This is a genomic window from Alteromonas sp. ABH4_452 (assembly GCF_056311825.1).
Window position 1 is genome coordinate 346,028 of record NZ_CM149973.1, and the last position, 57,671, is coordinate 403,698.

Annotated in this window: 53 protein-coding genes and 1 pseudogene (2 of these 54 running past the window's edge); 41 read left to right on the forward strand and 13 right to left on the reverse strand. The window is 43.4% G+C overall.

Annotation, left to right across the window (positions count from 1 at the left end):
- A protein-coding gene (gene polA / locus ACYX4N_RS01495; protein WP_476055376.1) for a DNA polymerase I crosses the window boundary here: on the forward strand, positions 1–2,566 show its 3' portion. Its footprint begins 224 nt before the window's first position; only the last 2,566 of its 2,790 coding nucleotides appear in the window; its start codon lies off the left edge, out of view; it ends in the stop codon at positions 2,564–2,566.
- A gap of 414 nt (positions 2,567–2,980) precedes the next feature.
- On the opposite strand, the gene yihA is transcribed toward polA, so the two are convergent.
- Positions 2,981–3,616 carry a ribosome biogenesis GTP-binding protein YihA/YsxC gene (gene yihA / locus ACYX4N_RS01500; RefSeq protein WP_474856766.1) on the reverse strand — a complete coding sequence of 212 codons (636 nt, stop codon included), beginning with the start codon at positions 3,614–3,616 and terminating at the stop codon, positions 2,981–2,983.
- A gap of 174 nt (positions 3,617–3,790) precedes the next feature.
- Between yihA and ACYX4N_RS01505 the strand changes: the two genes are divergently transcribed.
- The 4 genes from ACYX4N_RS01505 (at position 3,791) to ACYX4N_RS01520 (ending at position 6,525) form a co-directional block, all read left to right on the forward strand.
- Positions 3,791–4,414, forward strand: coding sequence for a c-type cytochrome (locus ACYX4N_RS01505; RefSeq protein WP_476055377.1), 624 nt, complete (start codon positions 3,791–3,793; stop codon positions 4,412–4,414).
- A gap of 353 nt (positions 4,415–4,767) precedes the next feature.
- Entirely contained in the window at positions 4,768–5,415 is a 648-nt protein-coding gene (locus tag ACYX4N_RS01510; RefSeq protein WP_476055378.1) for a class I SAM-dependent methyltransferase, read from the forward strand.
- Between the two features lie 126 nt (positions 5,416–5,541).
- A complete protein-coding gene (gene yihI, locus ACYX4N_RS01515; protein ID WP_476055379.1) occupies positions 5,542–6,045 on the forward strand; it encodes a Der GTPase-activating protein YihI in 504 nt (167 codons plus the stop codon).
- A gap of 18 nt (positions 6,046–6,063) precedes the next feature.
- A complete protein-coding gene (locus ACYX4N_RS01520; protein ID WP_179981868.1) occupies positions 6,064–6,525 on the forward strand; it encodes a DUF2489 domain-containing protein in 462 nt (153 codons plus the stop codon).
- A 125-nt stretch (positions 6,526–6,650) separates the two neighbouring features.
- On the opposite strand, the gene ACYX4N_RS01525 is transcribed toward ACYX4N_RS01520, so the two are convergent.
- On the reverse strand, positions 6,651–7,259 hold the full coding sequence (locus ACYX4N_RS01525; RefSeq protein ID WP_476055380.1) for a DNA-3-methyladenine glycosylase I: 609 nt from the start codon (positions 7,257–7,259) through the stop codon (positions 6,651–6,653).
- Positions 7,260–7,405: 146 nt separating this feature from the next.
- Here ACYX4N_RS01525 and glyQ point away from each other — a divergent pair, with 146 nt between their 5' ends.
- From glyQ to ACYX4N_RS01540, 3 genes are all read left to right on the forward strand, one after another.
- On the forward strand, positions 7,406–8,311 hold the full coding sequence (gene glyQ / locus ACYX4N_RS01530) for a glycine--tRNA ligase subunit alpha (RefSeq protein WP_014947716.1): 906 nt from the start codon (positions 7,406–7,408) through the stop codon (positions 8,309–8,311).
- 2 nt (positions 8,312–8,313) lie between these two features.
- Positions 8,314–10,392, forward strand: coding sequence for a glycine--tRNA ligase subunit beta (gene glyS / locus ACYX4N_RS01535; RefSeq protein WP_476055381.1), 2,079 nt, complete (start codon positions 8,314–8,316; stop codon positions 10,390–10,392).
- A gap of 84 nt (positions 10,393–10,476) precedes the next feature.
- Positions 10,477–10,920, forward strand: coding sequence for a hypothetical protein (locus ACYX4N_RS01540; protein WP_476055382.1), 444 nt, complete (start codon positions 10,477–10,479; stop codon positions 10,918–10,920).
- A gap of 164 nt (positions 10,921–11,084) precedes the next feature.
- Here the strand turns inward: ACYX4N_RS01540 and gyrB are convergent, their stop codons facing one another.
- The 4 genes from gyrB to dnaA all read right to left on the reverse strand — a co-directional run bounded on the left by gyrB (position 11,085) and on the right by dnaA (position 17,528).
- A complete protein-coding gene (gene gyrB / locus ACYX4N_RS01545; protein WP_474803310.1) occupies positions 11,085–13,505 on the reverse strand; it encodes a DNA topoisomerase (ATP-hydrolyzing) subunit B in 2,421 nt (806 codons plus the stop codon).
- An 8-nt stretch (positions 13,506–13,513) separates the two neighbouring features.
- The gene (recF, locus tag ACYX4N_RS01550) at positions 13,514–14,602 is read right to left on the reverse strand and encodes a DNA replication/repair protein RecF (RefSeq protein ID WP_476055383.1); all 1,089 of its coding nucleotides are present in this window, start codon (positions 14,600–14,602) and stop codon (positions 13,514–13,516) included.
- Positions 14,603–14,726: 124 nt separating this feature from the next.
- Positions 14,727–15,827, reverse strand: coding sequence for a DNA polymerase III subunit beta (gene dnaN, locus ACYX4N_RS01555; protein WP_474856758.1), 1,101 nt, complete (start codon positions 15,825–15,827; stop codon positions 14,727–14,729).
- A 33-nt stretch (positions 15,828–15,860) separates the two neighbouring features.
- Complete coding sequence (gene dnaA, locus ACYX4N_RS01560) at positions 15,861–17,528, reverse strand: chromosomal replication initiator protein DnaA (RefSeq protein ID WP_476055384.1); 1,668 nt, start codon at positions 17,526–17,528, stop codon at positions 15,861–15,863.
- A gap of 616 nt (positions 17,529–18,144) precedes the next feature.
- Here dnaA and rpmH point away from each other — a divergent pair.
- The 25 genes from rpmH (at position 18,145) to ACYX4N_RS01685 (ending at position 40,075) form a co-directional block, all read left to right on the forward strand.
- The gene (gene rpmH / locus ACYX4N_RS01565) at positions 18,145–18,279 is read left to right on the forward strand and encodes a 50S ribosomal protein L34 (RefSeq protein WP_014290886.1); all 135 of its coding nucleotides are present in this window, start codon (positions 18,145–18,147) and stop codon (positions 18,277–18,279) included.
- Positions 18,280–18,296: 17 nt separating this feature from the next.
- A complete protein-coding gene (gene rnpA, locus ACYX4N_RS01570; protein ID WP_334059820.1) occupies positions 18,297–18,656 on the forward strand; it encodes a ribonuclease P protein component in 360 nt (119 codons plus the stop codon).
- Positions 18,641–18,889 carry a membrane protein insertion efficiency factor YidD gene (gene yidD, locus ACYX4N_RS01575; RefSeq protein WP_205422076.1) on the forward strand — a complete coding sequence of 83 codons (249 nt, stop codon included), beginning with the start codon at positions 18,641–18,643 and terminating at the stop codon, positions 18,887–18,889. Before rnpA ends, yidD begins: the two co-directional genes overlap by 16 nt.
- Positions 18,890–18,899: 10 nt before the next feature.
- A complete protein-coding gene (gene yidC / locus ACYX4N_RS01580) occupies positions 18,900–20,558 on the forward strand; it encodes a membrane protein insertase YidC (RefSeq protein ID WP_476055385.1) in 1,659 nt (552 codons plus the stop codon).
- A gap of 70 nt (positions 20,559–20,628) precedes the next feature.
- A complete protein-coding gene (locus ACYX4N_RS01585) occupies positions 20,629–21,111 on the forward strand; it encodes a YajQ family cyclic di-GMP-binding protein (protein ID WP_334014123.1) in 483 nt (160 codons plus the stop codon).
- Positions 21,112–21,113: 2 nt separating this feature from the next.
- Positions 21,114–22,502, forward strand: a complete 1,389-nt coding sequence (gene mnmE, locus ACYX4N_RS01590) for a tRNA uridine-5-carboxymethylaminomethyl(34) synthesis GTPase MnmE (protein ID WP_476055386.1) — start codon at positions 21,114–21,116, stop codon at positions 22,500–22,502.
- Positions 22,503–22,599: 97 nt separating this feature from the next.
- Positions 22,600–23,037, forward strand: coding sequence for an FMN-binding protein MioC (gene mioC / locus ACYX4N_RS01595; protein WP_474803328.1), 438 nt, complete (start codon positions 22,600–22,602; stop codon positions 23,035–23,037).
- 27 nt (positions 23,038–23,064) lie between these two features.
- Entirely contained in the window at positions 23,065–23,733 is a 669-nt protein-coding gene (locus ACYX4N_RS01600; protein WP_476055387.1) for a DnaT-like ssDNA-binding domain-containing protein, read from the forward strand.
- 6 nt (positions 23,734–23,739) lie between these two features.
- Positions 23,740–24,567, forward strand: a complete 828-nt coding sequence (locus ACYX4N_RS01605; protein ID WP_071960318.1) for an ATP-binding protein — start codon at positions 23,740–23,742, stop codon at positions 24,565–24,567.
- 890 nt (positions 24,568–25,457) lie between these two features.
- Positions 25,458–27,359 (forward strand): tRNA uridine-5-carboxymethylaminomethyl(34) synthesis enzyme MnmG, encoded by a 1,902-nt coding sequence (mnmG, locus tag ACYX4N_RS01610; RefSeq protein WP_476055388.1) that lies wholly within the window; start codon positions 25,458–25,460, stop codon positions 27,357–27,359.
- A 316-nt stretch (positions 27,360–27,675) separates the two neighbouring features.
- The gene (rsmG, locus tag ACYX4N_RS01615; RefSeq protein ID WP_476056406.1) at positions 27,676–28,311 is read left to right on the forward strand and encodes a 16S rRNA (guanine(527)-N(7))-methyltransferase RsmG; all 636 of its coding nucleotides are present in this window, start codon (positions 27,676–27,678) and stop codon (positions 28,309–28,311) included.
- 35 nt (positions 28,312–28,346) lie between these two features.
- Positions 28,347–29,141 carry a ParA family protein gene (locus ACYX4N_RS01620; protein WP_474803341.1) on the forward strand — a complete coding sequence of 265 codons (795 nt, stop codon included), beginning with the start codon at positions 28,347–28,349 and terminating at the stop codon, positions 29,139–29,141.
- A 44-nt stretch (positions 29,142–29,185) separates the two neighbouring features.
- On the forward strand, positions 29,186–30,064 hold the full coding sequence (locus ACYX4N_RS01625) for a ParB/RepB/Spo0J family partition protein (protein WP_179985098.1): 879 nt from the start codon (positions 29,186–29,188) through the stop codon (positions 30,062–30,064).
- Positions 30,065–30,270: 206 nt separating this feature from the next.
- The gene (locus tag ACYX4N_RS01630; protein WP_476055389.1) at positions 30,271–30,657 is read left to right on the forward strand and encodes an ATP synthase subunit I; all 387 of its coding nucleotides are present in this window, start codon (positions 30,271–30,273) and stop codon (positions 30,655–30,657) included.
- Between the two features lie 101 nt (positions 30,658–30,758).
- The gene (atpB, locus tag ACYX4N_RS01635) at positions 30,759–31,592 is read left to right on the forward strand and encodes a F0F1 ATP synthase subunit A (RefSeq protein WP_118491053.1); all 834 of its coding nucleotides are present in this window, start codon (positions 30,759–30,761) and stop codon (positions 31,590–31,592) included.
- A gap of 99 nt (positions 31,593–31,691) precedes the next feature.
- A complete protein-coding gene (gene atpE, locus ACYX4N_RS01640) occupies positions 31,692–31,922 on the forward strand; it encodes a F0F1 ATP synthase subunit C (RefSeq protein ID WP_075177146.1) in 231 nt (76 codons plus the stop codon).
- 37 nt (positions 31,923–31,959) lie between these two features.
- Entirely contained in the window at positions 31,960–32,430 is a 471-nt protein-coding gene (gene atpF, locus ACYX4N_RS01645) for a F0F1 ATP synthase subunit B (protein WP_075177147.1), read from the forward strand.
- Positions 32,431–32,444: 14 nt separating this feature from the next.
- A complete protein-coding gene (atpH, locus tag ACYX4N_RS01650) occupies positions 32,445–32,978 on the forward strand; it encodes a F0F1 ATP synthase subunit delta (RefSeq protein WP_025257159.1) in 534 nt (177 codons plus the stop codon).
- A 13-nt stretch (positions 32,979–32,991) separates the two neighbouring features.
- The gene (gene atpA, locus ACYX4N_RS01655; RefSeq protein WP_269917847.1) at positions 32,992–34,533 is read left to right on the forward strand and encodes a F0F1 ATP synthase subunit alpha; all 1,542 of its coding nucleotides are present in this window, start codon (positions 32,992–32,994) and stop codon (positions 34,531–34,533) included.
- A gap of 58 nt (positions 34,534–34,591) precedes the next feature.
- On the forward strand, positions 34,592–35,452 hold the full coding sequence (atpG, locus tag ACYX4N_RS01660) for a F0F1 ATP synthase subunit gamma (protein WP_012520217.1): 861 nt from the start codon (positions 34,592–34,594) through the stop codon (positions 35,450–35,452).
- Between the two features lie 33 nt (positions 35,453–35,485).
- Complete coding sequence (gene atpD, locus ACYX4N_RS01665; RefSeq protein WP_012520216.1) at positions 35,486–36,871, forward strand: F0F1 ATP synthase subunit beta; 1,386 nt, start codon at positions 35,486–35,488, stop codon at positions 36,869–36,871.
- Between the two features lie 60 nt (positions 36,872–36,931).
- Positions 36,932–37,345, forward strand: a complete 414-nt coding sequence (locus ACYX4N_RS01670) for a F0F1 ATP synthase subunit epsilon (protein WP_012520215.1) — start codon at positions 36,932–36,934, stop codon at positions 37,343–37,345.
- A 214-nt stretch (positions 37,346–37,559) separates the two neighbouring features.
- The gene (locus ACYX4N_RS01675; RefSeq protein ID WP_476055390.1) at positions 37,560–38,510 is read left to right on the forward strand and encodes a hypothetical protein; all 951 of its coding nucleotides are present in this window, start codon (positions 37,560–37,562) and stop codon (positions 38,508–38,510) included.
- Positions 38,511–38,590: 80 nt separating this feature from the next.
- The gene (locus ACYX4N_RS01680; RefSeq protein ID WP_474803361.1) at positions 38,591–39,397 is read left to right on the forward strand and encodes a hypothetical protein; all 807 of its coding nucleotides are present in this window, start codon (positions 38,591–38,593) and stop codon (positions 39,395–39,397) included.
- A 78-nt stretch (positions 39,398–39,475) separates the two neighbouring features.
- On the forward strand, positions 39,476–40,075 hold the full coding sequence (locus ACYX4N_RS01685; protein ID WP_476055391.1) for a glutathione S-transferase family protein: 600 nt from the start codon (positions 39,476–39,478) through the stop codon (positions 40,073–40,075).
- Positions 40,076–40,098: 23 nt separating this feature from the next.
- Here the strand turns inward: ACYX4N_RS01685 and ACYX4N_RS01690 are convergent, their stop codons facing one another.
- Positions 40,099–40,680: a tRNA-uridine aminocarboxypropyltransferase gene (locus tag ACYX4N_RS01690; protein ID WP_476055392.1), complete on the reverse strand. Its 582-nt coding sequence runs from the start codon at positions 40,678–40,680 to the stop codon at positions 40,099–40,101.
- Between the two features lie 98 nt (positions 40,681–40,778).
- On the opposite strand from ACYX4N_RS01690, the gene ACYX4N_RS01695 reads away from it, so the two are divergent.
- The 3 genes from ACYX4N_RS01695 (at position 40,779) to ACYX4N_RS01705 (ending at position 43,407) form a co-directional block, all read left to right on the forward strand.
- Complete coding sequence (locus ACYX4N_RS01695) at positions 40,779–41,117, forward strand: MGMT family protein (RefSeq protein WP_476055393.1); 339 nt, start codon at positions 40,779–40,781, stop codon at positions 41,115–41,117.
- A 71-nt stretch (positions 41,118–41,188) separates the two neighbouring features.
- Entirely contained in the window at positions 41,189–42,385 is a 1,197-nt protein-coding gene (locus ACYX4N_RS01700; protein ID WP_476055394.1) for an HD-GYP domain-containing protein, read from the forward strand.
- 380 nt (positions 42,386–42,765) lie between these two features.
- Entirely contained in the window at positions 42,766–43,407 is a 642-nt protein-coding gene (locus ACYX4N_RS01705) for a YiaD family glycine zipper/OmpA-like lipoprotein (RefSeq protein ID WP_334059806.1), read from the forward strand.
- A 37-nt stretch (positions 43,408–43,444) separates the two neighbouring features.
- Here ACYX4N_RS01705 and ACYX4N_RS01710 read toward each other — a convergent pair whose 3' ends face one another.
- The 4 genes from ACYX4N_RS01710 to ACYX4N_RS01725 all read right to left on the reverse strand — a co-directional run bounded on the left by ACYX4N_RS01710 (position 43,445) and on the right by ACYX4N_RS01725 (position 48,258).
- On the reverse strand, positions 43,445–43,936 hold the full coding sequence (locus ACYX4N_RS01710; RefSeq protein ID WP_476055396.1) for a nuclear transport factor 2 family protein: 492 nt from the start codon (positions 43,934–43,936) through the stop codon (positions 43,445–43,447).
- A 369-nt stretch (positions 43,937–44,305) separates the two neighbouring features.
- A complete protein-coding gene (locus tag ACYX4N_RS01715) occupies positions 44,306–45,307 on the reverse strand; it encodes a LacI family DNA-binding transcriptional regulator (RefSeq protein ID WP_476055397.1) in 1,002 nt (333 codons plus the stop codon).
- Positions 45,308–45,352: 45 nt separating this feature from the next.
- Positions 45,353–46,903, reverse strand: coding sequence for an MFS transporter (locus ACYX4N_RS01720; RefSeq protein WP_476055398.1), 1,551 nt, complete (start codon positions 46,901–46,903; stop codon positions 45,353–45,355).
- Positions 46,904–46,920: 17 nt separating this feature from the next.
- Positions 46,921–48,258 (reverse strand): GH1 family beta-glucosidase, encoded by a 1,338-nt coding sequence (locus ACYX4N_RS01725; RefSeq protein WP_476055399.1) that lies wholly within the window; start codon positions 48,256–48,258, stop codon positions 46,921–46,923.
- A gap of 522 nt (positions 48,259–48,780) precedes the next feature.
- Between ACYX4N_RS01725 and ACYX4N_RS01730 the strand changes: the two genes are divergently transcribed.
- From ACYX4N_RS01730 to ACYX4N_RS01740, 3 genes are all read left to right on the forward strand, one after another.
- Positions 48,781–51,711 carry a TonB-dependent receptor gene (locus ACYX4N_RS01730; RefSeq protein WP_476056407.1) on the forward strand — a complete coding sequence of 977 codons (2,931 nt, stop codon included), beginning with the start codon at positions 48,781–48,783 and terminating at the stop codon, positions 51,709–51,711.
- 142 nt (positions 51,712–51,853) lie between these two features.
- A complete protein-coding gene (locus ACYX4N_RS01735; RefSeq protein ID WP_476055400.1) occupies positions 51,854–53,545 on the forward strand; it encodes a tryptophan halogenase family protein in 1,692 nt (563 codons plus the stop codon).
- Positions 53,523–55,028, forward strand: a complete 1,506-nt coding sequence (locus ACYX4N_RS01740) for a tryptophan halogenase family protein (protein WP_474803390.1) — start codon at positions 53,523–53,525, stop codon at positions 55,026–55,028. The genes ACYX4N_RS01735 and ACYX4N_RS01740 overlap by 23 nt, the downstream gene beginning before the upstream one ends.
- A gap of 64 nt (positions 55,029–55,092) precedes the next feature.
- Here ACYX4N_RS01740 and ACYX4N_RS01745 read toward each other — a convergent pair.
- Positions 55,093–55,209: pseudogene (locus tag ACYX4N_RS01745) on the reverse strand (DUF4143 domain-containing protein); the annotation flags it as partial.
- Between the two features lie 248 nt (positions 55,210–55,457).
- A complete protein-coding gene (locus ACYX4N_RS01750; RefSeq protein ID WP_476055401.1) occupies positions 55,458–56,321 on the reverse strand; it encodes a YicC/YloC family endoribonuclease in 864 nt (287 codons plus the stop codon).
- Between the two features lie 300 nt (positions 56,322–56,621).
- Between ACYX4N_RS01750 and rph the strand changes: the two genes are divergently transcribed.
- Together rph and pyrE are read left to right on the forward strand one after the other, a co-directional pair.
- On the forward strand, positions 56,622–57,335 hold the full coding sequence (gene rph, locus ACYX4N_RS01755) for a ribonuclease PH (RefSeq protein ID WP_025257195.1): 714 nt from the start codon (positions 56,622–56,624) through the stop codon (positions 57,333–57,335).
- Between the two features lie 57 nt (positions 57,336–57,392).
- Positions 57,393–57,671 carry the beginning of an orotate phosphoribosyltransferase gene (gene pyrE / locus ACYX4N_RS01760; protein ID WP_476055402.1) on the forward strand. 363 nt of this gene lie beyond the right edge of the window, so the window shows 279 of its 642 coding nt (coding positions 1–279); it begins with the start codon at positions 57,393–57,395; the stop codon falls past the right edge of the window.

Here is a 57,671-nt window from a genome sequence, read left to right on the forward strand (position 1 = left end):
AGAGTATAAGGCGAATCGTCCGCCTATGCCGGATGAGCTAAGAAGTCAGATCGAACCATTACATACCATCATTAAGGCGATGGGCTTACCGGTTATCGTAGAGTCCGGAGTAGAAGCAGATGACGTTATAGGTACATTAGCCAAACATGCGACAGAGAAAGGAATTGATACCCTTATCAGCACTGGCGACAAAGACATGGCGCAATTGGTTAATGAACATGTCACCTTGATCAATACTATGACCAATCAAGTAATGGACGTTGAAGGCGTAAATACTAAGTTTGGCATACCTCCTGAACTTGTAATCGACTTTCTCGCATTAAAAGGCGACAAAGTAGATAACATACCCGGCGTACCTGGTGTAGGCGATAAAAGTGCTCAAGCTTTACTTAATGGTATTGGCGGTATCGACGATATTTATAAGAACCTGGATAAAATCGCCGATCTATCGTTTAGAGGTAGCAAGTCAATGGCGGCTAAAATGCAGGAGTACGAGGAGCAAGCACGACTCTCTTATACCCTAGCCACTATTAGCATCGATCTTGACCTAGAGTATGATGTTGAAGCCTTGATGCCTAGCCAACCCGATAATGAACAACTTCGCGATCTATTCGCTGAGTATGAATTCAAACGCTGGCATACAGAAGTAAGTGCGCTTGTGGCGGGCGGTGATACCTCAAATAGCGACACGACTAGCAGTGAAGATAGCAGCAGTGCACAAGAAAGTGAGCAAAGTACATCGGTAGATATCGACAAATCGAAATACGAAACCGTACTTGATGAAGCGCGCTTTAACGCTTGGGTCGCTAAGCTTGAAAAAGCTGAGCTAATTGCCTTTGATACCGAAACTACTAGCCTTAACTACATGGATGCCGAATTAGTTGGCGTTTCATTTTGTATAGAAGAAGGTGAAGCAGCTTACGTACCTGTAGCCCATGATTACCCCGATGCGCCGGCACAGCTATCACGAGAGTTCGTATTAAACGCATTAAAACCTATTTTGGAATCAGACAAGGTTATCAAAGTAGGCCAGCATATTAAGTACGATAAAAATGTACTAGCGAACTATGACATAACCTTAAATGGCATTGGCTTTGACACTATGCTTGAAAGCTATGTACTAAACAGCACCGCCCAGCGCCACGATATGGACTCGCTAGCTCTAGCTTATCTTGGTCATAAAACCATTCACTTTGAAGAAATTGCTGGCAAAGGCGCAAAACAGCTTACCTTTAACCAAATTGACCTAGAAGAAGCAGGCCCTTATGCAGCGGAAGATGCTGATATAACGCTTCGCTTACATAACGCTATTTGGACTAAGTTAAAAGATATTCCAGAACTTAAAAACTTGTTGATAGACGTTGAAGTTCCCCTTGCGTGCGTCCTTTCTCGCATGGAACAAGAAGGCGTGCTGATTGACAGCCAGAGACTTAGTCAACAAAGCCAAGATCTTGCTAGTCGTATTGCCGAACTTGAAAGTGAGGTTCATGAGGAAGCGGGCGAGCCATTTAACTTAGGCTCAACAAAACAGCTTCAGCATATTCTATTTGAAAAGATGTCGCTGCCAATTATTAAGAAAACGCCAAAAGGCGCGCCCTCTACTTCTGAGGATGTACTTCAAGAACTGGCACTTGAGTATCCGCTACCTAAAAAGATCATGGAATACCGCGGTTTAACTAAACTCAAGAATACCTACACCGATAAACTTCCTAAGATGATCAATCATCGCACAGGTCGGGTGCATACGTCTTATCACCAAGCGGTAACGGCAACAGGGCGTCTTTCTTCAACCGATCCTAATTTACAAAACATTCCTATTCGCAATGAAGAAGGTCGTCGCGTACGCCAGGCTTTTGTTCCAAGGGAAGGAAATAAGTTTGTCGCAGCTGACTACTCTCAAATTGAGCTGCGTATCATGGCCCACCTTTCTGGTGATAAAGGCCTACTCGATGCCTTTGCTCATGGCAAAGATATTCATAAAGCAACGGCATCTGAAGTATTCGGCGTACCACTTGATGAGGTAACAACCGAGCAGCGACGCAGCGCGAAAGCGATTAACTTCGGCCTAATTTACGGTATGAGTGCGTTTGGACTGTCTAAGCAACTTAATATTCCACGTAACGAAGCCCAAAAATACATGGACCTTTACTTTGAGCGCTACCCTGGTGTGCTTGAATATATGGACTCTACTCGTGAGAGTGCAAAGGAAAAGGGTTATGTAGAAACTGTATTTGGTCGCAGGCTATACCTGCCTGATATTAAAGCAAGTAATGGCGCACGCCGAAAAGGTGCAGAACGCGCAGCAATCAATGCGCCAATGCAAGGTACGGCGGCAGACATTATTAAGATGGCCATGATTAAAGTTGACGACTGGATCAGAAAAAATGCATCCGATGATGTAACCATGATGATGCAAGTGCACGATGAACTGGTTTTCGAAATTAAAGAAGACAAAGTAGATACCTATGTTTCTACTATTACAGCACTTATGGAAAGCGCAGCCACACTTAATGTGCCGCTCGTTGTTGAAGCTGGTGTGGGCGAAAATTGGGATGAAGCACATTAGTTTGGTAATTAGATTACAGTTTCAATACCCAGTTGGGAGTTATTTACATTAAATTTGGTAATTTAATTACATAATGCCCTTGCCTTTTCTGTGCTTTGTTGTAATATTACGCATGTAGGGTACAGAGGTGAGAAAGCTGTTTTCAAACCTTTGCTTTAACCCCGACAGTTTTGTCGGGGTTTTTTTATATCTGCAGAAAATAAATAACTGTTAAATATCAAACACATAACACTTTAAGTGATTTTTCTTTCTATTTTTCCTGAACTTCTTTGATTACTACTACTCTATATCTACGGTTTTTATGTGTTTTCTCTCAGTTTACGCCTCGCTCTATGCGGGGCGTTCTTTTTTCTAGCGCATCGAGCTTTCCCACTAAATACACCAAGTCAGCACAAGTGAAATTCACCGTTAATGTTATTGGACTTCACTATCGGAAGTATCTTCATCAGCTGATTTGTCCAACCCGAACCATGAATCCAAAATACGCTCTAGCTCTGGTAAACCATGTTTATTTAATGACGAAAAGGTTTGTACCGTTACATCACCCATAAATGCCATAGCAGCTTCACGGGCCATTAAAAGTTGTGCTTTGCGCTTTCCGCTTTTCAGTTTATCGGCTTTTGTAAGAAGAGCGAGTACAGGGATATCCGACGCCACAGCCCAATGAATGAGGTCTTGGTCTAAATCTTTAAAAGGATGACGAATATCCATTAGGACCACCAAACCTTTTAGCGACTTACGCTTTTGAAGGTATTCACCTAATGACGCTTGCCACTTCTTTTTCATCGCCACCGGGACTTTAGCAAATCCGTAACCCGGCAAATCGACAAGGCGCAAGTCTTCCTCTAATTCAAATACATTGATTAATTGAGTACGACCTGGTGTTTTACTGGTTCTCGCCAAGTTTCTTTGACGGGTTAATGTGTTAAGCGCACTCGACTTTCCCGCGTTCGAGCGACCCGCAAACGCAACTTCAATACCGCTGTCATTCTTTAAATGACGAATGTCAGGTGCACTCGTAAAGAATTTTGCTTTGGTGTAATACGACATCTAGACTTACCTCCACATGCGTCTCAACCTTTGGTTTACAGTTTTTTAATGAATAAACCAGCTAAAAACCATAGTTTTATCATGGAATAGGTTTTTCTGACGCGTTAAATGTGTAAAATACGCATGATATCACGTATATCACGCGAGCCGTTGGATCCATTTAAGAGATTTATTATGAAAAAACTGTGTTTGTTGGTGTGTATGTCTTTGGGTTTGAGCGCAACTGCTATGGCAGAAGGCGACGCCGAGGCAGGTAAAGCGAAATCTGCAGTATGTGCAGCCTGTCATGGTCCTGATGGTAACAGCATGATTGACATGAACCCAAAACTTGCTGGCCAGCATGAGAAGTACATTGTTAAGCAATTAACCGAATTTAAACTTGCTTCTCGAACGGGTGGCGAGGAAGGTCGTAACAATGCTGTGATGAACGGCATGGCTGCTCCACTATCAGAGCAAGACATGAAAGACCTAGCTGCTTATTTCTCAAGCCAAGAGCCTAAAGCGGGCGAAACGCCTGAGCAATATGTAGAAGCTGGACGCGCACTTTATCAAGGTGGTGACGAGTCGCGTGGCGTAACAGCATGTATCGCATGCCACGGACCTAAAGGTAACGGTATGGCATTAGCAGGCTTCCCTGACATCAGTGGACAGCACGCTACCTACACTGCATCTCAGTTAAAGGCTTTCCGTTCTGGTCAACGTCACAACGATATGAATGGCATGATGCGTGATATTGCGATGAAATTAACCGACGAAGATATCGAAATTTTATCTAACTATATCGCAGGCTTACACTAAGCCGTACCGTTTTTACACACTGTTGTTAAAATTTTGTTACCATAAAAGTTGTATTTTAAAATTATTCGTGTAATCTAACGGCGTAGTTTGTAGGTGCCTTTGAAAATCTACAAACTAAACAACAAGAATAATAATAAAAATGCAGCATGGAAGACGGGATAAAGAGCCACGAGGGCCAAAAACAACAATACAGCTCTGCTAAAAATAAAAATAAGGGGAGCACAGCTAGGGAAGCCAGCTACACATAGATGTGTATAACGGGAGAGGTGTCATCTGACACTCATACAATGTAAGGTGATGGTGAAAACCATCACCTTTTTCTTTTTTAGCCCCTTTATTAATATCCGCCTTTTATGTCTTGTCCTTTATGCCAAAGCGCTAATACATCATCTCACTACCACACTGATAAAAAGCGGGAATACCTCCAGTGTAGTCAATGCGAACTTGTTTATGTTTCTCCTGCGTTTCTGCCGTCAAAAGAAGTAGAAAAACAGGAATATGATCTTCACGAAAACAGCTTCGAAGATGAAGGATATCGAAAGTTTTTAGGAAAGGTTTTAACCCCGCTCTCACCTTTTATAAAAGCAACTAACGCAGGAGAGCTTTCTGGACTAGACTTTGGCTGCGGTCCAGCACCTGTTCTAGCAAGCATGCTGTCAGAAGAAGGAGTGAATATGACTACATACGACCCCTTCTATGCCCCAAACTTAAAGGTACTAGAGAGAAGCTACGACATTGTAACCTGTACTGAAGCTATCGAGCACTTTCACTCCCCACACGTGGAATGGGCGCTGTTCAACAAACTTGTTGCCCCTGGCGGGGTTCTTGCCATCATGACAAAACGCGTGCTCGATAAAGCCCGCTTTGCAAATTGGCATTATAAAAACGACATCACACATGTAAGCTTCTTCAGCGAAAAAACCTTTGAGTATTTAGCACAAAGAGACGGCTATGACGTTAAATTCCCAGCAAATGACGTTGTGCTAATGAAGAAGCGCTGAAATAGATTATCTATCACTACCTTTATGGCATATTGATTTTTAACCGCACACCCAAAGATCAATACGTAGGCACTAATTCGCGCTATAATAGCGTTGTTTTTTCACTCTCTTTGTTATTTGGAAATTATGGCACGTTCAAAGAAATCTCGTAAAGTCGGTCAAATCGGCGTTCGTAAAGACCCAGACTTTAAACCTAGCGAAAACCGTAAATCAGACTCACCTCGCCCTAAAAAGCACAAGGGTAAGCCTGCAGGTAGCCGCCACAATGTTGAACAGAAAAAAGTAACTGGCAAAAAGAGTGCTGAGAATAAAGATCCTCGTCACGGCAGTAAGAAGCCTGTTCAGCTTGTAAAAACAGTAACGCCAACCCCTGCTCAAAAGAAGAAGTACGCAACTCCAGCCCAAGAGTTGGCAGCCCTAGAAGCAGACCAACGTTTAACAGATTTACTTGATAAGCTTGATGATGACAAGCCGCTTACTCGCGAGCAACAAGCGTACGTAGACGAAAAAATGGCACGCCACCGCATCCTTTGTGACCTACTAGGTATAGTGGAAGAAGATGATGAAGACGACGATATGGATCCGTTTAACGATTTAGACGCTATTAACATCGACGACTTTAAGCATTAATAGAAACAGGAAAACGTTATGCTTTGGGCAGTACTTTCAGGCATTGCGCTACTAATCATTGTTGGGCTTGGCTTTTACGCAGGTAAGCTGCTGTTTATGCTAAAGCAGCAGAAAGCGCGACAGGAAGCCGCAAGGCAATCTCGCATTGCTAATATCACTGACAGCATCATAGTGATTGCTAAAGCGATGGAGCAACAGCAGTGTGATTTATCAGAAGGTGTTATTCGTATCGTTAACTTGCTTAACGCCCTTCCTATTAATTCACCACCTGACTTTAAAGCGCAGTATCCGCAAGTTCATGCACTTTTCACCGAGGTCAGTGGCTTTGCGATTTTAGAGGCAAGACAACAACTTCCCAAAAATGAGCGAAGAAAACAGGATATCGCACGAGAGCAAATTGAGTCTGAATACGAGTCTAAGGTATTGGATGAATTGCCACCGCTTAAAGCCTACTGTGAAACCTTGATAAGCGCTCAATAGAACGTAGTGATAAGGCGTAAAAAAGAAGCGTTAGGCAGTATTTAAAAAAGACCGATCATCATTGGGTGCTCGGTCTTTTTTCTATCGATTGCTTTCTATATCCGCGTTTTATGTCGCTTTCCCTACTACTTTATCGCTAAGTCACAGGTACGCTGATAACAGTGGCACCCTACTTCGTGATCGTTAACCATTCCCACTGCCTGCATAAAAGCGTAGCAAATCGTTTCACCAACAAAATTAAACCCATGCTTTTTTAATGCTTTTGACATCGCTTTCGATGCGTCGGTAGAGGTGGGGGCCTGCTTAAAGTTATCCCAAGCATTTATCACAGTACGCCCGCCTGTGAATTGCCAAATAAACTCGCTGAATGGCTGTGTTTCTTCTATGGCCAGATACCCTTTAGCATTTTTAATAACAGACTCTATTTTAAGCTTGTTTCTGATTATACCGCTGTCGTGCATTAGTCTTTCGACATCAGCGGCGCCCATCGTCGCGATTTTCTCAGGGTCAAACTGGTGAAATGCCCGCTCAAAATTCTGCTGCTTTTTAAGGATAGTTAACCAAGACAAGCCTGCTTGCTGACCATCTAGGCATAATTTAGCAAACAGCGCTCGGCTATTTAGCTCAGGTACACCCCATTCGTTGTCATGATAAGCCAGATAAATAGGGTCATTGCTCACCCAACCGCATCGGTGTAATGGCGTATTTTGTGCTGTTTTTAATTGATTGCTCATGGCTTAAGATTAAATCCTTGTTGTGAAGTGGCATATTGCCTGTATTCGTGACGTTTTTTCACCCTTTACACCTACATACTATGCCTCACAAATTGTATACTATCCCACCTCAATTTTAAGTCAGTTAACTAATAAGCAGCGGATGTATGCAGAAATACGATATTAAAACCTTTCAAGGGTTGATCCTTGCGCTACAAGATTATTGGGCGCGTCAGGGCTGCGTTATTATTCAGCCTCTGGATATGGAAGTGGGTGCAGGTACTTTTCACCCTATGACATTCCTACGTTCTTTAGGTCCAGAGCCAATGAGTAGCGCCTATGTTCAACCATGCCGTAGACCCACCGATGGTCGTTACGGTGAGAACCCAAATCGCTTACAGCATTACTATCAGTTCCAAGTAATGCTTAAGCCTTCACCTGACAATATTCAGGAGTTGTACTTGGGCTCTTTGAAAGAGTTAGGCTTTGATCCGCTGGTTCATGACATTCGCTTTGTAGAAGACAACTGGGAATCACCAACGCTTGGTGCGTGGGGACTAGGTTGGGAAGTATGGCTTAACGGTATGGAAGTGACTCAGTTCACCTACTTCCAACAAGTAGGCGGCCTTGAATGTAAGCCTGTTACTGGTGAAATCACCTACGGCTTAGAGCGACTAGCTATGTACGTTCAAGGTGTAGATAGTATCTATGACCTAGTATGGACTGACGGCCCAATGGGTAAAGTCACCTATGGTGATGTATTCCATCAAAACGAAGTAGAACAATCTACGTATAACTTTGAACACGCCAACGTGGAAGCCCTGTTTAGAACTTTTGACGAGTGTGAAGCCGAAAGTAAAAAGCTAATTGAGAACAACCTTCCGCTACCCGCTTATGAGCAGGTTATGAAGGCATCTCACGCATTTAACTTGCTTGATGCACGTCATGCTATTTCAGTAACAGAACGCCAGCGCTATATTCTTCGCGTTCGTACGCTTGCCAAAGCGTGTGCAGAGAGCTATTACCAAGCACGTGAAGCACTAGGCTTCCCACTATGTAACAAGGAGGCATAAGCGTGCGTACAGAAAATTGTTTAGTTGAATTAGGTACTGAAGAGTTACCACCAAAAGCACTTAAGTCTTTGGGCGAAGCCTTCGCCACACAATTTGAAGCAGCACTTAGCCAAGCTGACTTAAGTTTTGACTCAGTTAGCTGGTTTGCAGCCCCTCGCCGCTTAGCGGTTTACGTTTCAGGTCTTGCTGAAGGCCAAGCTGATAAAGTAGTAGAGAAACGCGGTCCAGCAGTATCTGCGGCGTTTGACGCTGGTGGCAACCCCACTAAGGCAGCTCAAGGTTGGGCACGCGGTAACGGTATCGACGTTTCTGACGCGGAGCGCTTGGTTACAGATAAAGGTGAATGGCTTCTTCATAAAGCACATGTGCCTGGTCAAACAATTGCTGAGTTGTTAGAAGGTTTGATTAATCAAGCAGTAAGCAAGTTACCTATTCCAAAGCCTATGCGCTGGGGTAACTACAACACTCAGTTTATTCGCCCTGTGCACACCCTTTGTGTGCTTTATGGAAGCGAAGTGGTTAACGTTTCAGTATTGGGCCTAGCAAGCAGCCGCGTTGTTCAAGGTCATCGATTCCACGGCGAAGGTCGCTTTGAGCTTGATCATGCTGACAACTACGCCTCTGCACTAGAGCAACAATATGTGCTGGCAGACTTTGAGGCGCGCAAAGATAAAGTGCGTCAGCAATTAGAAGACGCAGCTAAAAACCTATCGCTTAAGCCAGATTACGATGAAGAACTGCTTGAGGAAATTGCTTCCCTGGTAGAGTGGCCTGTTGTGCTGCAAGCAGGATTCGATAAGGGTTTCTTAGAAGTCCCGAAAGAAGCGCTTATCTACACAATGAAGGACGACCAGAAGTATGTACCGCTGCTTGATAGTGATGGCGCACTTTCTAATACCTTCTTGTTTGTAACGAATATTGAAAGCCATGACGCATCTCAGGTTATCTCAGGTAATGAGAAGGTTATACGCCCTCGCCTTGCCGATGCAGAGTTCTTCTTTAATAGCGATAAAAAGACAACGTTAGAAAGTCGCCTTGAAAGCTTAGAAACCGTGTTATTCCAAAAGCAGCTTGGTACGCTTAAAGAAAAGTCTGAACGTATATCTGCCCTATCGGCATTTATCGCTTCGCAAATTGACGCAAATGAAACACAAGCAGCGCGCGCAGGTCTTCTAGCTAAAACCGACTTAATGTCGAACATGGTTATGGAGTTTCCAGACGTTCAGGGCGTTATGGGTAAATACTATGCGCTAAACGACGGTGAAGATGCACCTGTAGCGGAAGCTTTATATGAGCAGTACATGCCACGTTTTGCTGGTGACGCACTTCCTAGTTCTGGCGTAAGCGCATCAGTAGCCCTTGCTGACAAACTTGATACACTGGTTGGTATATTCGGTATTGGCCAGCTGCCAAAAGGTGATAAAGACCCATTCGCGCTTCGTCGTGCAGCTATTGGTGTTTTACGTATTGTTACCGAGCTATCTTTGCCTTTAGACCTCGAAACACTTGTGAGCAAAGCAATTGAGGTATATGGCGATAAATTAACAAATGCTGAAACACAAACGCAGGTTGTTGATTTTGTATTAGGTCGCTTCAATGCCCTCCTACAAGATCAAGCTATCGCCATTGACGTTATTCAGGCCGTAGCAGCCCGTCGCCCTACGAAGCCTTCTGATTATCTAGCTCGTGTCCATGCGGTAGATAAATTCAAGGCATTAGAAGAGGCAGAGGCGTTAGCCGCCGCTAATAAACGCGTAGCCAATATTCTTGCTAAGCAAAAAGTAGATGTGACTAACTCGGCGAATATAGATGAATCGTTACTAGTGGAAGACGCTGAAAAAGCGCTTTACGCTGACTTAAAAGCCGCACAAAAAGAAGTTGATAGCGCGCTACCTTCGCATGATTACACACGCATTCTGTCGGCACTTGCTACGCTGCGTAATGTAATCGATAACTTCTTCGATAACGTAATGGTTATGGCTGATGACGAAGCGGTTAAGAATAACCGACTTGCTTTACTGTCGCTTTTAAGGCAACTTTTCCTTACTACCGCAGATATTTCAATCCTTGCGAAGTCATAAGGCTAGTTAACGTTAATGCAGTCTAATGCTGCAATAAATGAAAGCCCAACCCTTACGTTGGGCTTTTTTATAAAGGGAGAAACTGTGAAAAAGTTACTAACTATTGCTTCTATGTGCATAGCCCTGTCAGCATGCTCAAGCAGTGGAAGCTTTAAGATCCCAGAAATAGCACCGGAAGTGCCACGTATTCAATTTGAAAACATGTTTTTAAGAGGCGTGTTTAATTGGTGGGAAGCCGATGCAAGCTATAAGTTCAAAAGGTCAGATTCAGGTTGGGCAGTAGATGTTGAACTGATTGCCGACGGACAACCTTACGATTTCAGATTATCTGATGCAAAATGGACGCCCTCACAGAGCTGTGGAGGCAAATATAAAGGCCAGCCTGTGATGCTAGGCTCTACCGCCTATTTAGTCTGTGAGCAAGGCTCAGAGAACTTACAATTCACCCCCTCTACTACTGGCACTTATCGCTTTACAGTAAACCCTGCTAGTGCAGGAGAAGTCGCATTAATAGTGACCAAAGTTTAAAAAGAATGCCGCATTGAAGCGGCATTTTTTTACATATATCATTAATCATTTTATCCACTACGGTAAACACACTATAACGTTACTGTCTTGTAGCGAATTTTCTCGTTCTTTATACATAAAAAAAGCGACCATGTGGTCGCTTTCTTTTCAGCAGATTTTATCTACTACACGTCTAGGTTTTCTACCTTTAGCGCATTCGCTTCGATGAATTCTCTACGCGGCTCTACTTGGTCGCCCATTAACGTTGTAAATAATTGGTCACAACCGATAGCATCTTCAATAGTAACTTGAAGCATACGACGGCTTTCAGGGTCCATGGTAGTTTCCCAAAGCTGCTCCGGGTTCATCTCGCCTAGCCCTTTATAGCGCTGAATGTATTGTCCACGTTTCGCTTCATTCATTAACCACTCTAAAGCGTCTTTGAAAGACTCTACTGGCTGCTTACGCTCACCACGCTTAATGTAAGCGTCTACACCCATCATATCATTGATAGCTAAGTTAAGTTCTTTCAGACGCTGGTACTCAGACGACTCAATGAATTCATGGTCGATAATGTACTCATAATCGATACCGTGCATACGCATGATAATCGTAATGTAGTATTCGCTTAACTCTGCGTCAGTACGAATTTCATAACGGTACGTTGCACCATCGTTTTCGCGCTCTGTAAGCTGCTCTACGAAGTGTTTCGCTACGTGCTCCAGAGCTGATTCATCTTTCAGATCTTCAAGGTTAAGCGTAGGCGTGTACAGCATGCGGTAAAGAATCGCTGAAGGCATTTTGCGCTTCATACGGGCAATCATTTTCTCTACTGACTGATATTGCTTAACTAGGTTTTCTAACCCTACACCGCTGATACCTGGATCGTCATCACTAGTGTGCAATGATGCCCCATCAATAGCGATACCTGTAAGATAATTAGTCAAAGCATCATCGTCTTTTAGATATTGTTCTTGCTTACCTTTCTTCACCTTATAAAGTGGAGGTTGAGCAATATAAACATAACCACGTTCGATGATTTCAGGCATTTGACGATAGAAGAACGTTAGTAGAAGCGTACGAATGTGAGAGCCATCCACATCAGCATCGGTCATGATAATGATGCTGTGATAGCGTAGCTTTTCTGGGTCATATTCGTCACGGCCAATACCACAGCCTAATGCTGTGATAAGCGTTGCAACTTCTTGTGAAGAAAGCATCTTGTCGAAACGTGCTTTCTCAACGTTAAGGATTTTACCTTTAAGCGGTAAAATAGCTTGGTTTTTACGGTTGCGACCCTGCTTGGCTGAACCGCCCGCTGAGTCACCCTCCACTATGTATAGTTCGCTCAGTGCAGGATCTTTTTCTTGGCAATCAGCAAGCTTACCTGGCAGACCAGCCAAATCTAGTGCGCCCTTACGGCGTGTCATTTCACGTGCTTTACGAGCAGCTTCACGCGCTCGCGCAGCATCGATGATTTTACCTGCAATAATCTTACTTTCAGCTGGGTTTTCTAATAGGAAATCGGCAAGCTTTTCATTCATCGCAGATTCAACCGCAGGACGAACTTCAGAAGATACAAGCTTATCTTTTGTTTGTGAGCTAAATTTTGGGTCAGGTACTTTTACTGAAATTACAGCTGTAAGACCTTCACGAGCATCATCACCACTGGCGTTGGTTTTAGCCTTTTTATTTAGGCCTTCCTTTTCCATATAGTTGTTCAGCGTACGCGTCAACGCTCCACGGAAGCCTGCTAAGTGAGTACCACCATCACGCTGTGGAATGTTGTTGGTAAAACAGAAAACATTTTCTTGGAAGCTGTCGTTCCACTGCATTGCAACTTCTACAGCAATGCCATCTTCCTGCTCGCTGGCGAAGTGAAACACTTTTTGATGTACAGGCGTTTTCTTTTCATTCAAATATTCAACAAAGGCTTGAATACCACCTTCGTACATGAAGTGGTCTTCTTTACCGTCGCGTTCGTCTTTCAAACGAATTGACACACCAGAATTCAAAAATGAAAGTTCTCTAAGGCGCTTAGCAAGAATATCGTAATGGTACAGTGTATCTGTAAATGTATCAGAGCTTGGCCAGAAACGAATCATTGTTCCTGTTTTGTCTGTATCGCCAGTAACTGCAAGAGGAGCTTGTGGAACACCATGTTGGTATTCTTGCTCATGAGCTTTGCCAGCGCGACGAATGCGCAGCTTCAGTCGACTAGAAAGTGCATTTACTACCGATACACCAACACCGTGAAGACCGCCGGAAACTTTATATGAGTTGTCATCGAATTTACCGCCTGCGTGAAGCACCGTCATAATAACTTCAGCTGCAGACACACCCTCTTCAGGGTGTAATTCTGTAGGGATACCACGTCCATCGTCAGACACAGAAACTGATCCGTCACTATGGATTTGCACAGTTATTTCAGAACAGTGTCCCGCCAGTGCTTCATCGATAGAGTTATCGACTACCTCAAATACCATGTGGTGCAATCCGGTACCATCATCAGTATCACCGATATACATACCCGGACGCTTTCTTACTGCATCTAATCCTTTAAGTACTTTAATACTGGACGAGTCGTAGTTGTTCTCTTCTGACATACTAGCTTTTACTCCTCTTTCACGCTTCCATGTTCCACGTGAAACATTTTCTTTTCGTTGTATTTTTGTATAAATGCGAGTTGCGAGGACTCAATTGCAGTAACGAAAACCTGCGTATCCATTTCGAGCAACCCATCAATAAATTGTTCTCTTTTATCTGCGTCTAACTCAGCACCTACATCGTCAAGTAGAAATATACTTTTCCGTTGGGTTGCCGAATTGAAAAGCTTTGTCTGTGACATTTGTAATGCAGCCACAGCCATTCTAAGCTGTCCTCTCGATAAAAGCTCTTGGGCATTAACACCATTCACTTTAAGCCTTAAATCTGCTTTGTGAGGCCCAGAAGAGGTATGTCCTATTTTACCATCATACTCGCGTTTTTTAACTAAGCTTTCTGATAAAGCGACATCTTTTTCCCACCCTTTATAGTAACTTAATTCCACATCAAAGTTTGGAAGAAATTCTTCTGCATACTGTTTAAAAATAGGTGTAAGTCTATCGACATAGCTTTGTCGAGTAGACGTTAACGTCTCTCCCAGTTCGGAAAACTGTGTTTCCCAATATTGGTTTTGTGGTGCGGACAAGTTAGCTTGCTGCTTTAATAGAGCATTTCTGTGTTTTAAAAACTTACCATACTGATTAGCAAGAGATTGAAATTGATGTTCCACGTGAAACAACCCCCAATCACAAAAACGTCGACGTTCAGATGGCGAGCCTATTATGAGGTCTGTACTTTGAGGCGTAAAAAGTTGAATAGGAACTAAGCTGACTAAGTCAGACAATTTATTTGAGTGTTCGCCATCAATACTACAGGTAAATGTTTCGTTTTTACTTCTTTGAAAACCGAGCTTCAGTTTTTCTTCTGTTTCAGTTTTACAGGAAGCAAAAACGCTAAAGCTGTCTTGCCCGTTCTGAATAACTGAATTGTGTTTATTCGTTCTAAAAGAACGACCAAACCCTAAATAGTAAAGCGCTTCAATTAGTGATGATTTTCCACTGCCATTTGCACCTTTAATTATTGTTAAGGAAGGTGAAGGAGAAAGCGTTACGGAAGTAAGATTACGAAACTGAGTAATCTGGACTCGGTCCAGTTTCATGAGGCCACACTAAAGATAAAAAAGAAGCGATAAATAACTAAACTTATCGCTTCTTGGATTGAATATGTAGATAGCAAAATACAGCCGTTACAAGAAAAAAGGGCAAATACTTTTATAGAGTAAACTATAGTCGCATTGGCATAATTACATATAACGCGGCATCATCAGCATCATCTTCAATGAGCGCACTCGCATTGGAATCAGACAGACTTACTTTTACGCCATCAGACCCTAATGCGTTCAGTACATCTATAAGATAGGCAACATTGAAACCTATTTCTAAATCATCGCCCTGATATTGAACATCAACGATTTCTTCGGCCTCTTCTTGCTCTGGGTTATTTGCGGTTATTTTGAGTTCACCGGAAGAGAGGTTTAATCGTACACCTCTGAACTTTTCATTGGATAATATTGCAGCTCGCGAAAATGCCTCTTTTAGCACCGCCTTACTCGCAATAATTTCCTTGTCACCATTTTGAGGCAAAACACGGCGATAGTCTGGGAACCTACCATCTACTAATTTTGAAGTGAAAATGAAATCGTTTGAGAATATGCGTAGGTGATTGGCGCCAATTTGTACTTTAAGCGATTTGTCATCTTCGCTAATAAGACGAGAAATTTCTAATACACCTTTACGAGGAATAATTACTTGGCGAGCCGGTAACGCAGTTTCATAGTTCAAACGGCAGAGGGCTAATCGGTGACCGTCAGTAGCAACGGTTCGAATGATATTCTCTTCAGTTTCTAAAGACATACCGTTTAAATAATAGCGCACATCTTGTTGCGCCATAGAAAAACTGGTTGCATCGATAAGACGTTTCAAGTCACTGCACGTTAATTCAAATTCGACCTCACCTTCCCAATCTTCAAGATTAGGATAGTCGTTAGCAGATAACGTAGAAAGTGTGTAGCGACCTCGACCCGCACGAATAAGCGCTTTGCTTCCGTCTAAGGAAAAATGAATGTCTGTTCCTTCAGAAATACCGCGGATAATATCAAACAGCTTTTTAGCTGGAACAGTAATTTCACCTTCGGTGAATTCGCCCTCTAGCTTTACACTAGAAATTAGCTCAACCTCTAAGTCTGTACCGGTAAGCCAAAGTGCGTCCTCACTAACTTTAATAAGAACGTTAGAAAGAATTGGCAACGTATGTCGACGCTCAACAGCACCTGACACTAATTGTAGGGGTTGTAAAAATTGTTCGCGGCTTATAGAAAATTTCATCGCTGTGCTATCTCGCCTCTCAAAGTCGTGTTGTTAGGAAGACAAAGTCCTAATGAGGTTCTTATAGTCCTCTTTTATATCATGACTTTCTTCTCTTAGCTGCTCTATTTTTCTGCACGCATGCAAAACGGTAGTATGGTCTCGCCCACCAAACGCATTACCTAATTCAGGCAAGCTGTGATTAGTTAGCTCTTTAGCCAGCGCCATCGCTACTTGGCGAGGACGTGCTACGCTACGACTACGGCGTTTAGACAAAATATCAGCTACTTTTATTTTATAATAATCGGCGACAGTTTTCTGAATATTATCAACAGTAACCAACTTTTCTTGAAGTGCTAATAAATCGCGCAGCGCCTCGCGCACAAAATCAATGGTGATAGGACGGCCAGTAAAGTTAGCATTTGCAATAACTCGATTCAAAGCGCCCTCTAGTTCACGTACATTCGAGCGTAAACGCTTAGCGATAAAGAACGCTACCTCATTAGGTAAATGTATGCGGTTTTCAGCTGCTTTACGCATCAAGATTGCAACTCGGGTTTCAAGCTCAGGTGGCTCAATAGCAATTGTTAAGCCCCAGCCAAAACGCGACTTCAATCTATCCTCTACCCCGTCAATCTCTTTGGGGTATCTATCAGAGGTTAAGATAATTTGCTGGTTACCTTCTAAAAGCGCGTTGAACGTATGGAAAAACTCTTCCTGCGAACGCTCTTTGTTTGCAAAAAATTGGATATCATCGATAAGTAGCGCATCGACGCTTCGATAGAAACGTTTAAAATCTTCTATAGCATTATTTTGAAGCGCCTTAACCATATCTTGCACAAAGCGCTCGGAATGCATATAAACAATTTTGGCATCGCCATTGTTTGCAACAATACCATTGCCTACCGCATGCAATAAGTGAGTTTTACCTAAACCTGTTCCACCATAGATAAACAATGGGTTATAAGAACCGCCAGGATTATTCGCAACTTGAGTCGCCGCCGCGCGTGCTAGTTGGTTAGATTTACCTTCGACGAAATTATCGAACTGATACGTCGGATTAATATTGCTCTTATGTTTCATCGCTTCAGGGATCGGGATCACCTTTGGCGGCGTTGACGATCGTGGCGCATGATTTCCGTAACGATTCAGACCATTAGGATCTACATTTCTTGCAGCAGTATTATTCTGATCAGCTTGCTGTGAATAAGCACCAAGATCCTTATTTTGATCTTTATAATTAAAGTGATCGCTACCGCTAGCCACATTACTGTTTTGAGGTATGGTGGGCTGACGCTGATACGATGAATGCTGAACCTGGCTCTCGTCGTTGCGGTTAGTAAATTGTGGCGCGCTGTAATTTGAATTATGTCCGTGATTCGGAGAATTTACAGTAGTAGAACTATTGGTGTAGCTATCACCGCTTGAACTATGTACTGAACCAGCAGCATTACCCGTAGCCGGCTGAGAACGGTTTACGCTATTGCGACTCATTACCTCTAAACGCAACTGAGGTGCATCGGCTCCAGCAAATTCCCTTAGCAGAGCAGTAATATTATTCAGGTACTTGTCTCTTACCCAATCAAGCACAAAACGATTAGGAGCGTATAGCGCTACAACACCGTCTTGCTCTTCACAAACAAGCGGTCGTATCCACATACTAAATTGCTGCGTAGGTAGTTCTTGACGCAGTCTTTCAAGACATTGGTTCCACAAGGACATGGTACGTTGTTAGCTCCCGTAACTCGCTAAAAACCACCCTCTTTTGAAAGCCAAGCATAGAATAGCAGGCACTGAAGCGCGCCATTAGAAGAAAATAGCGTTGGAGGTGTAGAGTAGCAGCGAGAAATTTAAGTTTTCGTTTTAATCGCTGTGGATTATCTTACGTTATCAACACAATGTAAATGGTGATCCCGACCGATCTTTTCGATCAAAATATTAAGCCATTGAATTTAAACACATTAACCTTTAGATCAAATGTAACTATAAGAAGAAAAAATCATTCTAAATTTCACTAAGAAAACCACTAGATCACCTTGCAATTTATATCTAACATCATGTTTTTCACAATCAGCTGTGGATAACCTGAGTCAAATTTATGCGTTATTCACAACTAAATTGTGTAAAAAACAATGTTATCGTTCAAAAAACAGCATAAATTGTTCACTTATTCGTCCGAAAAGCAAGAATATCCATTGACAGCAGGCCCCGAGATCTCTAGAATTCAGCGTCCTTTTTCGATGGGCTTTTCTGGTGAAAACACCACATTGTTCTGGCAACAGTATAATGTGTTACCAAAAACGCCTATGTTTAACTAAATATAAGTGAGACTTTGGTCATGAAAAGAACATTTCAACCGAGCAATCTAAAGCGCAAGCGTTCTCACGGTTTTCGTGCTCGTATGGCGACTAAAAATGGTCGTAAAGTACTAGCAGCTCGCCGTGCAAAAGGCCGCGCTCGTCTTTCTGCTTAATTAGAAAGACGCCAAAAGTGGGTGAGAATAATTTTTCAAGGGAGTTACGTCTGTTAACTCCCACCCACTTTACCTATGTGTTTGATGACGCAACCCCTGCTGTATCCCCCTCTTTTACTGTTCTAGCTAGAAAAAATACACTTTCTAATCCTCGTTTGGGTATTACGCTCGCTAAAAAACGTATTCGTAAAGCGCACGATAGAAATCGATTAAAACGATTAGTCAGAGAAAGTTTTCGGCATAAGCAGCACAACTTACCCAATGTTGATATTATCGTTATTGGCAAGTCAGGCGCTGACAACCTTAGCAACCAAGAAGTTTTCGCTACATTGGACAAGCTATGGAAAAAATTAAACAAGCGTTGCGGCAACTCTTAATTGCTGTGCCTTTGGCCTTGATAAAATTTTATCAATGGTTCATTTCCCCTATATTAGGGCAACGATGTCGTTTTCATCCTTCTTGTTCTTGGTATGCTATAGATGCATTAAAAACACACGGATTAGTAAAAGGCGGTTGGTTATCTATTAAACGCATATTAAAATGCCACCCTTTGCATGCCGGCGGATATGATCCGGTGCCGGAAAAACAACAAGATAAACACTCAAAATAAAGAGACCTCTATGGAATCGCAACGTAGTTTTCTGATAATTGGCCTTGCGCTAGTTAGCTTTTTGCTTTGGCAATCATGGCAAAAAGATTATGGGCCGCAGCCAGTTGTGCCTGTTGAGCAACAACAAACGCAAGAAACATCACAAGGTGTACCTTCATTTGATGACAATGGTAGTGAAGATGTACCTAGCAGTGATAGCGTGCCCGCTGCACAGCCTATTGCTGCGGCGCAAAATACAAACCGTATTATTGAAGTAAAAACCGATACGCTAGATTTACGCATCGATTTGTTAGGCGGTGATGTAGTATCAGCAGACTTACTTAAGTTTCCAGTAGAGCAAGGTTCAGACATTCCTTACAGCCTGCTTCGCTCTGGCAATGGTCTATATGTTGCCCAAAGCGGTCTTATTGGCGCACAGGGTCCAGATGCCAGCAGCAGTGGTCGCCCTGTTTACAACGCGCAAAATGAATTCTATGAAATGACGGGCGACACCCTTGTTATTCCTCTTACCTGGAAAAACAATCAGGGCCTGGCTATCACCAAAACCTTCACTTTCACTAAAGGTCATTACGACGTAAACGTAAGCTATAGCGTTGAAAATGGTACCGGCAGCGCAGCAACGGTTCAGCCGTACGCGCAGCTTAAGCAAGTGATGGAATTTGAAGATGACGGCAACATGTTTATGCCAACGTACCGTGGTGCCGCTTATTCAACGGAAGATGACCGCTATCAGAAATACTCGTTTGACGAGATTGAAGATGACAACCTTCGTGAAACCACAAAAGCGGGTTGGGTAGGCATGCTTGAGCATTATTTTGTGTCAGCATGGGTACCTTCACAAGAACAAACCAATACGCTTTATTCACGTAACTTGAAAAATCAGTACGCAGTCATTGGTGTATTATCACCTTCTGAAAGCGTTGCCTCAGGTGAAACTAAAACTATTGCGTCTACCCTATACATGGGCCCGAAAGACCAAGATAAACTTGCCAAGATTGCTCGCGGTTTAGACCTGACTGTCGATTACGGTATTTTATTTTGGATTTCACAACCGCTGTTTGCCCTTCTTACGTTCCTGCATAGCTTAGTTAATAACTGGGGTGTGGCAATTATCCTTATCACTATTGTAGTGAAAGGCGCAATGTACTGGCTAACCAAGAAGCAATATGAATCAATGGCGCGCATGCGCAACCTAGCGCCTAAGATGCAACAGCTTAAAGACCGCTTTGGCGATGACAGACAGAAAATGTCGCAAGCCATGATGGAGCTATACCGCAAAGAAAAAGTAAACCCGATGGGCGGCTGTTTACCCCTTCTTCTACAAATGCCTATCTTCCTAGCCCTTTATTGGGTACTGATGGAAAGTGTTGAACTACGCCATGCAGACTTTGTGCTCTGGATTACTGACCTTTCTACAAAAGACCCATACTTTGTACTGCCTATTCTAACAGGCGCGAGTATGTACCTATTGCAAAAACTTCAGCCAACCACTATTACTGATCCAATGCAGCAAAAAATCATGCAGTGGATGCCGGTAGCAATGAGCGTGTTCTTCCTGTGGTTCCCTGCAGGTCTGGTACTATACTGGCTAGTTAGTAACGTGATTACCTTGGTTCAAGCCAAAATGATTTATGCTTCCATGGAGAAGCGGGGCATCAGCAGTAAATAACACGCTGATCAATTAATTATACAGCCCGCCTATGCGGGCTGTTTTGTCTTAAAAGATAGAGGATTAACCTGTGCCATCATTTGATATTGTTTCAGAAATCAACATGGAAGAAGTTCGTAACGCCACCGAGAACGCCAGCCGCGAACTATCAACGCGTTTTGACTTTCGCGGCATCGATGCCAGCTTTGAATACAAAGATAAAACCGTGGTTATGAAAGCCGAGGCTGAATTCCAACTTCAGCAAATGGAAAGTATGTTTAGAACGGCGATGTCTAAGCGCAATGTAGATACCTCATCAATGGACGTGAAGCCTTATGACGCTCACGGTAAAACTTATCGCCAAACCATTGCGTTTAAGGAAGGTATTGAACAACCCACGGCAAAGAAAATTGTAAAGCTTGTGAAAGACGCAAAAATCAAAGTGCAAACCGCTATTCAAGGTGAAGAACTTCGCGTAACTGGGAAGAAGCGCGATGATTTACAGCAAGTAATTTCGCTGGTTAAAGAGTCGAACTTAGGCCAACCTTTCCAATTTAAGAACTTCCGCGACTAATTATGGAATCACTCACCCTTTCTACCGACACTATTACTGCACAAGCGACAGCGCCCGGTCGTGGCGGCGTAGGTATTGTGCGTGTTTCAGGTCCTAAGGCTAAAGCCATCGCAGAGGCGTTAGTACCAAGCGCACTAACACCACGTCTTGCGACCTACACGCCGTTTGTTGATGCTAACAACAGCGTAATAGACCAGGGCATTGCACTGTTTTTTAAAGGGCCAAACTCTTTTACCGGAGAGGATGTGCTTGAGTTACAGGGCCATGGAGGCCAAGTAGTGATGGACATGCTGATTGATGCCGTGCTTGCAACGGGCCATGCCCGGCTTGCCAACCCCGGTGAATTCAGTGAACAAGCTTTTTTAAATGATAAATTAGACCTTGCGCAAGCGGAGGCGATTGCCGACTTGATTGATGCAAGCTCTAAACAGGCAGCCAAAAGTGCGCTGCGTTCACTGCAGGGTGAGTTTTCCACACAAATTCAAACGCTATCCGACCAAATCGTACACCTTCGTATGTACGTAGAGGCCGCCATTGATTTTCCTGAAGAAGAAATCGACTTTTTGTCTGATGGAAAAGTATCGGGTGATTTAAGCGCCATCATGCAAAGTCTTACTAAAGTGCGCGAGCAGGCTAAACAAGGAACCTTGTTGCGCGAAGGTATGCAGGTGGTTATAGCGGGGCGCCCTAACGCCGGTAAATCGAGCTTATTAAACGCCCTAGCAGGACGTGATAGCGCTATTGTTACTGATATCGCCGGTACTACACGCGATGTATTAAAAGAGCACATTCACATTGATGGTATGCCGGTGCATATTATTGATACTGCAGGTCTTCGTGAAAGCCCAGATAAAGTAGAGCAAATAGGCATTGAACGTGCGTGGCAAGCTATTAACGAAGCTGACCATGTATTGTTTGTTGTAGATTCTACCGCAACGTCAGTTATCGACCCTTACGAGATTTGGCCAGAATTTATGGCGCGCTTGCCACAAGGCATTCCCGTTACCGTAGTTCGCAATAAAGCGGACTTAAGTACCTTAGATATCGGACAAAGTAAGGTTGCTACCGAACAAGGCGATATCTCGGTTATCAACTTATCTGCTAAAGAAGGTAGCGGTGTCGATACGCTAAAAGCACATCTGGCAAAAACAATGGGCTTTGATACGACCACCGAAGGTCAGTTTATTGCGCGAAGACGACACATAGATGCACTTGATCAAGCCTACAGCTATGTAAGCACTGGTGAACAGCAGCTACATGACGCCATGGCCGGTGAATTATTGGCTGAAGAGTTACGTTTGGCGCATCAAGCGCTATGTGAGATAACGGGTGAGTTCACATCCGACGATCTCCTTGGCAAGATTTTTTCATCATTCTGTATCGGCAAGTAGCGTAATAAACAAAGTGATAAGTAAGAAGGTGAATAACCTAACGGATAAGACTTACTTACGTTAAGACGATAATCGAAAATAGAGAAGCAACCCAATAATGAGCAAGCATTTTGAAATCATCGTTGGCACCATGTTAGGCGCCGCAGAATACGTGGCAGATGCCATTGCGGAAAAGCTTGATGCGAGCGGGCACACCCACACTATTCACGCTGAACCTAATCTGGACGAGATAAAAACAGAGTCAACGTGGATCGTGTGCACGTCTACCCATGGAGCAGGCGAACTACCTGACAATATCCAACCGTTTGCAAAACAGCTAGAAAATGCTGATTTAAGCTTAGTGAACGCCTACGTTATTGGATTGGGCGACACAAGCTACGACACCTTTTGTTTCGGTGCGAAAGAAATGGAGAAGCAGATAAAAAACGCAGGTGGCACATTAATCACTGATGCCCTTTACATTGATGTGCTTGAACATCCTATTCCTGAAGATGCCGCCGTAGAATGGTTTGAAGAAAAGCTGGCCAATGCTTAACAACACCATCAATGTGGACATTGCACTATGAACAGCAATCTTACCCAAGCTGAACTAGCGGCGTTGCAATCTCCTCTTTCTAACGATTGCCGGGTGCTTTATTTACTGGGGCTTCGAATAGGTGCAAATTCAGCAACGACATCGTCTGCGCCTATTGATTACAAGCAGCTATTAAATTTACTAAACGGCGACGACAAAGAAGAACCCTATCAGCGTGGCCGACAGATCAATAGCTTGGTGAAGCAGCTTGAACAAGTGGGGTTGGTCGCCCTGCCCATCGAACTTGATCTTGAACACACGATTAATGGAAAAACCCTGCTTCTTCCACTTCTAAGCGAGCCCCAGTCAGACTTTGATCAACTGCATGCTCGGCATAGTGCAATGACAGCTAATTGGACACCTAATAAAGCGCTGTTTGAAGAGATGGCCTCGCTACTCGGTATCATTGATAAGACATTTGATGACAATGAGGTGGGTGAATTCATCGCCTACTGGTTGGGAAGACCGAGTTCTGTGTTTAGTGAATTTCAATGGACGCAAAAATTTGCCAACAATATCAAGCGAAAGCGCTTGGCTTCAGGCTATGCTCCAACAAAAGTGGTAGGTACTCAGCAAGTGAAAGTTGCAGCCGGCATAGAAGCAGATGATAATGCTAGAAAGCTGGTGGAAAAGTATGCCGCAACAAAGAAGAGTTAATTCATTATGGATCGTATAACTGACAAAATTGCTAATCTTGCCAAAGCGCTTAAAAAAGATGTCGATCCCAATGGTGAGTACATCGACTACAAAACGCTGCGCAAGCAGTATGAAGCGAAAGCTAACGAGGAAGTGTCACAACTACAGCAGCGCAGTAAGAAAGCGCGTGTAGAAGCTATCCATGGCCGTTCTGACTTAAATCCAAAGTGGACGTTTGCCAACTTAGTGGAAGACAGTGACGATGTTATAGAAGCTGTTTCTATCGCACAGTCGTTTATTGCTGCTCATGATGATCCAGCGTGGCGCCAAAGTGGCTCTCATATGATGATTTTCTACGGCGATTATGGTCGCGGTAAGTCTCATATTGCAGGCGCTATTGCCCATCAACTTATCGAGCAATATGAGATCTCTGTGCTATACCGTCAGCTTTCAACTCTGCTCGAAATGCGCAACTTTTCTTTTGATTTCTCTGCTACCGATAATGCTAGTCAGCGTTTCAGAGAAATTAACCAAGAGCTTTTAGACGTAGATTTGCTTATTTTAGATGAGGTCTGTGTCAACGAGTCTGCACTTAAGAAAAACGCACAGAGCTGGTTTGGGAACTTGCTACGACAGCGCTTAGTGAATAAGAAAAACTGTATCTTAATCACTAATCACAACTTAGCCGAACTTGAAAATGCCCTTGGCCGTTATTGTTTCGAATCGATTAAAGAGTACGACACGTACAAAGTGCGATTCCAAGGCCCAAGCCGCCGTGAAGGCCTAACTATCGAACAAGAAGATATGCAAGGCTCTGTTGCACAGCCACGCTATCAACCTAACCAGGTGCGCTAACAGCACCTGGTTTACGCCATTTTAATCCATTGCCCATTCTTCGTTTTATCTTTTAGAAACGCTTATTCTCTTCACAGTCTGTGTTAATTGAGAGTGGATCAATCAATCTGTTGATCTCTGGTTTAACCACATAATACTGTTCCAATACGTAGATACACACATCGATCCCGTTCATTCATACGATTGAATCACCTTACTGCTTCACTTTATGGTTTAAAATGTGACTGTATTTCGGACAGTGCTGATATTTTTATTGTGAGAAATAGCTAATTTTGAAGAAAATAATTTCGTTGTTAATAAAGTTACGCACTTTTTTAAAAAGACACATTAATGTGATCGGACGATCTAATCACAGCTTTTGAAAAAGATCTCCTCCACAATGTGATCACGCTATAACGCACGTAATAACACGATCTTTTGATCGCAATACATAAATAGCAAACATTTTATCCCCAGTTGGATCACATCTTGATCACCCCTGTGGATAGGATCCTACAAACCACTGTGCATAAGCTTTGATCGAAAAAAGAATAACTTTTCAAAGGATTCGGGGTGTGGATAAAAAGGCCATTTATACACAAGTTTGAGGTAGGGTTATGGATCGGGGTTTCCCAATGTTATTGATCGCGTAACTTGATGATCTTAATGTGCTTTGATCGGTTACCCACAGATCTTCATGATCCTAATAAAAGTAAAAATAAACAGATCTAAAAGAGATCTTAAGATCTTATAATTCGATCACACCTTTTCAAAAACTCGTTTTGAGGAAAATTTAATCATTTTCTTTATTCAATAAGTCAGATAGAATACGCGCCCTTTTTTCAGCAGTCTCTGCGTGAAAAAAATTAGTTTTTAATCGGCTTATCGTAAGTTAATAGTGAGGTTTAACCATGTTTTATGCTGAAGCATTTGATGTCATCGTTGTAGGTGGTGGACATGCAGGTACAGAGGCGGCACTTGCAGCTGCTCGCATGGGAGCAAATACGCTTTTGCTAACTCACAATATCGAAACGATCGGTCAGATGTCCTGTAACCCAGCAATCGGCGGGATCGGAAAAGGGCATCTTGTAAAAGAGATCGATGCGTTAGGCGGTGCTATGGCTCTGGCTATCGACAAAGGTGGAATTCAATTTAGAACACTGAACTCTTCAAAAGGCCCAGCGGTACGTGCTACTCGTGCACAAGCTGACAGAACGCTTTATAAAAACGCCATTCGTGACATTGTAGAAAATCAAGAAAACCTAACTTTGTTTCAACAAAGCGTTGACGATCTCATTGTTGAAAACGATCAGGTGTGTGGCGTTGTTACGCAAATGGGCCTGAAATTTAAAGCTAAGTCAGTCGTGCTGACAGTAGGCACCTTCCTTGGCGGTACCATTCACATTGGTCTTGAGAACTATCGCGGCGGTCGTGCGGGCGATCCTCCGTCTATTGCTCTTGCAGAAAGACTTCGTGCGCTTCCATTTCGCGTTGAGCGTTTAAAAACAGGGACGCCAGCAAGACTTGATGCACGCTCATTAGATTTTTCTGTGATGCAACCTCAGCCTGGTGACAATCCAACGCCGGTATTCTCGTTTATGGGTGATAGAAGTATGCACCCTACGCAGATCCCTTGTTACATCACGCATACCAATGAAAAAACTCACGATATCATCCGCGGTGGATTAGATCGCTCACCCATGTTTACAGGGGTTATCGAGGGTATTGGTCCGCGTTACTGCCCAAGCATTGAGGATAAGATCACACGTTTTGCCGACAAGACTTCGCATCAAATTTTTGTCGAGCCAGAGGGCTTAAACAGCATTGAAGTTTATCCAAACGGTATTTCAACCAGTTTGCCGTTTGACGTGCAAATGAATCTTGTTCGCTCGATCAAAGGTTTTGAGAACGCGCACATTGTTCGCCCGGGTTATGCGATTGAATATGATTTCTTTGACCCACGTGATCTGAAACAAACATTGGAAACTAAGTTCATCCGAGGTTTGTTCTTTGCAGGGCAAATTAACGGTACCACTGGCTATGAAGAAGCGGGTGCGCAAGGCTTAGTAGCGGGCGCGAACGCAGCGCTACAAGTTCAAGAAAAAGACCCGTTGATTTTACGCCGAGACCAAGCATACATGGGCGTACTTATCGACGACTTAGCCACCATGGGTACGAAAGAGCCGTACCGCATGTTCACTAGCCGTGCTGAGTACAGACTTCTGCTTCGTGAAGACAATGCCGATAGCCGCTTAACCGCGATGGGCCGAGAGATTGGTCTTGTTGATGATGCGCGCTGGGCGAAATTTAACGATAAGATGGAGGCGGTAGAAAGTGAACTACAGCGCCTTCGCGGACAGTGGATCCACCCTGATCATGCAGCTACACCTGAACTCAATCCTATGCTGAAAAATCCGGTGAGTCGTGAACATTCTCTTGAAGAACTGATACGCCGACCAGAAATGACGTACAGTCAGTTAATGGAAATTGAGAGTATAGGCCCAGGCCTTGAAGATCCGATTGCTGCAGAGCAAGTAGAAATTCAAATTAAGTACGCTGGCTACATTGCCCGTCAAATGGATGAAATTGCGAAAACGCAGCGACACGAAAATACGTTGTTGCCGGTGGATATGGATTTCAGCAAGATTTCTGGCCTGTCGAATGAGGTGGTTACCAAATTAACCGAAGCCAGACCGGAAACAATCGGTAAAGCGTCGCGCATTTCGGGCATTACCCCGGCGGCCATTTCTTTACTGCTGGTTTATCTTAAAAAACACGGCATGTTACGCAAGCAAGAGAAAATTAGTGCGTAAAACACGCGCTTAATTCATCAGGCTACTCGCAGCGCTTAGTTTTTCCTGTTTATTCGCGTATTATGCTAGTCATAATTGCCTTAGCTATGCGAAAGCTAGAAAAACTAGGTGCTTACCATACAGTTCTATTGTTCCTCTTCACTAGCGTCGTGCGGCTTTTACTTAACGTACATTTGATTCGTACGTGAATAAGTCGCAATGATTAGCGGCGATGGAAGTGTAACAAATGCATAAAACAGATTGCGGTTCGCCGCTAATGTTTATGTCAAAGACTAAGTTAAGCTTAAGACTTCAACGCGAACAGACAGATTTTTCAATGACGATAAAGCAAGAATTGCATACCATTTTGGTTTCTGGACTTGATGCCCTTTCACTAGATTTAAGTGATAAGCAACAGCAGCAGTTAATTGACTATGTGCTGCTCATGGATAAATGGAATAAGGCGTATAACCTCACTTCCGTTCGGGATCCAAAGCAAATGATGGTAAAACATATTCTGGACTCGTTAGCGATTGTCCCCTTTCTTGAGGGTGACAATATCATTGATGTTGGTACAGGCCCTGGCCTTCCAGGTATGCCGTTAGCCATCGCGTTTCCAGATAAATCTTTTACGCTACTTGATTCATTAGGCAAACGCGTACGGTTTATGACCCAATGTGTGCATACGCTTGGTTTAACTAATGTGACTCCTGTGCAAAGCCGCGTAGAAGAGCACAATGGCGATAGACCTTACGATATTGTGCTAAGTCGAGCTTTCGCTTCGCTAAAAGATATGTTGCACTGGTGTCAGCATCTGGTAGATTCTGAAGGACAATTTTTGGCGCTTAAAGGTCAGTTTCCAAAAGATGAAATAGAAGAAGTGAGTGATCACTTCCATGTGAGTAAGACGGAAAACCTCACTGTGCCAAATTTAGTAGGCGAACGACATCTGGTTTGGCTAAAAAAGAAATAGCCGAAAAATAGAAAAAGACGAAAACAGGATCTAACGTGGCTAAGGTAATCGCGATCGCGAATCAAAAAGGTGGTGTTGGGAAGACAACCACCGCAGTTAACGTGGCAGCGTCAATGGCAGCAACCAAACGCAAGGTATTGCTAATTGATCTCGATCCACAAGGCAATGCCACCATGGGTAGCGGCGTTGATAAATACGACGTTGAATCTACGGCATTCGAGTTGTTAGTTGAAGAGAAGCCCATTAACGATGTCATCGTTAAAGCGACAAGCGGCAAATACGACCTCATCGCTGCAAACGGTGACGTGACCGCAGCAGAAATTAAGCTGATGGAAATGTTTGCTCGTGAAGTAAGGCTTCGTAATGCGCTAAAGCCAGTTATGGACTACTACGATTTTGTCTTTATCGACTGCCCGCCTTCACTTAACCAATTAACCGTGAACGCCCTAGCTGCAGCTGATTCGGTAATGGTGCCCATGCAGTGCGAATACTATGCACTTGAAGGTCTTACGGCCCTTATGGATACCATTCAAAAATTAGCGTCAGTGGTGAATCCTGAATTGAAGATTGAAGGCGTATTGCGTACTATGTACGACCCGCGCAACCGCCTTGCTAACGACGTTTCAGAACAATTGAAGCGCCACTTTGGTGAACAAGTTTATCGTACGGTTATTCCGCGCAATGTTCGCCTAGCTGAAGCGCCGAGCTTCGGTACGCCAGCGATGTACTATGATAAGTCATCGACAGGTGCTAAAGCCTACCTAGCATTGGCTGGTGAAATACTGCGCCGTAGGGACAAAACATCGCCTAAACAGGCAAAAGCTAGTTAAACACAATAAGCTGAATACCATCAGCACATGCCATAGAGGACACTATGTCAGCACGTAAAAGAGGCCTTGGCCGCGGTTTAGATGCGCTACTCGCAACCAGCCAATCATCTGCTCAAAAAGAACAAGATGTCGCCGAGGTAAATTCAACCAACGGTGAGTTAAGTAAACTGCCTATTGAATACTTAGTGCCAGGCAAATATCAGCCTCGTAAAGACATGTCACCTGAGGCATTAGAAGAATTAGCCTCATCTATTCGGGCACAGGGCATTATTCAGCCGATTGTTGTGAGAAAAGTGGATGAACACCGTTATGAAATTATCGCCGGTGAGCGTCGTTGGCGCGCTTCACAATTAGCACAACTAGACGAGGTGCCGTGTTTAGTCAAAAACGTACCTGATGAAGCTGCCGTTGCTATTGCTCTTATCGAAAATATTCAGCGTGAAGATCTTAATGCAATGGAAGAGGCTCAGGCGCTAGACCGTTTAATGAGCGAATTTGCGTTAACTCATCAAGAAGTGGCAGAAGCGGTGGGTAAATCTCGTACAACCGTAACTAACCTACTTCGTCTGAACAATTTGAACGACGATGTAAAACTGTTAGTTGAGCACGGTGATATTGAGATGGGACATGCCCGCGCCCTTTTAGCTTTAGAAGGCGAAACTCAGTCAGAAACAGCGCAAGTGGTTTCGGGTAAAGGTCTTACCGTTCGCGATACTGAAAAGCTCGTTAAAAAGCTATTAGAGCCCGCGAAGCCAAAGCCTGAGAAGAAAGTTGATCCTGATGTTCAAAATCTTATGACTCGGCTTTCAGAAAATTTAGGCACGCCTGTGGTCATCGACCATAACGCTAAAGGCAAAGGTAAGCTAACGATAAGTTTTAGTGACCTTGAACAATTAGATGGAATTATCTCTAAAATTCAATAGTTTATATTAATAACGGCCGAAGTGGTTCCCTTGCCTACCCGCAATTGACATGCTGTCCGACACTAGCAGCGGACACTCTCCTTTCCGGTTATAGCAATAGAAAATTTTCAGAATAACTTTCAAAAAGCGTTGTACTGTTGAAAATTGTCGGTAAAACAGTATACTTCTGACGCTTTTTGTAAGACGTGAACAAGCTGCGAGTAAAAGTGACGAACAAGTTAGCAAAACGCGGGTTAGACCTCGCCAAGAAAGGGCTACTTTTTCAGGCTGTCACGGCCCTATTCGTTACGGTCATCGCAGGTGCTGCAGGAGGAAGTCATTCCGCTATGTCGGCAGCGGCAGGGGCTTTAATTAGCATTTTGCCTGCGATAGTGTTTGCTGGCTTTGCATTTCGCTATGCAGGCGCTAGCAAAAACGACCTTGTTGCACGAAGTTTTAGCCAAGGCTCAAAAATGAAGCTGGCACTGACAATCATTTTATTTGTAATTGCGTTTAAAGGCTTGAATGCTACGCCGCTTGAGATTTTCGCAGCGTTCGTGATTACAACTGCTAGCCATGCGCTAGCCATGTTTCATTACGGTACGAAAGAATAAAGACAACGCAAGGCGTTGCGATAACGAAAATAACGTAATCGACCGATTGAGACTAAAGAACCAGTCACCAAATTTTTACACTTTACAACTTGGGTTAAACAATGGCATCTGAATATACTACCTCAGAATACATCAAGCACCACTTGACCAATGCCACCATGTGCTCAACTGACAACGGAATTGCTTTTAACAAAGCGTGTTCTGATGCTGGTTTTTGGGCATGGCATGTCGATACGTTGGCATGGTCTATTGGTCTTGGTTTACTTTTCCTAATCATTTTTAGAAGCGTTGCTTCAAAAGCGACAACCGGCGTACCTGGAAAAATGCAGGCGTTTGTTGAGCTTGTTGTTGAGTTTGTTGACGACAACGTTAAAAGCACTTTCCACGGTAAAAGCGCACTTATCGCGCCATTAGCACTGACCATCTTTGTATGGGTATTGCTAATGAACCTTATGGATCTTGTTCCAGTTGACTTGCTACCTACCATCGCGGGCCTAATTGGTTCTTCAGCGTTTGGTATGGACCCTCACGATGTATACATGAAGGCGGTACCAACCACTGACCTTAACCTTACGTTTGCACTAGCAGCGGGTGTATTCATCCTAATTCTTTACTATTCAATCAAGATGAAAGGCATTGGTGGCTTTACTAAAGAGCTTACTATGCAGCCTTTCGGTCACCCGCTTTTCATTCCGGTGAACTTTATTCTTGAAACCGTTACTTTGCTTGCGCGTCCGCTTTCACTAGCGCTGCGTTTGTTCGGTAACCTGTACGCAAGTGAGCTAATCTTCATTCTTATCGCGACGATTGGCTACTTCCAGCTTCCACTGCACTTCATGTGGGCTGTGTTCCATATTCTGGTACTTCCGCTTCAGGCGTTTATATTCATGATGCTAACCATCGTGTACTTGAGCCTAGCGGCAGAAGACCACTAAGAATTAACGGGTACCGGGAATACGTTTGTCGGTACCGTTTTTAACCGAGTTTTATTTTAAACATTAACCTTAACTAAACTTTAAATCGGAGATTTAAACATGCTTGCAATCGCAGTTGCTATCCTAATTGGTATGGGTGCTCTTGGTACCGCTATCGGCTTCGGTCTTCTAGGTGGTAAATTCCTAGAGTCTGCTGCTCGTCAACCAGAACTTGCACCACAACTACAAGTTAAAATGTTCATCGTAGCGGGTCTTATCGATGCTATCGCGATGATCGGTGTTGGTATCGCACTATTCCTATTGTTCGCTCCACCTCAGTACCTACTTTAATTCATACTCTAGCGAACTTTTATGAGGAGAGGCGATAGTGAATATTAACGCCACTTTTATTGGTCAATTAATCGCCTTCGCTGTGTTCGTGGTGTTCTGCATGAAATATGTATGGCCTCCACTGATGGCAGCGATTGAAGAACGTCAGAAAAAAATTGCCGATGGGCTTGAAGCTTCTGAACGTGCAGAGAAAGACCTAGAGCTAGCTCAAGCGAAAGCAACAGAGCAGCTTAAAGATGCGAAAGCGCAAGCAGCTGAAATTATCGAGCAGGCCAAAAAGCGCGCCAACCAATTGGTTGACGAAGAAACGCAAAAAGGCCATGCGGAACGCGAGAAGATTATCGCTTCTGGTTATGCCGAAATTGAAGCTGAACGCAATCGTGCCAAAGAAGATTTGCGCAAGCAGGTTTCTGCACTTGCAGTAGCTGGCGCACAGCAAATCTTACAACGTGAAATCGATGCAAACGCACAAAACGACATTGTTGAAAAACTTGTCGCTGAGCTTTAATAGGGAGATGAGCCATGTCTGAATTGACTACTGTTGCTCGTCCTTATGCTAAAGCTGCTTTCGATTTTGCTGTCGAGAAAAATGCCGTTGCAAAATGGCAAGAAATGCTCACCTTCGCAGGTGAAGTAGCAGTAAATGAAGATATGCACCAGTTACTAACTGGTGCTATCGCCGCTGATACGCTAGCCGACATTTTTAATAATGTGTGTGGTGAGCAACTCGACGAACACGGTCAAAACCTAGTAAAGGTTCTGGCTGAGAATAAACGTTTAGCCGCGTTGCCTGAAATTTCTACTTTGTTTGACGCATTTAAAGCGGATTACGATAAAGAAGTAGAAGTGGACGTAACCTCAGCATCTACGCTGACTGATGCCCAAACAAATGAATTGGTAGCATCTTTGGAAAAACGTTTGGCACGTAAAGTGAAGCTTAATTGTAACGTGGACCCTGCCCTGATCGCTGGAATGGTAATAAATGCCGGTGATACAGTAATTGATGGTTCCGTAAAGTCGAAATTGAACCGTCTAGCAGACGCGTTGCAAGCATAACGGGGATAAGAGCATGCAACTTAATTCCACTGAAATTGCTGAACTGATCAAGAAAAGAATTGAACAGTTCAATGTAAGCAGTGAAGCACGTAATGAAGGTACTATCGTCGCAGTAACTGACGGTATTATCCGCATTCATGGCCTTGCAGATGTAATGCAGGGTGAAATGATTGAGCTTCCTGGAAGCCGTTACGCAATTGCACTAAACCTTGAGCGAGACTCTGTAGGTGCAGTTGTTATGGGTCCTTATGCGGACCTTAAAGAAGGCGATAAAGTACAATCTACTGGCCGTATTCTTGAAGTACCAGTAGGTAACGCACTACTAGGTCGTGTTGTAAACACACTAGGTGAGCCTATCGATGGTAAAGGCGCAATTGATGCTGCTGGTTTCGAGCCAGTTGAAAAAATTGCACCTGGCGTAATTGAACGTCAATCAGTAGACCAGCCTGTACAAACTGGTTATAAGTCAGTTGATGCCATGATCCCAGTAGGTCGTGGTCAGCGTGAGCTTATCATCGGTGACCGTCAGTGTGGTAAAACAGCAATGGCTGTCGACGCTATCATCAACCAAAAAGGTACAGGCATTAAATGTGTGTACGTAGCGGTTGGTCAGAAAGCGTCTACTATCGCTAACGTGGTACGTAAACTAGAAGAGCACGGTGCCCTTGACCACACTATCGTGGTTGCAGCATCTGCTTCTGAGTCTGCAGCGCTTCAATACCTAGCGCCTTACTCTGGTTGTACTATGGGTGAATACTTCCGTGACCGCGGTGAAGATGCGCTAATCGTATATGATGATTTGTCTAAGCAAGCTGTTGCTTACCGTCAAATTTCACTACTACTTAAGCGTCCACCAGGCCGTGAAGCATACCCAGGTGACGTATTCTACCTTCACTCACGTCTACTAGAACGTGCTGCACGTGTAAACGAGCAATACGTTGAGCGTTACACTAACGGCGAAGTGAAAGGTAAGACAGGTTCATTGACTGCGCTTCCTATTATCGAAACGCAAGCTGGTGACGTATCTGCATTCGTACCAACTAACGTAATCTCAATTACCGATGGTCAGATCTTCCTAGAAACTGACTTGTTTAACGCAGGTATCCGTCCAGCGGTTAACGCTGGTATCTCGGTATCTCGTGTTGGTGGTGCTGCACAGACTAAAATCATCAAGAAATTGGGCGGCGGTATCCGTCTAGCCCTTGCTCAGTATCGTGAACTTGCGGCGTTCTCGCAGTTTGCTTCTGACCTTGATGATGCAACTCGTGAGCAACTTGAGCACGGTGAGCGCGTAACTGAGCTAATGAAGCAGAAGCAGTACGCTCCACTATCAATTGCTAACATGGGTGTATCTCTGTTCGCGGTAGAAAAAGGTTTCCTTAAGGGTATCGAGCTTAACAAAATCCTAGATTTTGAAGCCGCTCTTCACTCTTACATGAACAGCGAACACGCTGACCTTATGAAGACTATCAACGAATCAGGTAACTACAACGACGAGATTGCCTCTAAGTTGAACGACGCTTTAACAAACTTTAAAGCGACACAAACTTGGTAATCAATGGTGCTGGTGTTTAACCACCAGCGCAATTCGTTGAGTAATCGGAGAGATAGTCATGGCCAGCGGTAAAGAAATAAAAGGTAAGATTGGGAGTATCAAAAATACTCAGAAGATTACCAGTGCGATGGAAATGGTTGCTGCGTCTAAAATGAAAAAGGCGCAGGAACGTATGGCTTCTGGCCGTCCATATGCACAAAATATGCTTAAAGTGATTGGTCACATTGCAAACGGTAACCTTGAATATCGCCATCCATATTTGGAAGAGCGTGAAGTCAAGCGCGTCGGTTACATTGTGATTTCCACTGACCGAGGCTTATGTGGTGGCTTGAACACCAATGAATTTAAGCTCGTCACCCAAGATGTCAAAAAATGGCGTGAACAGGGTGTAGAAGTGGATTTCGCTGCATTAGGTTCTAAAGCGTGCAGTTTCTTCAACCGCTTTGGTGGCAAGTTGCTTGCTGCTGAATCTGGTTTAGGTGACAAGCCGTCTGTGAGCGATGTAGTGGGTGTTGTACGCGTTATGCTTAAAGCGTACGACGAAGGACAAATTGACCGAGTATTCTTGGTATTCAATGACTTCGTTAACACCATGACACAGAAACCTGTGATCAATCAGTTATTGCCTTTGCCAAAGTCAGAAGACGAAGAATATCAACATCGTTGGGACTACATCTACGAGCCAGATCCAAAAGAAATTTTGGAAGCACTAATGGTTCGTTACATTGAGTCTCAGGTGTATCAGGGTGTTGTAGAAAACGCGGCGTCAGAACAAGCTGCGCGAATGGTTGCCATGAAGGCAGCAACCGACAACGCCGGTAACCTTATTGATGAGTTACAACTGGTATATAACAAAGCGCGTCAGGCTGCAATCACACAAGAAATCAGTGAGATTGTTAGCGGTGCCGCAGCGGTGTAGGCAAAGGTTTAAAAGAGATAACGAGGACAAATTATGAGTCAAGGTAAGGTCGTCCAAATCATTGGCGCCGTTGTGGACATTGAGTTTCCACAAGATGCGGTACCAAGAGTTTATGACGCACTACGAGTTACCGAAGGTGACTTGTCAGGTCTAACCCTGGAAGTGCAACAGCAATTAGGTGGCGGTGTTGTTCGTGGCATCGCACTAGGTACTACTGACGGACTAAAACGTGGTCTTACAGTAGAAAATACCGGTAACCCAATCATGGTTCCAGTTGGTACGAAGACACTAGGTCGTATCATGGACGTATTGGGTAACCCAATCGACGAAGCAGGCCCAATTGGTGAAGAAGAGCGCATGTCTATTCACCGTGAAGCGCCTAGCTACGAAGATCAGTCTAGCTCGGTAGAACTACTAGAAACTGGTATCAAAGTAATCGACTTGGTTTGTCCATTCGCTAAGGGTGGTAAAGTTGGTCTATTCGGTGGTGCGGGTGTAGGTAAAACCGTAAACATGATGGAACTTATCCGTAACATCGCAATCGAGCACAGCGGTTTCTCAGTATTCGCAGGTGTTGGTGAGCGTACTCGTGAGGGTAACGATTTCTATCACGAAATGAACGATTCAAACGTACTTGATAAAGTATCGCTTGTATACGGTCAGATGAACGAGCCACCGGGTAACCGTCTACGTGTTGCACTTACCGGTCTAACTATGGCTGAGAAGTTCCGTGACGAAGGTCGTGACGTTCTATTCTTCGTAGACAACATCTATCGTTATACACTAGCAGGTACTGAAGTATCAGCACTTCTAGGTCGTATGCCATCTGCGGTAGGTTACCAGCCTACTCTTGCAGAGGAAATGGGTGTACTTCAGGAACGTATTACGTCAACGAAGACTGGCTCAATCACGTCAATCCAAGCGGTATACGTACCTGCGGATGACTTGACTGACCCATCTCCAGCGACAACCTTTGCTCACTTGGATGCAACGGTAGTACTTTCTCGTGATATCGCCTCTCTTGGTATCTATCCTGCGGTAGACCCACTAGATTCAACGTCTCGTCAGCTAGACCCACTAGTAATCGGTCAAGAGCACTACGACGTAGCACGTGGCGTACAGACTGTTCTTCAGCGTTATAAAGAGCTGAAAGACATCATCGCGATCCTAGGTATGGACGAACTATCTGAAGAAGACAAGCAAGTAGTATCACGTGCTCGTAAGATTCAGCGTTTCCTATCTCAGCCGTTCTTCGTAGCAGAAGTATTTACTGGTGCACCTGGTAAGTATGTTTCTCTAAAAGACACAATCAGTGGTTTTAAAGGCATTCTAGACGGTGAGTATGATCACCTTCCAGAGCAGGCCTTCTACATGGTTGGTTCTATCGAAGAAGCGCTAGAGAAAGCCAAGAAAGCATAATAGCGGGGCTAGCATTAGCTAGCCTAGCATCATGCTAACGTACCTAATCAGGAGGTTCACATGGCAATGACAGTACATTTGGACGTAGTAAGCGCGGAGAAAGCGATTTTCTCAGGACGCGTTGAATCGATTCAGGTGACAGGTAGCGAAGGTGAATTGGGTATTAACCCAGGTCACGCGCCACTTATCTCTGCTATTAAACCTGGTATGGTGCGTTTGGTTAAACAGCACGGTGAAGAAGAAGTAATTTATGTTGCTGGTGGTGTACTAGAAGTACAGCCTAACAACATTACCGTACTGGCTGATACCGCGGTTCGAGCTGAAGATCTTGACGAGCAGGCAGCACAAGAAGCCAAACGACGTGCAGAAGAGCACATCGCCAACCCAGGCGCTGACTTTAACTATGCGGAAGCAGCTCACGAGCTTGCAGAAGCAATTGCACAACTTCGCCTTATTCAGAAGTTACGCAAGTAAAAAGCACAGCTTTGAAAAAACCCGCCAACTGGCGGGTTTTTTATTGTCGAACGAAAAGTAAACGTTCACATTCTCTTACGTTTATTTATATTGCTTACGATGACTTTAACGCTTATGGTTGAGGTGTTATCTGTAGCCCATGGGAATGCTTCTTTCGAGTTTATTAAAATAATTGAAAGTAAGAAGAACTACCTTTAAATAATTATCATAAATAATGAAACTAAATCCATATTCAAATGCGCACAACGGTGTATTTATAGGATTATATCCATTCTTATTGGTTGTCGTTCTTCTAGTTTTACACTACTTCAGTGGTGCTTTAGCGCTGGGCAATAACGGAAGTGTTCGCGAGCAGAGAGACTTTAACTCAGCAATTGGTATGACTTTGCTATCTGGGTATTTTTGGTTTTGTTTACAACTAAATCATAAAAATGTACTAAGCACATTAATCTCGATGTTGGTAAAAACAAATCAGCTGAGTCATTTGAGCCAGCATAGGCAAAAACTTGTCACAAAATTCCAGCTACATACTATAAATAGCCTTTTTACTGCTGTTTTTACGACCGTAATGTACGTAATTTTAGAAAACCTGCTTTTTTCCGAGGTAAAGTTGTATCAATACGTGATTACAGGATGTGCGGTACTTTTTTGGTTTTTGTTTTTTCTCTTTTTAATTCAGTCTACGTCAAACGTAAGCTATTTAAAAAAGCACGTACTAAGTCAAACTGAAAACTATATTGACTATTTAAATTCTATCTCCTCTCTAGCTCGTTTATCCTTGATTAACGCGACTTTATCCATTGGGGCTTTTTCTCTTTTCCCTATCTTTTGGCTTAATAAAAACGTTCCTTTTTTTGATATTGCTATGACGTTATTTTTTTTATGTATTATAGCGTTTTACCTATTTTATCCTGTTTTAAAGTTACACTCTCAGTGGTTTAACGGTAAAAATAAAAAGCGCGAACAGCTTAATAAACTAGCGAACAACGAGAAGTCTTCAGAAAAGCTAGTGCAATGCGAGCAAGACTTAGAAAGGATAGATTCACTGTCGATGAACCTATTCGGACTTAAAGACAAAATGAGACTTGTTGCTTGCTTACTCTTAATAGCTATATCTTGGGGTATGGTTTTAATTTTCTCCCACAGCTTCAAAGGGCACATATAACAGCCTGCACTTAATTTCTTCTTATGAATAAAGCTAATTTACTAGAAAACCTAACGTATCCCGTAATACTTGTAACCTCCATGATCGTACTACACACTATTGGTGGCACAATACTGTTAGATATCGCCTCTCTGGATGCACAAAGAGACTTTAATACGGCAATAGGAACCTCACTACTTAGTGGTGCGTTTCTTTTATCTATTAGAGTCATCCAAAAAAGTGTGGCCAAGCATCTTTTGCTTATCCTTGATGTAACTAAACAACGTCATTATTTTTGGCTACATAGAAAAGCTTTGTCGGAGCAATTTAAAAAACACCTGATTTGGTCAGTGTCCTTAGGTTTTATAATGCCTATTTTGTACATGGTAACTGAAGGACTGATCTCAAGAATTAACGAGAAAGAAGTCTTTATCGTTGCAATGGGAGCAATACCTTTCTGGTTACTCATGTCCCTATATATTTTCCAAATAACGACAGTTAACCGGCATCTAAGGACATTTCTTAATACTGAAGGTATGGAGCTTATCGTCAAAATAAAGATGTATAAAAGTGTAATAACCGTTGCCGCTATCACTATAGCCACAACATTATTGGTGTTCTTAATAATGCCAGTATTTTGGATAAATTTATCGGTTCATCTGTTCGATATGGTTTTTATATCTTCATTATGCCTGTTTTTAGCAATCCTACTAGTTTCGCCGTTAATCAATTATTATCGTAGATTAAGTATGACAAAGCGGTTACTAGCGACTGATTTAGATAGACGGGTAGAGTGCCTAATCAAAGAAAGCGTGACGTCAGAAAGAAGCAAAGAAATAGAATATTTACTTAGTATGAAAGAAAAATACTGCAATTCTAATTTTACTGCGTGTATATATAAAGGTTAATGTAGCTAAGTGAATCGATGAGCTTAAGCTGAAACGCTTGCATGATGCCTTCTACCTAACTGTATTGAGATTACCACTGTGCGAATATACGGCGATAAACGTTCTGGAAACTGCTACAAACTTGAATTGCTTCTTTCTTTGTTAGGCAAAACCTGTGAATGGGTTAATGTTGATATAATGAAGGGAGAGACCAGAGCGCCGTCATTTCTTGAAAAAACGCCTAACGGTAAAATTCCCATACTTGAACTCGATGACGGAAGGGTGTTGTCAGAGTCAAACGCTATCATGCATTACCTTGCTTCTAATACGCCCTACGTTCCCTCTTCCCCCTATCACTTTGCGCAACTGCTACAGTGGCAGTTCTTCGAACAGTACAGCCACGAACCGTACATTGCCGTTGCCCGCTACATCAATATCTATTTAGGGTTGCCTGATGACAGAAAAGCGGAATATGAGTCTAAGCAAGCGGGTGGATACCGAGCGCTTGAGGTAATGGAACATCAACTTAACAACACACCCTATTTGATAGGCGATACCATTAGCTTAGCTGATATATCACTGTTTGCTTATACCCATGTAGCTCATGAAGGCGGCTTCGACTTGTCGGCATACCCTGCTATTCGCCATTGGATAAGTTTAATTAAAGGGCACAAAGGCTTTGTACCTATGAACACTTAGATAGTCCTGTGACCCTCTCAGCGTTAGATTTGTCTTCTATGGGACATTGGCCCTTGCCAATGCTTTTGTAAGGCGCATTGAGCTTTGTGAAGTGCAGATGCGTCGGTTTTGTCTAAACAGCTTATCGCATAGGCTGTCGCTTCGAGTGTAGAGAGCGCGTGCTCTAATTTTGTGTGACGAATTGCATAATTAGACGCTGGCGCCGATGAAAAGTGAAATGAAGGCAAAGTAGCAAGCCATGGGTTTTGCTTAACTATGCCGAATGCCTGTTTCCAGCTCCCGTCTATTAACAACAAGGTAGACAGTTTATGTAATCTTTCTCGAGCAGTACTTTCTATTGGCATACTGGTATCACTGGGATATATGAGTGCTGTATGTTCTAGAGAGCACTCGTTGGGCAAGCTACCCATAGCTTGCGCATCATTAGTAAGAACAATACGACTTGTTGGAATACACAAAGAAACTAGTCTTGCTGTATTTTTCGCATGATACGCTTCTTTTTCATGCTGGATAATGATGATATTTAACGACGTATCCACCGTGTTAATATGGGCGCAGATACACGTTGCTTCGGGGTATCCACATTTTTCACAATAAAGGCGCATTACCTTATTTCTCTACCTTTTTTTACAATGTTAACTGCGTTCATTTATCGCAATCACCTATTTAACAGCGCAACTTACCAGATAGGATAATATACAACATGGCAGGTGAAGCCGTACAATCTAGAGTAGAGAAAACGCTTTCTTACGTACCATCAGGACATGTAATTAGTTACGGACAACTCGCTGATTTATGTGGGTTACCTGGCAGAGCAAGAATGATGGGGAAACGTTTAAGAGAGATAAACATAGACTGTAACTGGCATAGAGTATTACGTAGTGACGGAAAAATCGCTTTTCCTGCTGGTTCGGAAAAAGCAGAGGAGCAACGTCAACGTTTAACTGCGGAAGGTGTAGTAGTTAAAAATTACCGAGTCAATATGAGTAAATTCGCATGGAAGCCAGATTTACACACTATACTGTTAGAGCTAGAGTATTAGTTCCATAGAAAGTTTAGTAAATGCTCTGTAGCAACGTAATAGCATTTGGAAAATAGTGTTGTACATTTAGAATGATTAAAAAGATTACGATAGATCAGCTAATACCGGGTATGTTTGTTCATCAGATATTAGAGCAAAAAGGTACTTTAACGGTTAAAAGCCAAGGGCGCGTTATATCAAACGATGTCGTTAATGTACTGAAGAAGCAAGGCGTAAAAACGTTAGCTATCGATACTGAGAAAGCATTTGATCCTAGTAATAATTCAACTTCTTCTACGGACAATAGTAAGCCGAATAATTCGAATAAGGCTGAAAAAGCCAAAAAAGTCTCCCTTGAAAATGAGTTAACCAGGGCATCTAAACTTCACGAACAAGGCAAAGCGATTCAAAAGCTTTTGCTTGCTAGTGTTCAAAAGGAAACGCCTTTTGATGCAAGTATTCCAAAAGCATTTTCGAGCAAGCTGGTGGAGTCAGTTGATAGAAATCCTGATGCGCTGCTTTGCTTAACTAAAATTCGCGAGAAAGACGACTACTTGCTAGAGCACTCCCTTAACGTTGCTGTTCTTTTGGCGAACTTTGGCAAGTTTTTAGGTATGTCAGAAGAAGAGGTTCAAGACCTTTCCTACGCGGGTTTTTTGCATGATTTAGGCAAAATAAAAATTCCAGATGAAATACTTCATAAGCCAGGTCGCTTAACAGATAGCGAAATGGATATTATGAAGGGGCATGTAAAACACGGCGTAGACTATCTAAAAGAGACAGACATAGCGCAACCGCTTATTCAGGCAATTAGTGAACACCATGAACGTTTAGACGGCCTAGGCTACCCTGCTGGAACAAAAGGCAATGATATAAGTAAAGCAGGACGCATGTTGGCTATTGCAGATATGTACGATGCGTTGACTGCGGATAGGGTTTACAAAGCAGGTATGTCTAGCCAAAGAGCATTCTCTATCCTAATGAATGATGCCCCCACCCGACTTGATAAGTCGCTTGTGCAGCAGTTCATTAAATGCCTAGGCGTTTATCCCGTAGGTAGCCTAGTATTGCTGTCTAATGAACGACTAGCTATGGTACTAGAACAGAAAGGTTCACCTCTAACACCATTGGTAAAGGTTTTCTATTCCGTTCGCAACAGTCATTATTTAACACCGAAAGATATTGACCTATCTATAGATAAAACCGTAAGCATCACTAAGTCTGTTATCGCTTCAGACTACAAAATAGATGTAAATGCGTTCTTCGAGCGTTCAGTTTCGGTTGGTTAATACGTTACTTATTGGCAACACAGTGTAGAGTTTACACTGTGTTACTCCACTTCTTTTCTCTTCTACTGTAAAAATAAACGCACCCGTTTAGCTTGGGTTCAGCATGTTTCGTTTAGAATTTAGCGAGATTAGTTAATCATGATAACAAGGGCTAGACGTTTATCACTGATCTAACAGCAATAATTTTTTAAATTTAAAAATGTAGATAGTAGTATCAACACCCTGCTAACTATAGCGCAAATAATGAGTGGAACGTTAATTGCAAACCTTAAGTATAAAGTTAAGTAATTAACAACGTTTTTATATAAAGCTCATTGAGAGTGGCAAAGGACATCTGACGCTTCTCAAAGCTGAGCTTTCAATTGAAAAAAGAGGAAGTTATGAAAAAGACTCTTGCTGTAAGTTTGATTGCTGCATCACTAACGGTGGCTGGTTGTGCAACAGACCCTAATAATACGCAAAAAGGTGCTGCTATTGGCGCTGTAGTTGGCGCATTACTTGGTAAAGCTACTGGCGACAACGATAAAAGTCGCTATGCCTGGGGCGCTGCGGTAGGCGCTATCGCAGGTGGTGCAATAGGTAATTACATGGACAAACAGGAAGAAGAACTTCGAAGTGAGCTTTCTGATACTGGTGTTCAGGTGGTACGTGAGGGTGATAATCTGCGATTAATCATGCCAGGTGATATTACATTTGCCACAGATAGCTCAAGCATTAGCCCTAACTTTAACCCAGTGCTTCAAGATGTTGCGAAAGTCGTAAACAACTACGAGAAAACCGTATTGATGATTAAAGGTCACACTGACGATACGGGGTCAGAACAGTATAACCAGTCTTTATCTGAGCGTCGTGCAGGTGCGGTTAAAAACTTACTGATTAACTATTCAGTTAATCCAACACGTATTACAACAGTAGGTATGGGTGAATACTCGCCAAAAGTGCCTAACAACAGTGCGGCAAACCGTTCTATGAACCGTCGCGTTGAGATGGAAATACAGCCGCTTACCCAGTCTAATACCTAATGACCAGTAAGTGAGGTAAAGATCCAAAAGCCCCGTTTTAATGCGGGGCTTTTTCGTTGTCCATTGTTTTAATTTGCTCTGCAACGCTGTCAGCTATTGAATTAGGAATGGGTATAGCTAGATGGTATTGTGCTAATTTCCAATCCTCCCCAATTTTTATCAGAACGCCAGTCCCTCTTGTTTCGCCTAAACTTTTATTATCTAGCAACTCGTCGAACCAAGCTGTATTTTGGTCTGGCGAAAAATAGATGTGCCTATCTCTAGGGTGATATGTCCATCCAGTGCCTTTATCGAAATGGGGTTTCGCATAGGCTTTGAATGTTTCTTTATCCCAAACTTCCGACGCGTCAGTACCAATGAAAATGGCGTTTTTATGATACAAGCTGAAATACGCTTCAAAGTTAGCAACAGACGCATTGTGATGCAGCGCATCAAGGGTTCGATTTACAGTGGCCTCGGCAGTATTGGCACTGGCCTTTGTTCCTACCCCTAAACAAAGCAATACCAAACCCAATAAAAAATGTTTCATGATTTTTCCCCAAACTTTCCGCGGTATGCTGATAATTTAACGTGGCTACATCTGAAGTAAACTTCTATTTTTCGATAGCCTGACGCATATGCGATTTATTTGTCATTTAATTTAACAACAAGCGTAGCTTAGGATTTAGCTCGTTAAATTAGAAGGTGTAAATGTGCTTCAAATTACAAGGGGGGTTACATAGTTCAAAGGCGTGCGAAATTTATAAACGATGCTAACGTTTTGCCATGTTCCACATGGAACACGCTCTATACGCTATTTTCCCAAACCATATGGGCTACAGTTCAGATGGGTATCACTTACAATATATAAATAGATTTTCCTCTGTAATACTGCAGCTGCTAAGGTTCACAAATTATCTTAGCCATCATACTTCATAGTAGATTCACGCAGTATAAGCGTGGGCTCGAAGCTCAATTGAACGTCGTTAGCTTGCCCATAAACCTTGTTTAAAATGTATTTTGCAGACATCTCGGCCATGTTAGCAACAGGGTTACTTACCGTCGTTAGTCGTGGGAAAACATGATGTGCGAAAACGACGTCATCGAAACCAACAATTGATAGGTCGTGGGGAAGACTCATGCCCAAATCCCGGGCGCAACTTATTGCCCCTGATGCCATCCAATCGTTAGCACATACTAATGCGGTAAACGGTAAGTCGCGAGCCATAAGTTCCAATAATCCAAGCTTTCCGTCTTCTTCAGTATAATTGCCTTCAAAAACGAGTTCGGAGTTAACCAAGAGCCCTGCTTCAGACAGCGCTCGATTGTGCCCCTCCAAACGCAGTTTGGCGTCGCGCTTTTCTATTGGACCTGATATATACGCAATGTTTTTATGGCCTAATTCGAGTAAGTGTCGGGTGGCAAGGTATCCCCCTTTTTCATTATCCAGCGTAGTGCACGCTTCAGAGAGCCCCTCGACTTGCCTGTTAACTAAAGCAATAGGAAGTTTGGACTGATTAAGTTCTAATAAGTATTCATCTGAGAGCGCCTCGGCGTGCATGATAAGTGCGTCGCAATTACGGCTTATTAAGAATTCGACCGCATCTTTTTCGGTTTCTAAGCAGTTTCGCCCTACAGTAATGATGACGTGCTTATCTGCAGCGCGTAACGTTGATTCTACTGCCTGCATCAAGTCGCCGAAAAAAGGAGCATTTAGTTCAGGTACAAGCACACCAATGCTGTCTGTTCGGCTATTAGCCAAAGAGCGGGCGACGGAATTTGGACGGTAGTTTAATTCTTCTACCGCTTTTTCCACCCGTTCTCGCAACACCTTATTTACCGAGGCTTTTCCGTTTAAAACGCGGGATACGGTAGATAAAGAAACACCTGCGCGCTCGGCAACTTGGTAAATGGTAGGCACGTGTAAAAACCTCGTTTATTAAAACAATCACTTAACGTTTTTGTATTATGCCGTTATCGGCGGTTGTTCGCTACGACGAGTAAGTAAAGCTTTAGTGACTTCTCGCTGTTTTTCGTCATTTAAAGGATACAAACAGATAAGTGCTGCTCCAGCGAAGCCGAATAATGCAGGTATCCAACTCATCAATGACTTCATACCAGGAAGAGATTGCTCGATAGTATTTACATCAAGCCCGTTGTAACCGTAGCTACCTAGCACTAATAGTACTAAAGCACCTGCAAAGCCGCCCCCGGTCTTTTGGACAAAAGAGCCCGCTGAATAAACCAAACCTGTCGCTCTACGTCCGGTTTTATACTCACTATAGTCCGCGGAGTCGCCTAGCATAGAAAAAAATAAGGTGGGTAAAATAGCTGCAAAAAATTCGGCACTGCAGCCAAGGATAAATATTCCACTCACATTACCTTGGGGCACAAAGTAAATGCCACAGGTGAGTAAGCTACTCGCTAATAGCGCGACTATAAAAAGCTTCTTTCGGCCGATTATTGAAGATAGCTTTGCCGTAGCAAGCGCACCAAAAATAGATACTACCAGAAGAGCAATAAAGAAGTACCCTGTGAGTAGCTCATTTCCCATATAATACTTAAAGTAATACGCAATAACGCCGTACTTGATACCGTTAAACATCATGGTTAAAAAACCCATTCCCAACAGTATCAACCAAGGTTTGTTTGACAGTAAATCGATAATATCCTGCTGTGAGCGGGTGTTCATTGATTCTGAGCGACGAGTTAGCTGTTTAACTGCGATAGAGGTAAATACCATAACCGCAATAAAAATCACGCCAGTTAATATATCGCGGTAATAGAAAAAGGCTGTTATCGCTGAAAGTGGAATCAAAATTAACGGCAGCTGTTTAGCTAGATCAGAAAGTTCAGATGATAAAGGGCGAGAGCATTGAGGTGATTTTTGTATGGTCACACGCTCTTTTGTGGTAAATACGGTAATGCACATCAACGCAACCAACAAGGCAGCAAATAGCCACATCGTATACTGATAGCCAGTTGCATCGTTACCTTTTCCTAACCAATCTACTAGCATTGGTAAGCAGCCCATAACTACTAAACCACCTAAAAAAGCGCCAGCAAAGCGAAATCCAGATAGACTTGTTCGTTCCCTATCGTCGGTAGTCATTACTCCCATTAGCGCTGAGTACGGCACATTATTAACTGTATACGCCAGTGTAAGTCCGATGTAGGTAAGGTAGGCATAAACAAGCTTTCCAGAGTAAGAAAGTTCTGGCGTAGTAAAACAAAGGATCATAAAAAGGCCGAGAAATGGCGTAGAGCCTAGTATCCATGGCCGAAACTTCCCCATTTTGGTTTGCGTCCTGTCAGCAATCATCCCCATAATGATATCGGTAACACCGTCTGAAAGACGAACCACGAGGAACAACATGGCAGCGGCGGCCGCAGTAATACCAAAGGTATCGGTATAGAATACTGCAAGGTAGGCGAGCGCGCCTCGCCATACTAAGTTAGCAGCAGCATCTCCCATGCCATAACCTATTTTTTCTTTTATAGTCAGTTTATGGTCCATCGTTTTTTCCAATATTACTATGTTCGACTTGCTAGCAAAGTTTTGTAAGCATTGGCGCTAAGTTTTGGTGTGCGCTTCTGGGTCTCAAAATCAACGTAAACTAGGCCAAATCGTTTTTCATAACCCTCTGCCCATTCAAAGTTATCCATTAGGCTCCATGCGAAGTAACCACTTACTTTCACTCCGTCGGTAACTGCCATATGGACCATATTTAAATGCTCATGGTAATACTTAACACGGTCGACATCGTTAACCTCGCCATTTATTAATTTATCTGCCATAGCAGCGCCGTTCTCAGTAATGAAAATAGGTGGCAGCGTGTACCTTTCATTCAATGACATAAGCAAATCATAAAGCGCTTTTGGATAGATCTCCCACCCAATATCGGTTAGCGGCCCTTGGTGAGGGTGTTCGAAAAATAATGCGTTTTTTTCCTTCGGCGCTGAATAGTGTAAACGCGTGTAGAAGTTAACGCCTAAGAAGTCGATAGGCTGGCAAATAATATCCAAATCCCCTGCTTTTATCGGTGGTCTGTCTGCTTCGTCTAGTTCAAATAAGACTTCCGGATAGTTACCCTCCATTACTGGCTGCATATACCACTGATTAATATATTCATCAGCTTTGCGGGTGGCTAATAAGTCTTCTGATTTTTGTGTGGCGGGGTAGCATGGTGTGAAATTCAATACTATACCGGCTTCACTGTTTGGAACGTTTTGTCGAAGTGTTTTAATACCTAAACCATGAGCCAGTAAAATGTGGTGAGCTGCAGTGCGCCCATTCTTCGTTCCTGTTCTACCCGGTGCATGTACGCCAATTTCATACCCGAGATAAGCGCTACAGAATGGTTCATTGAAGGTGGCGTAAGAAAAAACATTTTCACCCAGAGCTCGGGAAATTTTATCTACATAGTTTTGGAACTCATAAGCCGTCTGTCTGTATAGCCATCCGCCTTTGTCTTCTAAATATTGCGGCAGATCCCAATGATAAAGTGTTACGAATGGCTTAATGCCCTTCTCGTTTAGGGCATCAATTAATGTTTTGTAGAAGGCTACGCCTCTAGGGTTTAACTCACCGTTTTGCGTCATAACGCGAGGCCAAGAAATAGAGAAGCGGTAAGCATCTACATTAAGGTCTAACAGAATCTCGAAATCTTCTCTCCAACGCGCAATATGGTCACAGGCCACGTCGCCATTTGAATGATCGGCGATGGCAGAAGGACGTTCACAAAATCTATCCCATATACACTCTAAGCGATTTTCTACATCACCTTCAATTTGGAAGCTTGAAGTAGCGGTTCCATAAAGAAATGATTGCTTTAACAAAGGACTGTCAGCGGGTAGAGAAATACTGTGCATAATAGATAACCTCTTTTCTTCCTGTGCAAGGGCCACATTGCGCAGGAAAGCAGTAAGATGAATTTTTAATAGAGGTGATTTATAGCACAAATAAAAAACAATTAGAAAGCGCTTTCTCAATAAAATGTCATTTTTTAATTAGCAGAGTTAGGAGTGGTCACTTATCTGACATGTATAAAAAATAGTGAGGGAAAGGCGATTTATTGTTTTAAGTTGATGATTGTTAGCGATTTTTAGTTTTTTTGCTATTGCTTGTCAGTTTGAAGAAATACACTCCCTGTGAAATTATTGTAAAAAATGTGTTGATCTAATTCTTTTGTTGAATTAATGTTCGGAAAGCGCTTTCTTGTTGAGGGTTTTTCATCCACTTTTTGAGAAAGCCCTTTCTAAAAGCGCTAAGGTTCAAACACACTTATATAACAGATGAAAGAGAGAGCGATCGTGACACACAAAACACCACACAAAAGTAAAATCGCAAAAAGCTTGTCATTAATACTAGGAACCGCATTAAGCAGTGGCGTTATGTCACCGGTCGCCGCACAAGAAGCAGAAAAAGATATCGAAGTCATTCAGGTATCCGGTATCAGAAGCAGTGTACAAGAGTCGATGGGAATAAAACGTGATTCGTCGGGCGTTGTCGATGCGATCTCAGCGGAAGACATCGGCAAGTTTCCAGATACTAACTTAGCTGAATCCCTTCAGCGCATAACAGGTATTTCTATTAGCAGAAATAATGGTGAAGGTAGCCAAGTCACCGCTCGTGGTTTTGGCCCTGATTTTAACATGGTCACTTTAAATGGAAGAACCATGCCCGGCTCTGCTTTACCTGGAGGCGGCGGTACGGCAAATTCTCGTGCGTTCGATTTTTCTGACCTTGCTTCTGAAAGTGTACGGGCTGTGGAAGTGTATAAAACCGGCAGAGCTAGTATTGCAACGGGAGGAATAGGCGCAACGGTTAACATTCGGACTGCTCGCCCATTCGATGCAGCAGACAACGGTATAACTGCTAGTGTTGGTGCTAAAGCCTTGCACGATACAACAAATCGCGTGGGCGATGACGTTACGCCAGAACTGTCAGGGTTTATTAACTATCTAAATGACGATAATACATTTGGCATCACATTTACGGGCTCTTTCCAGCAGCGCGACAGTGCAGCACAAGGTGCATTCGTTAATCAATGGAGAGTAAATCCTTTTGATGGAACTGTTCCTCAATCTCCAGATCCAGCGAACCCAGACAGCGGTGACCCTGTTGTATTAAATAATGCGCCAGCTATGGGACAACTGTTTGCTATTCCTTCTGACCTTCGTTATTACATGGCAGATCGAGAGCGTGAGAGAACCAATGCACAACTAACGTTCCAATTTGCACCCTCAGAGAAAATGACGGCTACGCTTGATTATACTTATTCGAAACAAGATCTTTATGAAGCGCGTGCTGAACAGTCTATTTGGATGGACGATAGGTATTTCGCTGAGCTAACTTTCGATGATGAAGCGGTTAAAACACCAATATTAATTTCACAAGAGCGCCGGGATTTGCTTCCTCGTGATTTAGGCTTAGCGCTACAAGAACTTAACCAAGTAAACGAAAATAAATCGATTGGCCTAAACCTTGAGTACTTCGTTAATGATGACTTTACTCTGGTTTTTGATCTTCATAACTCGTCAGCTGAAGGCCGCCCAGATGCCCCTTATGGAACGTGGACAAACTTAGGTCTAGGTGCGAATGTGGTTAAAGGACAAGGCGTCGACTTTAGCGGTGATTTCCCTGTTATGTTTGTCGATTTTGACGATGCAGCGCGAGATAACTTGAACGGTAACGGCGTGTTAGACCAAGATGATGTAGGCACGTCAATTTTGGATATGAACTTTTCATCGCAAGATACTGAAATTACCCAAGCCCGTCTTGATGGGTCTTACGTAATGGATACTGGAAGTATTAACTTCGGTATAGAGTCGCGCTCTATGGAAAGTACGTCGCTTCAATCGCTAACGCGCCACACCATGGGTAATTGGGGTATAGAAAACCCTGGTGAATTACCTTCGGGCTCGCTAACCCCTCTTGATTTAGCAAGCGAATTTGATGACTTCAATACCGATGGTATGTTTTCTCAAGGTTTTACTGGGAGTGTAGCTGAGATTGGTGCATTTGCAGCGCAGCAGTATGGATTTGATTTAGTTGCTAACAACCCGTTTGCTACCAACAGAACTATTGAAGAAGATATTACCGCCGTCTACTTCGAGCTAGATTTGTCGGGCGAGTTAAACGGAATGGAGTATAACCTGCTTACTGGTGTTCGCTACGAAAATACCGATGTTACTTCAATTGCAAATATTAGTTTGCCCAGCGGTATAGCATGGGAAGGAAATAATGATTTCAATGTACGCTTCGGTAGTGAAATGGAAGACGTTGAAGTGGAAGCTAGCTATGACCATGTGCTTCCTGCGTTAGACTTCGATATTGAAGTGATTGATAATGTCATTGCTCGATTCTCTTACAGCAAAACAATCGCGCGCCCTACCTATAACAATCTAAGTGCTGCTGCGTCAGTGTCGCCACAAAGTGGACCTACCTTGCTTACCGATAGTATTACTGCAACGGCGAGTTCTGGTAACCCATCTTTGATACCGCTTGAGTCTGATAATTTAGACCTATCTGTTGAGTACTATTTTGATGAAACAAGCTATGTATCTGTGGGCTTTTACGACAAGCGAGTTAAGAACTTCATAGGTAATGAACAAGTTGAAGAGAACGTATTTGGCCTAAGAGATGTGACAAATGGCCCTCGCGCAGAAGCTGCGCGTGCAGAGTTAGAAGCCCGTGGAATACCGGTAAACGATACGTCTCTGTTTAATATGGTTGCTGCCATAGAAAACGGTATTGAATATGACTCATTAACCGATGAACAATTTGAGCAGCAGTTCGATATTTTACCGAACAGCGATGACCCTCTCATCACTTTTATAAACTCAAAGCCAGTGAACAACAAAGCCGCAAATATCTATGGCTTTGAAGTAGCTGCGCAACACTTCTTTGGCGACAGTGGTTTTGGAGTGTTAGCGAACTACACGTCTGTTAAAGGTGATATCGGGTTTGACAATGAAGCGGCCCCCTCTATTACTCAGTTCGCGCTAGTGGGATTAAGCGACACTGCAAACCTAGTATTCATGTACGAGAAAGACGCGCTGCAAGCTCGTATTGCATACAACTGGCGTGACAAGTTCTTAGACACTACGTCTCAGTATATTAATGAGCCGGGCTATACCGAAGCCTATTCACAAATTGATTTGAGTATCTCTTACGATATAACCGAAGATTTAACAGTGGCCTTCGAAGGTATCAATATTACTGAAGAGAATATTCGTCGACATGGGCGCACCAGCGCAATGCTTTGGAACTTGGATGAGTTTGGTGCAAGGTATGCGCTAAGTGCTAGATATACATTCTAAAAATTGGGGTGTGTTTGCCCGCTATAGCGCTTAGGGTTGCGCTTTAGCGGGCTTTTTTGTCATAGTGCTGTTTGAATAGTATACAAACAGCTTCGGCACGTGACAGAAACTGAGCTTTTCAAGATAGCGTGGTTATCGTCTTATGAGTAATTCACAAAACCAATGCGGCCTACATCGGGTCGTCATTGTTGGAGGTGGTACTGCAGGGTGGCTTGCTGCTGGCGTTCTTGCAGCGAAGCTTAGCGCAAAACACTCGGTTACCCTTGTTGAATCTCCTACTATCTCATCCATCGGCGTTGGTGAAGGTTCATGGCCGTCACTTCGCGATACTCTTTTGGATATTGGCATTAATGAATCTGAGTTTTTAACCCTATGCCAAGGTGCTTTTAAGCAAGGCTCTAGTTTTGTGAATTGGCGTAAAGGCGGACACCGCTATCACCACCCATTCACTATTCCAACGGGCTACAACGAACTTGATATTCATGCTTGTTGGCAAGCTCTTGCGCCCGACATGCCATACGAAGATGCCTTTTCGCTACAATCGGCAATGTGTGCAGCAGGCAAGGCGCCCAAACAAATTGCCACGCCCGACTATGCTCATGTACTTAACTACGGTTACCACTTTGACGCTACAAAGCTCGCTGATTTATTGAAAAAGCATTGTGTAGACAAGCTGAGCGTTGAACACGTTATAGGCCATATTGCCTCGGTCACTTCACATCCAAATGGCTACATTGAAAAAGTAGTAACAGAATGTGGGCAAGAGGTGTTCGGCGACTTGTTTATCGATTGTTCCGGAAGCAGCGGTTTGCTTATTGATAAACATTTCAATGTTCAGTGGATACCCGTCAAGCACGCTATGCTTAACGATAGAGCTATAGCCTTGCAAGTTCCTTACACAGAAAATGATAACGAAATAAAAAGTACCACTGTGGCTACTGCACAAACCTGCGGGTGGACGTGGGATATTGCATTGCAGCATCGGCGAGGTACCGGTCTGGTTTATTCTTCCCAATTCACAAATGAAGAACAGGCAAAGCGGGTCCTTATTGACTATGTTTGTGAACGTTACCCTGGTGCAGACAAGCATGAACTTGCTTTTCGCAAGCTATCTTTCGAGCCTGGCTACAGGTCAAAGTTCTGGGTAAAAAACTGTTTAAGTTTGGGTATGTCTTCGGGTTTTGTTGAACCGCTAGAAGCATCAGCCATTGCAATGGTTGAGCTTGGCTTACGTATGCTATGTGAAGCTTTTCCGCATAATAAAGATCACATGGAAATAGTTAGTAAACGCTACAACACGCGCTTTGAATACCGCTGGCAGCGAGTCATCGACTTTTTGAAGCTACATTATGTGCTTAGCGATAGAGAAGAGCCTTATTGGGTAGCACAGAGAAGTGATGCTTCAATTCCTGACTCACTTGCTGAGCTGCTTAAACTATGGAAGTATCAAAGACCTTCACGCTTAGATCTTATCGAGAACGAAGAGATTTTTCCCTCTGCCAGCTACCAATACGTGTTGTACGGGATGGGCTTTACTACGTTTGGGCCGCCACTACGTTTAAACGAAAAAGATAAGTGTAAAGCACTGCATCTTAGTGAAACGTTACAACAGACTAAAAATAGCTATCTGCAGGGGCTACCGACTAATAATGCGCTGCTCAAAGATATTGCAAAGCGCTATTACAATGAGCAGAAGCATCTTCACTCGCATACTCAACGTCAGGACAATGGCCACACTTGCGCTTCAAGTGAAAGTGATCGCGCTACAAATTTAAATAACAATTCCTCTTCAGATAAAAAGGACACCTCATATGGCCGTATCGGGTTTAGATAGCAGTAACAATCAAACGCCCGTTAAGAACGTTGTTATTGCAGGTGGCGGTACTGCAGGATGGATGGCGGCCACGGCGTTGGCCCGGCTTTTGGGTAAGTCGATAAAGGTTACGCTAGTCGAATCAAAAGATATTGGTATTGTGGGCGTTGGCGAAGCTACTATTCCGCCGATTAGAACCTTTCATAAGTTGCTAGGTATAGACGAAAAAGCCTTTATGCGCGCTACCCAAGCTACGTTCAAACTGGGTATAGAGTTTGAAAATTGGCGTGAACAAGGTCACAGCTATATCCATTCTTTTGGTATTACCGGAAGAGAGTGTTGGGCTGGCGAGTTTCACCATTTTTGGCTGCGGGCTAAAGAGTACGGATTTGGTGGTGAATTTGGTGATTATTGCCCTGAACTGATTGCCGCTAAGCAGAATAAATTTGCTACATCAGAAGCTATGCCGCTTAACTTTGCTTATCACTTTGACGCCGTCGCCTACGGTCGATTTTTAAAATCGTTAGCTTGCGAAGCTGGGGTAACGCACAAGGAAGGAGACATAGAAAAGGTCGTTGTTTGCCCGCAATCAGGCAACATCCAGTCCCTACAATTAGCAAGCGGTGAAGTGGTAAACGGTGACTTCTTTATCGACTGTACAGGCTTTAAAGGACTGCTTATTGAACAAGCTCTTCATACTGGATACGACGATTGGCAGCACTATTTATTTTGCGATAGAGCAGTAGCCATGCAAACAGAGCTTCCTGCCCCACCTGTGCCATACACCAAAAGTGTGGCGCACGAAGCGGGGTGGCGTTGGCAGATACCGCTTCAAGAGCGCATGGGTAACGGATTGGTATTTTGTAGCCGCTTTATGAGCGATGAGGACGCCATTAATACACTCAAATCGCAGGTAAAAGGTGCGCCAATTAATGAGCCGAGAGTGATTCGCTTTACGCCTGGTAAACGTAGGCGTGGTTGGAATAAAAACTGCGTAGCGCTAGGGCTATCCAGTGGCTTTATTGAGCCACTGGAGTCGACCAGCATTCATTTAATCATGACTGGCCTTATACGCTTAATGCGTTTATTCCCTTTTGATGGTATCACCCAAAGCGCAATCGATGAATACAACAACAAGTTTGATAGCGAAATGTCGGCCATACTCGATTTTATTGTTATGCATTACAAGGTGACACAGCGTGAGGACAGCCCTTTTTGGCAGCAGTGTCAGCGCATGGATATTCCGCCGTCACTCAAACACAAATTAGCTTTGTTTGCCGAGTCTGGCCGCGTGTTTTTAGACGACGGAGACATTTTTCGTGTCGATTCTTGGACGCAAGTATTGATGGGCCAAGGTATGACGCCCAAGCAATATCACCGCGTTGCCGATGAAATGAGTGAACAGTCGCTTAAGCAATTTATGGCGGGTTTAAAGCAGCAGGTGGAAAACCTTGTAGCTAAACTCCCCTCGCACGAGGCCTTCTTAACACAGTATTTAAAATGAATTATTAGGAGCGTTGGTTGTTGGCGACAGGTCGCGTGTTAACAGTGAGCCTAGCAACTCGCTTTTACCATCTCTCAGGTAAATACTGCGTGTAATACAAAGGCATCAAAATATTGGTTTGCTCTAGCGCTGAAGAGCCTTGTGTACCGGTTAACTTAAAAGTTTTGCTTGGATTACATTTTTATCGACATAAATGAACTATCGGGTCAGTTTATGTCGATTTTTTTCTGTTTTTTCGACATGACTTTCTTGTGTGTCGATACACTCGACATATCAACACCCGATCCAAACGACTTACCAAAACCGAGTTTCGAGAAGACGGACATCTGCAAACCGATTTGGACGGGAAAAATAAAAAAGCCCTGTATTTACAAGCAAACAACAGGGCTTTTAAGACGTCTTTGGTCGGGTAGCTTTTTACCCACGAACCTATTCAATATTCTGGATTTGCTCGCGCATCTGCTCAATCAATACTTTAAGTTCAACTGCCGATTGTGTGATGTCAGTACTGATAGATTTTGAACCTAATGTGTTTGATTCGCGGTTAAATTCCTGCATCATGAAATCTAAACGGCGACCCACTGCCCCACCCTTTTTAAGGATATTGCGTGTTTCTTTGACGTGGGCGTTTAGGCGATCTAGTTCTTCGGCAACATCCACTTTTTGCGCAAGCATAATCATTTCTTGTTCAAAACGGCCTGCTTCAAGCTCTACCTTTGCTTCTTCAAAGCGGGTTTGCACTTTTTCTCGTTGCCACACCATAATTTCAGGCATACGGGCAGCTACTTTTTCCGCTTCAACTTCAATGGCGTCTAGGCGCTGCGTGATCATACCTTTAAGGGCTTCGCCTTCTGTAGCGCGAGCACTGATGAAGTCGTTTAACGCTTGATCGAACGCTGCCATTACGTCGCCGTGAATGGTATCCATATCAGTTTCTTCAGCAGCAATTACGCCAGGCCAGCGCAAAACATCAAGCGGGTTAACGCCGGTAGACTGACCATGTGACTGCACCCAGTCGGCAGCGTGAAGCACTTGTTTAGCCAGTTCTTCGTTTAGGCTTAACTTGGTTACAGCAGCATCGTTAGCAGTAAAACGAAGTGCACATTCAACTTTGCCTCGCGCTAGCTTTTTACGAAAACGCTCGCGCAAAACCGGCTCTAACGAGCGGAACTGTTCCGGTAAGCGAAAATAGGTTTCTAAAAAGCGTTGGTTTACCGAGCGTATTTCCCATACGGCTGAGCCCCACTCTTTTTTCGTTTCTACGCGTGCAAACGCTGTCATGCTGTAAATCATAAATGTCCTTTAAATTTAACTGAAAGCCTGCAAAAACAACCCGAACGTCGTGTTGTATACGTGAATTTCTACAGCAGGTTTTCTTGTATTTTGTATATTAGCGCACATTTAGGTAATTCAATAAGCAAACATGTAAAGTTCGTTTTTAACGGCTGCGGGTAATGCGTTATACTTAGGCGCAATTTCGTAGCTACATCGAATTTACAGGGTTTGACCGCGAATTGAGCTTTCTATTCCCATATCGCACGAAAAACCTGTAAAGCGCTACCTTTTTTAAGCATTTACGTTGTGGAGAACACTATGCGTCCAAGCGGCAGAACCGCCAGTCAAATTCGCCCTGTTACTATTACTCGCCAGTACACTTGCCATGCAGAAGGCTCTGTTTTAGTAGAGTTTGGCAACACTAAGGTGTTGTGTAATGCGACGGTGGAAGAAGGTGTACCACGCTTTATGAAAGGCCAAGGTAAAGGTTGGGTTACCGCAGAGTACAGCATGCTTCCACGTGCAACCCATACGCGTAGCGGTCGTGAAGCGGCCCGTGGTAAGCAAGGTGGTCGTACGCTAGAGATTCAACGTCTAATTGCGCGCTCACTTCGCGCGGCGATTGATTTAAAACTTCTTGGTGAAAACACCATTACGTTAGACTGCGACGTTATTCAAGCCGATGGCGGTACGCGCACGGCCTCTATTACTGGTGCATGTGTTGCTCTTGTTGATGCGCTTACCTATATGCGTGCAAAAGGCATTATCAAAACTAACCCGCTTAAGCACATGATTGCTGCACTTTCGGTGGGCATTTATGAAGGTACGCCAATCGCTGATCTTGAGTACACTGAAGACTCTGAAGCTGAAACAGACATGAACATAGTGATGACCGAAACCGGTAAACTGATTGAAGTTCAAGGTACTGCTGAGGGTGAACCCTTCTCGTTTGAAGAGCTTGATGAATTATTGAAAATTGGTAAGCATGGCTTACGCGAATTATTCGATATTCAAAAAGCGGCGCTTGCGTAAGCGAGGCAATTAAGCGTATTTAACGCCTACGTATTAGTTAGTAATTAAGAGGTCATCATGAAAGCGTTTCAGCGTGATTTTATCGAGTTTGCCATTGAACGTGGCGTACTAAAATTTGGCGAATTTACTTTAAAGTCTGGCCGCGTTAGCCCTTACTTTTTTAATGCAGGCTTGTTTAATCGCGGCGGCGATTTGGCCAAGCTAGGGCGTTTTTACGCTGATGCGCTAATGGATGCAGGTGTCGAGTTCGATGTACTGTTTGGTCCAGCGTATAAAGGCATTCCTATTGCGACGACTACTGTCGTAGCACTGGCCGATAGCCACAACCTTGACGTA

Bases quoted from the DNA above. Each gene is read 5' to 3' on its own strand.
- yihA (WP_474856766.1), bottom strand. From the start codon at position 3,616: ATGTCGTATTACACCAAAGCAAAATTCTTTACGAGTGCACCTGACATT.
- ACYX4N_RS01505 (WP_476055377.1), top strand. From the start codon at position 3,791: ATGAAAAAACTGTGTTTGTTGGTGTGTATGTCTTTGGGTTTGAGCGCA.
- ACYX4N_RS01510 (WP_476055378.1), top strand. From the start codon at position 4,768: ATGTCTTGTCCTTTATGCCAAAGCGCTAATACATCATCTCACTACCAC.
- yihI (WP_476055379.1), top strand. From the start codon at position 5,542: ATGGCACGTTCAAAGAAATCTCGTAAAGTCGGTCAAATCGGCGTTCGT.
- ACYX4N_RS01520 (WP_179981868.1), top strand. From the start codon at position 6,064: ATGCTTTGGGCAGTACTTTCAGGCATTGCGCTACTAATCATTGTTGGG.
- ACYX4N_RS01525 (WP_476055380.1), bottom strand. From the start codon at position 7,259: ATGAGCAATCAATTAAAAACAGCACAAAATACGCCATTACACCGATGC.
- glyQ (WP_014947716.1), top strand. From the start codon at position 7,406: ATGCAGAAATACGATATTAAAACCTTTCAAGGGTTGATCCTTGCGCTA.
- gyrB (WP_474803310.1), bottom strand. From the start codon at position 13,505: ATGTCAGAAGAGAACAACTACGACTCGTCCAGTATTAAAGTACTTAAA.
- recF (WP_476055383.1), bottom strand. From the start codon at position 14,602: ATGAAACTGGACCGAGTCCAGATTACTCAGTTTCGTAATCTTACTTCC.
- dnaN (WP_474856758.1), bottom strand. From the start codon at position 15,827: ATGAAATTTTCTATAAGCCGCGAACAATTTTTACAACCCCTACAATTA.
- dnaA (WP_476055384.1), bottom strand. From the start codon at position 17,528: ATGTCCTTGTGGAACCAATGTCTTGAAAGACTGCGTCAAGAACTACCT.
- rpmH (WP_014290886.1), top strand. From the start codon at position 18,145: ATGAAAAGAACATTTCAACCGAGCAATCTAAAGCGCAAGCGTTCTCAC.
- yidC (WP_476055385.1), top strand. From the start codon at position 18,900: ATGGAATCGCAACGTAGTTTTCTGATAATTGGCCTTGCGCTAGTTAGC.
- mnmE (WP_476055386.1), top strand. From the start codon at position 21,114: ATGGAATCACTCACCCTTTCTACCGACACTATTACTGCACAAGCGACA.
- mioC (WP_474803328.1), top strand. From the start codon at position 22,600: ATGAGCAAGCATTTTGAAATCATCGTTGGCACCATGTTAGGCGCCGCA.
- ACYX4N_RS01600 (WP_476055387.1), top strand. From the start codon at position 23,065: ATGAACAGCAATCTTACCCAAGCTGAACTAGCGGCGTTGCAATCTCCT.
- ACYX4N_RS01605 (WP_071960318.1), top strand. From the start codon at position 23,740: ATGGATCGTATAACTGACAAAATTGCTAATCTTGCCAAAGCGCTTAAA.
- mnmG (WP_476055388.1), top strand. From the start codon at position 25,458: ATGTTTTATGCTGAAGCATTTGATGTCATCGTTGTAGGTGGTGGACAT.
- rsmG (WP_476056406.1), top strand. From the start codon at position 27,676: ATGACGATAAAGCAAGAATTGCATACCATTTTGGTTTCTGGACTTGAT.
- ACYX4N_RS01625 (WP_179985098.1), top strand. From the start codon at position 29,186: ATGTCAGCACGTAAAAGAGGCCTTGGCCGCGGTTTAGATGCGCTACTC.
- atpB (WP_118491053.1), top strand. From the start codon at position 30,759: ATGGCATCTGAATATACTACCTCAGAATACATCAAGCACCACTTGACC.
- atpE (WP_075177146.1), top strand. From the start codon at position 31,692: ATGCTTGCAATCGCAGTTGCTATCCTAATTGGTATGGGTGCTCTTGGT.
- atpH (WP_025257159.1), top strand. From the start codon at position 32,445: ATGTCTGAATTGACTACTGTTGCTCGTCCTTATGCTAAAGCTGCTTTC.
- atpA (WP_269917847.1), top strand. From the start codon at position 32,992: ATGCAACTTAATTCCACTGAAATTGCTGAACTGATCAAGAAAAGAATT.
- atpG (WP_012520217.1), top strand. From the start codon at position 34,592: ATGGCCAGCGGTAAAGAAATAAAAGGTAAGATTGGGAGTATCAAAAAT.
- atpD (WP_012520216.1), top strand. From the start codon at position 35,486: ATGAGTCAAGGTAAGGTCGTCCAAATCATTGGCGCCGTTGTGGACATT.
- ACYX4N_RS01670 (WP_012520215.1), top strand. From the start codon at position 36,932: ATGGCAATGACAGTACATTTGGACGTAGTAAGCGCGGAGAAAGCGATT.
- ACYX4N_RS01675 (WP_476055390.1), top strand. From the start codon at position 37,560: ATGAAACTAAATCCATATTCAAATGCGCACAACGGTGTATTTATAGGA.
- ACYX4N_RS01680 (WP_474803361.1), top strand. From the start codon at position 38,591: ATGATCGTACTACACACTATTGGTGGCACAATACTGTTAGATATCGCC.
- ACYX4N_RS01690 (WP_476055392.1), bottom strand. From the start codon at position 40,680: ATGCGCCTTTATTGTGAAAAATGTGGATACCCCGAAGCAACGTGTATC.
- ACYX4N_RS01695 (WP_476055393.1), top strand. From the start codon at position 40,779: ATGGCAGGTGAAGCCGTACAATCTAGAGTAGAGAAAACGCTTTCTTAC.
- ACYX4N_RS01700 (WP_476055394.1), top strand. From the start codon at position 41,189: ATGATTAAAAAGATTACGATAGATCAGCTAATACCGGGTATGTTTGTT.
- ACYX4N_RS01705 (WP_334059806.1), top strand. From the start codon at position 42,766: ATGAAAAAGACTCTTGCTGTAAGTTTGATTGCTGCATCACTAACGGTG.
- ACYX4N_RS01710 (WP_476055396.1), bottom strand. From the start codon at position 43,936: ATGAAACATTTTTTATTGGGTTTGGTATTGCTTTGTTTAGGGGTAGGA.
- ACYX4N_RS01720 (WP_476055398.1), bottom strand. From the start codon at position 46,903: ATGGACCATAAACTGACTATAAAAGAAAAAATAGGTTATGGCATGGGA.
- ACYX4N_RS01725 (WP_476055399.1), bottom strand. From the start codon at position 48,258: ATGCACAGTATTTCTCTACCCGCTGACAGTCCTTTGTTAAAGCAATCA.
- ACYX4N_RS01730 (WP_476056407.1), top strand. From the start codon at position 48,781: ATGTCACCGGTCGCCGCACAAGAAGCAGAAAAAGATATCGAAGTCATT.
- ACYX4N_RS01735 (WP_476055400.1), top strand. From the start codon at position 51,854: ATGAGTAATTCACAAAACCAATGCGGCCTACATCGGGTCGTCATTGTT.
- ACYX4N_RS01740 (WP_474803390.1), top strand. From the start codon at position 53,523: ATGGCCGTATCGGGTTTAGATAGCAGTAACAATCAAACGCCCGTTAAG.
- ACYX4N_RS01750 (WP_476055401.1), bottom strand. From the start codon at position 56,321: ATGATTTACAGCATGACAGCGTTTGCACGCGTAGAAACGAAAAAAGAG.
- rph (WP_025257195.1), top strand. From the start codon at position 56,622: ATGCGTCCAAGCGGCAGAACCGCCAGTCAAATTCGCCCTGTTACTATT.